The organism is Bacteroides sp. AR20 (genome assembly GCF_964250605.1).
Taxonomy (GTDB): Bacteria; Bacteroidota; Bacteroidia; order Bacteroidales; family Bacteroidaceae; genus Bacteroides; species Bacteroides uniformis.
On the sequence record NZ_CAXUGK010000007.1, the window covers coordinates 6,711 to 62,967 of the forward strand.

The following is a 56,257-nucleotide window of genomic DNA, read 5'->3' on the forward strand; positions in this document are numbered from 1 at the left end:
GTTTTGCTTGGTGTCATCGACACGGAGCAAACCGGATGGCACATCCTCCCCAAAAGGTCGTCACTTCCGGCATCGCATGCAATACGATAAGTCGGAAGTGGTGACCAACATCTGTGAGCCAACCTCCAAAACCATTCGATGGCTCTACTTCCGCAAGCGTTAGCCTGCGTTCGGTAGAGCCATCGAGCAAGTCATCATTTGTAGATATGTTTTCCAACCTCATTGACACTGTGAGAAACAGCTGAGTGGAGCGAAGTGAAACCCTGCTGCTTCTCTCTGTGGCAATGGAATGGAACTTCTACTTGTAGCAAAATCCTATCAGCCGGGCTTTGCTTGGTATTGAAAATACAGAGCAACCGGATGGCATATTCTTCCCAAAAGGTCGTCACTTCCGGCATCGCATACAATACGATAAGTCGGAAGTGGCGGCCAACATCTGTGAGCTAACCATATAAACCATTCGATGGCTCTACTTCTGCAAGCGTCAGCCTGCGTTCAGTAGAGCCTTCATTATGATATTCATTGAAGCCTTTTTCAGCATTAATAGTCTAGTATTTAGAAATACTTTATAAATAGTGAGTATTTTTCATGGTGGTAAATAAGGAATTTCGTACTTTTGTAGGAATGACATAAATATGTTTATAATCATAAGAATATGAAGATCAATCGTATTAAATCTGTACTGGTAGAAAAGGATAAATCTCAGACTTGGCTTGCTGAAAAGTTGGGCAAAAGCTTTTGTACCGTAAATGGTTATTGCACGAACCGCAATCAACCCTCACTTGAGACCTTAAAGCAAATAGCCGACATCCTTTCGGTTAGTATCAAAGATTTAATTGTTGATAATCAAGAATAATATTATGGCAAAGAAAGCGAAATCAGTAAAAGAACAAACCCTCGAACAGAAGTTGTGGGGTGCAGCAGAAAAACTTCGTGGCAATCTTGATGCTGCAGAATATAAGAGTGTGGTATTGGGACTTGTGTTCCTAAAATATATAAATGACAGCTTTAAGGCTAAATATGAAGAACTCACGTCTGATCCTTACGGAGACCCAGAGGATGCAGACGAATACATCGGTGACAATATCTTTTTCGTCCCAAAAGAAAGCCGATGGAAGCTGATTGCTGATTCTGCCTTAACTGCAGAAATCGGCATAGTCATAGATAAAGCTATGGAAGCTATTGAAAAGGACAATGCCCATCTTAAAGGTATATTACCCAAAAATTATGCTCGTCCGGAACTTGACAAAAGGAGATTAGGAGAAGTTGTTGACATTTTCGACAATACCGTTTTTGATGTAAGTCAAGCAAGAGATGTTTTGGGTAGAGTTTACGAATATTTCCTTGGAGAATTTGCGCGTGAAGAAGGGAAAAAAGGTGGAGAGTTCTATACTCCGGAGTGCGTAGTCCGTACATTAGTAGAAGTTCTGCAGCCGTATGAGGGTAAGATTTTTGACCCGGCTTGTGGTAGCGGTGGTATGTTTGTGCAGAGCGCTAAATTCATAGAACGCCATAGTGGAAATATGAATAACATTTCTGTCTTCGGTCAAGAAATGAACAGCAACACATGGAGATTAGCCAAAATGAACTTAGCCATTCGTGGAATTGAGGCTAACTTTGGTGAGACCTGGGCAGATTCATTTCATAATGACCAGCACCCATTTCGTAAGTTTGACTTCGTAATGGCTAATCCTCCATTCAACATTTCTGATTGGGGCGGAGACAAATTAAAAGATGATCCACGTTGGGTATATGGTATTCCCCCTGAAGGAAATGCCAATTATGCCTGGATTCAGCATATGATTTACCACCTGAATGACAACGGACGTATCGGTCTTGTACTTGCCAATGGCTCACTTAGCAGTCAAAGCGGAGGAGAAGGAGATATACGCCGTAAACTTATTGAAGCAGATTTGGTAGAAGGTATTGTTGCGATGCCTAGCCAGTTATTTTATAACGTGCAAATCCCATGTTGTCTCTGGTTCTTTAATAAAAAGAAAACTCAAGCAGGTAAGACACTCTTCATTGACGCACGTAACTTGGGGTACATGTTTGATCGCACCCATCGGAGATTGTCATCCGGCACGCCCAATCCAGAAGAAAACGAAAAATGTCAAGAAGCAGAAAGAACTACAAATGACATAGCACGCATAGCCGAAGCGTTTGAGCAGTATCGAGAAGGTAATCTAGTTCCAGAAGCGGGATTCTCAGCTGTTGCAACTATTGAAGAAATGGCTGCACAAGACTTCGTTTTGACTCCTGGACGATATGTAGGCATAGCCGAAACAGAGGACGACGGAGAACCCTTCGAAGAGAAGATGGCTCGCCTGACTTCGGAATTGTCTGACCTATTTGAGCAATCCCATAAGCTTGAAGACGAAATACGCAAGCAACTTGGGCGTATAGGTTACAAAATTTGATTGCTTGCTTAATTCTTCGGTTTTAATTAAGAAATCATTAACATCGAAGAAACATGAAAGAAAGATTCATTCAAGAAATTACTAACTCAATGGCGGAATTCTTAGATATAGAACAGTTGGCAACTCTTAATGGTGTATTGCTCCAAGCTGTGAGCAAATACACCATCACGGGCGATGAAGAGACTCAACAAGACTCTTCGGCATCCAACTTGCGCCTGTTGGAGATGTTTCTGGCTGCTAAACAAGTTGAAGGTTGCTCTATTAAAACAGCCAAATATTATGAAGTAACTATCAAACAGCTTTTCAAGAAGATGCCAAAGAAAGTGGTAAATTTCACAACAGATGATATACGCGCCTATTTGGCCGTTTACCAGCGAAAACATAAATCAAGCAAAGTAACTATTGACAATATTCGTCGGATATTCTCTTCCTTTTTTGCGTGGCTTGAAGAGGAAGACTATATCATAAAGAGTCCGGTAAGACGAATCCATAAAGTTAAAACGGGCACACAAGTTAAAGAAGTTCTCACTGACGAAAATCTTGAAACCTTGCGTGATAACTGTAAAAATATTCGAGATCTTGCAATCATAGATTTGCTCTCCTCTACTGGTATGCGTGTGGGCGAATTAGTTAAACTCAATCGGGAGGATGTCAACTTCAATGAACGCGAGTGTATTGTTTTTGGAAAAGGCAATAAAGAGCGTATGGTCTATTTCAATGCTCGTACAAAAATCCATTTACAACAATACTTGTCTTCAAGGCGAGATCGCAACAAGGCACTTTTTGTTTCACTTGCTAAGCCACATGCAAGACTTGGAATATCAGGCATTGAAAGTAGATTACGTAAAATAGGAAGAAATTGTAAAATTTCTCGTGTACATCCTCATAAGTTCCGAAGGACATTGGCAACCATGGCCATCGACAAGGGTATGCCTGTTGAACAAGTTCAGCAATTGCTTGGTCACGTTAAGATTGACACCACCATGCACTATGCAATGGTCAACCAGAATAACGTAAAATTGTCTCACCGTAAATACATTGGCTGATGAGAGTTATAAATAGATATTATACCCATAAGCAAGTGCTCTTTAATAAGCGCATAAATGATAATTTAGAACAGCAGGCACAGGCGTTGTTCAAGTCTTGGTTCGTGGAAAAACCTAATCCTCAATGGACAAAGGGAAGTTTATCTGATATAGCTTCATTTGTAGGAGGATATTCATACAAGGGTGATGAACTGGTCGATAGTTCCAATACAGGTATGGCTACGATAAAGAATTACAATCGTTCTGGAGGATTTAAGACTGATGGTTTTAAGGCTATAAATCCGTCAGATAAAGTAAAAAACGCACAATATGCAGAATTGTTTGAAATTCTAGTAGCGCATACTGATTTGACGCAAAATGCTGAAGTTATAGGAAATGCTGAACTTGTGCTTTCTCTAGGAGAGTATAATAAAATAATCTTCTCAATGGATTTGGTAAAAGTGTTGCCAAGTTCGAGTTTTCCTTATCGCTTTTTAATAGCAGCTATGCTTAAAAATAAACTGTTTAAAGGGCACTGTCAGGGCTACGTAAATGGTACAACCGTTCTGCATCTTAACAAAAAAGCTCTTCCTGAGTATAAAGTAATGATACCTACAGATACAGAGGCTAAAAAGATGAACGAGATTTTGGGCGGTTATTATAAACGAATGAGTGAAAATTTAAAGGAAAACGATATGTTAGAACAATTGCGTGATACAATACTCCCAAAGCTAATGTCCGGTGAATTAAAAATTAACGATTTAAACTGCTAAATTCTCATTGATAATGAATGACTTTGAAGAATATATAAGACAAGGTGAGCCTCAGAAAAAAGAAAAAGGCTATGCTTGGCAGACCGCTATCGGATTGCAGGCAGTAGATGATCTGAAACCGTCTGAGTACTTGATTCAAACAGCGCGTCAGCACATTGAGGGTGATATAACTATCGAAGAAGCCAAACAGCTTATTGATAGCTACTATCAATCCAAAACAGTCAGAGCAAACATCGAAGACAGAACGGAAGAAGCAGATAAAGTTTCAGCCCGTATTGCTGAAATTTTATCTGAAAAGACCTTCACATTTTCGCCCGTTGAGTATATCACCATTCATCGTCGCCTTTTCCAAGGTATCTATAAATTTGCAGGAAAGGTCAGAGATTACAATATCACCAAAAAAGAATGGGTATTGAAAGGAGAAACCGTCCTTTATGCCAGTGCTGACAGCATACGTGAAACGTTAGATTTCGATTTCATGCAGGAGAAAAATTTTAGCTATAAGGATTTGAATATCAACGATGCTATCATTCACATCGCAAAGTTTATTTCCGGCATATGGCAGATTCATGCTTTCGGTGAGGGAAATACTCGTACTACGGCAGTGTTTGCTATCAAATACCTGCGTACGTTTGGATTCGACATCAGTAACGAGGCGTTTGCCAATCATTCATGGTATTTCCGCAACGCTTTGGTCCGCGCCAACTATAACAATTTGAGCAAAGGCATTTACGCTACCACTGAATATATTGAAGCGTTCTTTAGGAACCTTATTCTTTCCGAACATAACGAACTAAAGAACCGAGTAATGCTTGTGCAAGAATCTTCTGTGCAAGGCGTTCAAAGTGCAAATACAACAAAGGAAATCTCCCCAAAGTGCAATATTTGCACTTTGAATTGCACTTTAGAAGAAATGGCCGTGCTGAACTTCTTGAGAGAACAGCCTAAAGCCACGCAAAAAGAAATCGCTGCGCATATAGGCAAATCTGAGCGAACAGTTAAGACCATTACCGTAAATTTGACCGAAAAAGGCATAATAGAACGCAAAAATGGCAAAAGAAACGGTTTTTGGGAAGTGAAAACGAATAATTTAAACAGCTAAATTCTCATTTATGGAAGAGTGGAAAATATATAGATTAGGCGATTTAGTGGATTTCCAAAATGGTTATGCATTTAAATCCTCTAAATTCCTCTACGATGGTAAATACAAAATCATTAGGATAAAAGAATTAAAGAATGGCTTAGTTAAGTTTTTCGAAGACACTGTATCCATTTCCGACGAACCAAACGAGATTTTGTCTAAAATATTGGTCAACAAGGGGGATGTTATATTCGCATTAACAGGAGATCCAGTAAGTAAACAAAATGCAAATAGCTGGGTTGGTCGTGTATCTCTATATACACATGATATACCAGCTTATCTAAATCAACGAACATGTAAGATAATTCAATGTAATAATGTTGTCCCACAATATGTTTACTATTATTTCAGACAATACGAAAATCTTTATTCATTAGCATCTAAAGCAACAGGAAGCGCAAGTCAGGCTAATATTTCTACAAAAATTCTCGAAGATACGGAAATACTATTACCGTCACTGAGCGTTCAAAAGAAGATGGTAGCCATCCTAGCTTCTCTTGATAATAAAATCGCCCTCAACCGCCGTATAAATGATAATTTAAAATCTACGGCAGCGTAGGAAATCGTGAAACCGACAACATATAACTATATATAATACTTTGATTATGAACACATATCATTATACTGAAGATTCGTATGAACAAACCATTCTTGATTTGTTCAAGGAAATGGGCTACGACTACCGTTATGGACCAGAGCTAGAACAAGAAACAGCTCGTGACCTAGAGGATGTATCAATATCCTGCATTACTAGAAAGCAGCTGCTTGTTATTAACGGAGCCACGAAACAACTGGCGATAGAAGAAGCCATGCGTCAATTGCATACTATTCAAAATGAGCCGCTTCTGTCAGCTAATATAAAAATGACAGAATGGTTACAACAAGGTTTAGATGTAAGCTATCGCGCCAGTGATGGTCAAATACGCTGTGACCACTTGAAGCTGATAGATCAAGAAAATATAGACAATAATGTCTTTACCGTAGTGAATCAGTGGACAATTGTAAACGGAACTAACACCAAGCGCGCAGACATTGTTGTGTTCATCAATGGTCTGCCTATTGCAGTTGTAGAGCTCAAATCGCCAACCAGAGAAGTAACGAACAGTGAAGAAGCTTGGCTACAGCTACAAAACTACATGCGCCGTGTTCCTCAACTATTTACGGCTTGTCAACTATGCGTCATTAGTGACATGGCTGATACCAGAGTGGGAAGTATCACTGCTCCTCTTGACCGTTTCATGGAGTGGAAAACCACTGATGGCAGCTACGAAAGCACATCCGTTGCTGATTTTGAAACGCTCTTCAACGGCATGTTTAAGAAAGAACGGTTAGTGGATATTATCACCCACTTCACGATGGCAATGGGTACCGACAAGAAAGCACGAATCCTTGCCGGTTATCACCAATATTTTGCTGTAAAGAAAGCAATGGAATGCACCAAAGAAGCCATCAAACGTCAAGATGGTAAAATTGGTGTATTTTGGCATACGCAAGGATCAGGAAAAAGCCTAAGTATGGTTTTTTATGCCCATCAATTGCTACATAATCTTTTGAGTTCAACCATTCTGGTGCTAACGGACCGCTTGGACTTAAACGAACAACTTTATGGCACGTTTAGCGCTTGCTGTGATTATTTGCGTCAACAGCCTGTGATGGCAAAAGATGGAGAACACCTGTATGAATTACTGGAAACCCGCCAAAGCCGTGGAATCATCTTTGCCAACTTACAAAAGTTCAAGGACAGAAAGACTCCGCTTACTACACGCAAAGATATTATAGTTTTAAGTGATGAAGCACACCGTAGTCAGAGTAACACCCAAACCAAGGTAGATACCGAAACCGGAGAATTGAAACTGGGTTTTGCTGCCATCGTTCGTAAACTTCTGCCGGGAGCTTCTTTTATAGGCTTCACCGGTACACCTATTGAAGCAGATGATCACGACACTCGTGAAGTGTTTGGCAATTACATTGACATCTATGACATGACGCAAGCTGTAGAAGATGGTGCAACGGTTCCAGTGTACTACGAAAGCCGACTTATAAAACTTGATCTGGATGCAGAAACAATGAAACTGTTGGATCAAGAATATGACAAATTAGCCGAAGAAGGAGCCAGCGATGAAGATTTAAAACGTAGCAAACAAGAAAATGCTCGCTTGCATGCACTGCTTAGAGCCCCGGAAACCATAGATACATTGTGTCGCGACTTGGTACAACATTATGAAGAATGTAGAAAAAATCATCTCACAGGAAAAGCCATGATAGTAGCCATAGATCGTGCCACAGGTATTGATATCTATCGTAAATTATGCGAGCTACGTCCTGACTGGAAAGAAATCATAGGGGTTGTCATGACAAGCGGCAATCAAGATCCCGTAGAATGGGCTGATATTATTGGGAGTGCAGCACACAAGGAGCAACTTGCCCGCGACTTTAAGGACAACAGCTCCAAGATGAAGATTGCAATCGTAGTGGATATGTGGTTGACTGGATTTGATGTGCCTTCCTTGGCTACCATGTATGTGTACAAGCCCATGAAGGGGCACAATCTGATGCAAGCCATTGCCAGAGTAAACCGTGTTTTCCCAGAAAAATCTGGAGGACTTGTGGTGGATTATATCGGCATTGCTGGAGCATTAAAGAAAGCCATGCACGATTACACAGGGCGCGACAAAAAGAACTTCGGGAATCAAGACATCAAGCAAACTGCTTATGAACAATTTCTGGAAGCAATCAGCATGTGCCGTTTGTGTATAAGTGATTTAGTGGATTACTCCACATTTGCGACATGTACCAATCTACAAAGAAGCAGACTCATTCGAGAAGGACTGGATACATTGCTGATTCCCGATCGGATGGTGCCCGGCTGCCCAAGCGAACGAACCATGTATGATGAGAATGGTAACATCATACATGTGCACTGTGATCCTGTACTGACTCCCGTAAGTGAGGTATTCTCAGAATATAGCAAACGTATGATGCAAGCAGCAACAATTTGTCGCAGTATTCTGACACCGGAAGAAAAATTTGAAGAAGCATACTTTGAAGCTGTACGTACTTTATTTATCCGCTTGACCAGTAAGGCTCCTATCACACGGAAGATAATAGACGAACGCATCTCAGAATTGCTTAAAGTTGCGATTCAATCAGATGGTGTTGTAGAAATTATCAATACTAAAGGGGAAGAGTTTTCTCTCTTTGATGAGCAATTCTTGAATGATGTTGCCAATATGAAGGAGAAGAATCTAGCTATTGAAATGTTGAAAAAGTTACTTGCTCAACATATCAAAAAACATCAAAAAAAGAATCTAACACAAGCTGAATTGTTCAGTGAAATGTTAGATAAACGCTTGGCTGAATATCTCCGTGGTATGATTTCCAATGAAGAAGTGATAAAGGAACTTCTGGAAATGGCTAAGTTAATGAAGCAACACGCAGAAGAAGGTAATGCTCTTGGTTTATCTGATGAAGAGCAGGCATTCTACGATGCGTTGACACGACCTCGGGCCGTCAAGGATTTCTACGAAAACAATCAACTGGTCGCCATGGCAAGAGAGATCACAGATGCACTCAGGAAAAACCGTACTTTGGATTGGAGACAAAAGGAAACAGCTCGCGCTAAAATGCGAACGATGATAAAACGTCTTCTAAAGAAGTACCATTATCCACCAGAAGAAGCACAAAATGCTATTGAAGTTGTAATGCGTCAATGCGAACTTTGGGCAGATAATGAAGAGTAAATATACCGTTAAATGATTGACTATCATAAAATGAGACAATATAATCGTATCATGTTAGGTGAAGGTGGAAAGTACATTCAAGACTGCCTTGAACACAACTACATCGGGGTCAACTTTATAAAAGAGGAGGATTTAACATCCTATCCTCACAATGATGAAAATAGCTGGCGGCATCATATGATTGCCAAATATTTAGAATGCAATCCTGAGAAATCTATGGGTACAGCTAGAACATCCATTGGATTTCTTTGGACTGTATGCTATGGACTAAAGATAGGTGACATAGTTCTTGCTCCCAATGGAGAAGGTGGTTATTGTGTGGCAGAGATTACCGGGAACTACCACTATGTTCCCAATCAAGCTCTTCCACATCGTAGACAAGTGCAATGGCTAAATATTACCATTCCCAGACAAAGCATGTCTAAAAGTCTGCAAAACTCCACAGGCTCAATCGGTACTTGCTGTAACATCACTAAATATACTGAAGAGTTGGAACAGTTGATAAGTAACGAAAAGCCATTTATTGCACCGGTTGTTCAAGCAAAAGTAGAAATGTACAAAGAACGCAGTCTGCACCGACTCCTTACTAACTATCTTCTCAGCAAAAGTATCTATTCCAAGACCATTTTCCATGAGAATAGCTTCAAAAGTGCAGACCAAGCTCAAAAGTGGGTGCATCCTGATATGGTGGGCGTAGAATTTCACGAGTTTCAAGAGACTGCAACCCGTTCCTTGCTGAAAGCTACAGAGACCAAAGAGTACATCGCTTTGCATTCGTATGAACTAAAGCGTACGATTGAAAACGACCACCAACTGAAGGAGTATTTCTTTCAAGCCCTCTCCAACAGCAGTTGGGCCAATTATGGGTACTTGATTGCATTTGAAATCAATGAAGATCTGATGGAAGAGATAGCCCGTCTCAACCGAGCCTTTGGTATAGGAATCATCCTATTATCTCCTTATACAGATGCAACTAAAGAACTCTTCCCAGCTCGTAGAAATGAGTTGGACTATTATACCATAGATAAACTCTGCCGAATAAATGCAGACTATAAAAGTTTTATTAATAAAGCAACTAGTGTCCTCAATGCACAAAAAGAGTTCATTGAAGATGTAAAGGGAGGACTACAAAAGTTCTGTGACAAAGGATTCGACACTCAAGAGGAGGTTATCGAATATTGCAACAAGCACCATATTCCTTGCTAGTCTGCTAAGTTCAAATCTGTTTTAACGAAATATTATGCTCAGACTTCGCTGCGTAGTAGAACGAATAACCTACCAGAATCCCGAGAACGGGTATTCGGTAATGAGGGTCAAGGTCAAAGGCTATGACGACCTGGTGACACTGGTGGGCAACCTGCTGGAGGTGCCTGCCGGAAGTGTGCTGTTGTGTGAGGGCGACTGGAAGGTGGACAAACGCTACGGCAGCCAGTTCGTATGCCAATCGTGGGAGGAAGTAATGCCGGCCACAGTCTATGGCATCGAGAAATATCTGGGAAGCGGACTGGTAAAAGGCATCGGTCCGAAATTTGCCCAACTCATCGTCCGTCAGTTTGGTCTGGAAACCATCGATGTGATCGAGACAGACATCGAACGGCTTTACGAGGTGCCGGGCATCGGAAAAAAACGCGTGGAGAAGATTCGCGAGAGTTGGGAGAAGCAGAAGGACATCAAGAATGTGATGCTTTTCCTGCAGGGGTATGGTGTCAGTACGGCCTATGCGGCCAAGATTTACCGCCAGTACGGCAAGGAAAGCATCGACAAGGTAAAGGAGAACCCTTACCGACTAGCAGACGACATCTGGGGCATCGGCTTCAAGACGGCCGACAGCATTGCAGCGAAGATGGGCTACGAAAAGAACGACCTGCGCCGCTGTAAGAGTGGCATCATCTATACCTTGAATCAGCTGGCCAACGAAGGGCATGTCTATGCTGAAGAGGAACAGTTGGTCAAAGCAGCGTTGGAATTGCTGGAAGCGGACGAAGCGCCTATCCGTGAGGCTTTGAGTAATATGGTGCAGACGGATGACTTGAAGTTGGAAGACGAAGCCATCTATCTGCCGCCTTTCTATTTTGCCGAAGTAGGTACGACCAACAGGCTGCAGGCTTTGCTCCGTGAATCAGGACAGGATCTCTTTGCCAAGAAGATGGATGTGCAGGCTTTATCGAAGGAAACAGGCATTGAATATGACGAGGTGCAGTTGCAAGCCATCGAGGAAGCCATCCGTTCAAAGGTGATGGTATTGACGGGTGGACCGGGTACCGGTAAGACGACCACTACGCAGGGTATCATTGCGGCTTTGAAGCATATGGGACTCCGCATTCTGCTGGCGGCTCCTACGGGGCGGGCAGCCAAACGTATGAGCGAAGCCACCGGCATGGAGGCCAAGACCATTCACCGGCTGCTGGAGTTCAATCCGAAAGACGGCTACAAGCGGAACGATGAGAATCCCCTGGAAGGGGACGCACTGATTGTGGACGAGTGTTCGATGATTGACATCATCCTGATGAACAACCTGATGAAGGCCATCCCCTCTTCCATGCGCGTGGTCTTCGTGGGCGACATCGACCAGTTGCCGAGTGTAGGTGCCGGCAACGTGTTGCGCGACATCATTGAGAGTGAAAAGATTCCGGTCATCCGGCTGACCCGCATTTTCCGTCAGGCACAAACCAGCCGCATCGTAATGAGTGCCCATGCTATCAACCAGGGACGTTTCCCTGATACGAGCAACGGCAAGCAGACGGACTTCTTCTTCATCCAGCAGGAGGAGCCGGAAAAAGTGGCGGAGGACATCGTCAATCTAGTGAAGAGTAGACTGCCGAAAGCCTACAGCCAAAGGGTGAGCAACATTCAGGTACTGACTCCCATGCAACGGGGTGTGGTGGGTGCTGCCAATCTGAACATGGCTCTGCAAAATGCACTGAATCCTTCCCAGATTGCCTTGAACCGGGGCGGCTATTCCTTCCGTCAGGGCGACCGGGTGATGCAGCTGCGCAACAACTACGACAAGGATGTGTTCAACGGGGACCTCGGCTATGTGGAATCGGTGGATATGGAGGAACGTACGCTGCTGGTGAACTTTGAGGAGCGTCTGGTAGAATACGAAGCCTCAGAACTGGATGAGTTGACACTGGCCTACGCTACGACCATTCACAAGTCGCAAGGATCGGAATATCCCATCGTGGTGATGCCTGTTCTTATGACACACTATGTTATGCTTCAGCGTAACCTGATTTATACGGGCATCACCCGTGCCAAGAAGATTTGCGTGCTCATCGGTACCAAAAAGGCGCTCTCTTTTGCCATCCGCAACATGTCGGTGCTGAAACGGAACACGAAACTGAAGGAGCGTCTGAATCCAGAATTGGCAAAACCCACGGAGAAGAAGTTGGGCAAGATTTATCCGATGAATGAACCTGTTATGGAAGCAGCCGCCGAACCCAGCGAAAGCTACGGAAAGGAACAACCTACCATTAAAACGAAAATGAATGACAACCATGATGACCATTGATACTACCAATATGTGTTCCCACCTTCAAAAGAAGCTGTTTCTACAGGGAGGTGAATACTATCCGATATGGAAAGCCATACAGGAGGATAAAGAAATCACTGCAGTGGTACGCAGTCGACAACTCCATATCTACCGCAACGGCAAGAAAGTACTGATTCTGGCAGGTAAGGCGCAGCCTAAAATTGTCAGAGAGGACAAGCTCAACGAGCTGATTCGATAAATTCAATACAACCATTCACCATGAACAAGATAGATAAAAGCAATGTGATAAAAGCAATCATAAAAGAGATTGCCAAGCAATACAAGTTAAGCTACCAGCCAACTGATTGTACCTGTGATGACAATTGTTCGGAAGTAACAGTCAAAGCGGATAATGACTGGAATACCTTGCAGGAGCAATTGAAAAGACAAGGCATTGACCATATTGACTGGTATGAAAATATCTGGAAACAACTGGAAAATCCGGGAAAAACAGTTCTGAAAGACACTCCCTTTAAAAGAAGAAAACGGTTTTTCTTCAAGGAATGTGCCATCAGCAGATGGAACAGATATAATCCGGAAGAATGGTGGGAAGATGTAGATGAAGGAGAACAATTGGTACTGATTCGTGATTACAACAACAAGCATGATTTCAATGCAGTTGCCATAGCCTTTGCCGGAGACTATGAAGGTGACCCTGAGAATTTCGATTTCGAATACATCATCGGCTACGTTCCCCAAAGCGATAACGAACTGATTGCTCAATTGATGGACCAAGGCTTGCACAATACTTTCATTGCTGAACTGACTACAAAGAAAATGAATGGCACCATGAAAGAGCGTCTACGCATGACTATCTATGTCCAAAGTGACGAAGAACTGGAAGATATGGAAGCCCTATCCTGCAACACCTTTGCTGTGAAAGTAAACAAAGATGACTTTAAGGGCATTTCGAATGAACTTGAAAATCTCGGATCTGTAGAGTTTCAATGGGGTGGATTCCCCATATCGCTGAAAGACCTTCCTCAAAAGAATGACGAGGTAATCTTCCTTTGTCCCGCAGGAAGAAAGACCAGGTTGTATCGCATGAAAGTGATGGCACGGGGAGAATATGAAGCCGCTAAATTTCTGGATGTTGAACCGGTGGATTTAATGTTTGACGATGACACTACGATTTTTATCCTGACCAATATCCAGGGGCCATTGAGCTGCAAAAACAAAGACCTGGAGTTCCTGGACTTCCAGCAAATCCCTACCAGCGAACCAGAGGGAAGACTATCTCCGGATATAAAGGAACATTTCAAACAATTATTTGATTGCGAGTAATATGTGATAGTCAGTATTCAGTAGATTTGAAAACCAAGAAAGCGAACAAACAAAACGGAGCAGGCTGTAACAGTTTGCTCCGTTTTTGCATGTTATCACTTCGCCTTCGGCAACCGGATTTTCTTGTTCTTCTCCTCCCAGGCATCCACATAGTTGTTCAGCGCTTCGGAGATAACATCCTTCAAGAGGATGCCTTCCACGAGGGAAATGTACTTCACTTTGCGAACCAAATCCGGATCCACGATGAAGGTGGCGCGGATTTCCTGGGGCTTCTTGACACTTTTGGCTGTTTCTCCTTTCTTGGGGCGACCCACATTCTCCCTGCGTTTGGCATCCAGTTTGGACTTCAGTTGCTCGGGAGCAGCCGTTTCGGTTGTTTCCTGCTTAGAAGATGCTTTTGCAGGTGCTGCCTTCGGAATTTCCTGCTTATCATCTTGAGCTGCTGGCTGTTCCGCTTGTTCTGCGACTTGTTCAACAGCTTTTTCCTTAGGCTGTTCCTTTGCCAGTTCTGCTTGATTGGCTTCACCCATGAAGCCGTCCATCAATAAGGATAAATTCTTCTTACTCATATTGCTTACTTTATTACTTGTTTACTTGCTGATTTACTTACTATGTTACCAATAACCTTTGTGAATAGTCATATAGTAATATAGTTTACCAATTTTCCTCCCGACTGATTATTTCATCGGTCAGTGTGCGATAGTCCGCTGCACCATTGCTTTTCGGGTCGTATTCAAAGATGGTCTGACCGGACAGCGGCATCTCGGCTATGGCGATATTCTCACGGATTTTCGTCTGAAACACCTTCTCTCCGTACCGTTTTTCTACCATGGAAATCACTTCCTTGTTCAGCTTCCGGTTATTGAACCGGGTGAAGAACACTCCACCCAACTCCAGCGTCGGGTTCACTCGGCGCTTCACCTCCCGGACTATATCATCCAGCATGGTCAAGCCTTTCAAGGGCAAGGCTTCGGCAGTAAGCGGTATGTAGAGTTTGTCCGCTGCCACCAGCGCATTGGTGGTTACGATACCGAGTGAGGGCGAACAATCCATCAGGATGTAGTCATACTTCTCCTTCTGTTCATCGAGGTAGGATTTGAGGATGCCCTCCCTTGCCATCATGGTAGCCATGTCTATTTCGGCTCTTGCCAAATCCAATGAAGCCGGAACGAGGTCAAGATTTTCTCGGACGGAAACGATGGGCAGCGGTTGGTCTTTGACCAGGGTGTCATAGATGCTCGTTTCCGGGTCTTCGTTCTGCGTCAGCGTGAACGTGAGGTTCTGCTGTGCATCCAGGTCAATGAGCAACACACGTCTTCCTTGCAGGGCGAGCGCTGCACCTATACAGGCTGTCGAGGTGGTCTTCCCGACTCCACCTTTCTGATTGCCGATAGCGATTGTCAAGTTATTTCCTTTCATTATCTTCAAGATTAAAAGTTTACTATTCCATTTTTTCTTTACTTACAAAAATACTTTATTACTTGCTGATTAGGCAGAAAGCTTACTCATTTATTCTGCGGAAATATCACTTTTCTGATGATTTTATTTCCTTGTTAATCAACCATTAAATAAACATTAAACAAATATCAGACAAACATCAAGATGGTTTTTGTCCTGCTGAACAATCTTCCCTATATTCAAGTATTGGCAAGCAGAAAGAGCGTCTTAATTCAGTATGAAATAATTTGTCAATACATTTCGCATGGTATGCTTTTAAACTCCGACCCACGCCTCACGGCGGAAGTCGGAGCGGAACATATATAAGGAATTTACGCTGTCTGTTTGGCTGCGAGTATCTGATGGGCATGGGCATTGACCAGCCGGACAATCCGGTCGTGGTGCGGAGTATTCGTATTGCACAGCCCTCGGCTCTGTATCACTTTCCCCTCGGTCAGTGAAAACTCAATCGTTTCGATGGGATTCCCCTCCTTGTCATGAGCCGATAGTATCAAGCTGTCCGCCTTGGCATAGTATTCGCATTGGAAGACACAATGATGCAGGGCATTTCCCTCGGTTTGGAAGGCCTCCAGACTATCGAGTACCGAAATCACCAGGTCTTTGTCGGTGATGGTGATACCGAAGTAGCGTGACTTCTCCTTGTAGAACTCGGCTTCCTTCCGTTTGGCTCGCTGCATCTGCTCCTGGCTTCTGCGTTTCTGCTCCATTTGGTTGTGTCGGTTCATCCAATAGTCATGCTCGGCTCTGAGGTTCTGCGGACAGATATACTTGGGGTTGCAGATGTCCTTGCCACACTGCTCCAGCAAGCGGATGGTATCTGCCCACAATCCCATGTCCGAAGGGCGGTAGTGATGCCGGGTGGCTACTTTATACGACTGCCAGCATCGGTCAAGTTCCAAAGGTCGGTGTACAAAGTAAGACACGGCATGTAAATCTTTTGACTTGAGGATGGTTTCCATCCGGCTGTCTGTCAGCACGGCTTTCATCAGCTTCATCGGGTGGCAGTCGGGCAGCTTGCCTTTCATGCCGTTGCGTTTCAGTTCGGGCAGCAACCGATAGTGCGGATAGACATAGGTGTCTGCAATGAGCCAGTGAACTTCGTTCGGTCGCTTCAAGGAGATTTCGGATGCCCAATCAAAGCAGTCCACATAATAGCTCAATGTCCTTGCCCTTGCCGTGACAGCCAACTTGCCTTCGGCATTAAGCCACAAACGGCATGCTTCCCAGTAGTCTACCTCCATCGGCATTCCTTTCCGGAAGGTCGTTTCCAAACGGAATACCCGTTGCACCTGCAAATGGTCTATTACTTCGAGGGAAGAAAAGTAGTAGGCTTCCTTGATGGTGCGTTTGAGGGTGTCCTTTATCTGTAAGCGAGTACCGCAATAAGGGCAGCAGACAGACTTGCCTTTTCCCTCATAGTCGAACTGCCTGCTACAATCGCCACAGGTACATTTGTGTGCGGAAGTACGGAAGCAGACATGTCCTGCCACTTTCCGCACTGCCCATGTTATCACTTTGGGGCTTAGGACGGTCAGCTTCTCATTGGAAGCTGCCACCTGTTTTTCTATTTTCGTTCTTGCCTTCATAGTTCCATGCCTTGAAAGAGTGAGAGTTCTTGAATGGGTTTGGGTTGCGGTTTGGCTGCTTTTGGTCGGCTGTTGCGTTGCTGCAACTTTCGCATTTCCTCCTCCTGATACCGCTTGAGGGCAATGGCTCGCTGTTCTGCCTTCTCAGCCTCAGTCAGCTCAATGTGATGATTCACTACCACATTGCAGTCCATCGGCTTGCCAATTTCCAAATGAGGTTCATCTATCGCATGGACTGCCATGGCATAAACCTCCATGTCGCTGAAACCGCAGCAGCCGGATTGCTGTACGGCATGGAAGATATAGTTTACCACATCGTCAATGGTGCGTGTGGTGGTTTCATACTTGGCACGGAAGAGTTCATCTTCCTTGGCTCGGTTATCAAGATAGTTCTTGATGAGTTTCTTGAAATGGTCAGTTCCTTTCATATGTTCCTATGTTTAAGCGTAAATAATCATCAGCAGTCACCGGCTGTATTCAGCGTACCATAACGTGGCAGTCCACCACTTCGGCAGGAAGTCCGAAAGCCGGATAGTGTGAGAAGTAAGGGAAACATTCTCCCTCTTGTTCCGTTGCGGTAGTGATACCCATGACCTTGTTCTCTGTGTACCACTGGTCAATCAGAGCGATTTCTTCATCCGTCAGTCCGGTTGCATCCGAGTTGAACAGATAGCAGAGTGCCCATGTCGGGATGGCTTCAATGAGTGTGTCCATAGCGTTTTCTTTTTAAGTTCGTTACTCCTTGAATTAGATAGGAAGCAGTTCCAGCAGTTTCTTTAGTGGAATGGAATTGATGTCCGACTTTAGGAAGTGAACTATCCATTCCGGCTCTTCAAAAAGCGGGTGCATGGGTTCCACACTGAAATCGTCCCCGGTGGAATAGCAGTCGATATGTGCGAAGTTGTTGCCGTCCTTCCGGATGTGTGCATAGAAAGGAGGCATACCACAAAAGCACTTGCGGAGACTCTCTCTGTCCCACTGCAGGGTAAGTTCGTAAACACTGCCCTTATAGAGCATCTTTTCTTTTCGGTCTTTAAGTTTGTATGCCATAGCTGAACTAATTTTTTCCCTTTGGTTTGAAGCCTTTCGGCTTCTCACTCCCGGGTGATTTTTACGATGCCTCTTCTCACGAAGGGTGTAAGGGACGGAAGGCAAATGTGGCAAGGGGAAAGCAGACGGAATACCCAATTTGGCACAAATTGTGGAAGGCTGCCGGCTGCTTTCCTTGCAGCCAAGCAAAGCGCCATTTGCTGCCGTACCGACCCTTCGTTTCTTTGTATCGGAAAATTCATCGGGAGTGGAAATGCCTGACTAAGGAAAGAATCCGCCAGCTGTTAAAGATGAATGTTTAACTTTTAATCTATCCGAAAACTCACTATCTTTGCAGGCCCTGAAAATAAATGTTCAGAAAGGCACGATAAAGCACAGAATTAATCACCAAGAACAATGAAAGATCAAATACGCTTATTGAGAGACTGTTTCCATAACGAGATTCCGGCTGTTGTATTCCAAGGAAATGACAGCTGCGCCGGAGAGATACTGGAAGCCGCCAAAGAAATTTATCAGAAACACGGTTGTAGCGAGGAATTCCTTTACGACTGGCAAATGCTCATCAACGAAGTGAAGGCTTACCAGCAAGAGAGTCCGGAACAGGTACAACTTCCGAAGTTGACCCATACCGAAGCAGAACTTATTCGGGAAGAAATGAAACAGAAAGGCATAGTTTACTGATTTGAGCAGAACTCTATACATTCAACCAAAGAACAACCCATGAAAGATTTTGCAGCCATAGACTTTGAGACCGCCAACAACGAACGCTCATCCGTTTGTTCCGTAGGCATTGTCATCGTACGCAACGGAGAGATTGTAGATTCCTTCTACTCCCTCATCAGCCCCGAGCCCAATTACTACAACTACTGGTGCAGTCAGGTGCATGGCCTTACCCGTGAGGACACCGAAGATGCCCCGGTCTTTCCAGAGGTATGGAAACAAATAGAGCCGTTGATCGAAGGTCTTCCCCTGGTGGCTCATAACAGTCCGTTTGATGAAAGCTGTCTGAAAGCGGTGTTCCGTGTCTATCAGATGGACTATCCCGACTATCCGTTTTACGATACACTCAGCGTTTCTCGCCAAACCTTGCCTGAACTGGAGAATCACCAGCTGTACACCGTAGCAGCAGCTTGCGGTTATCAACTAGATCACCATCATCATGCACTGGCCGATGCAGAAGCTTGTGCGTGGATTGCTAGAGAAATCTTGTAATTTACAGAAATATATTCTTTTGATTTAATGAAACTGACTGAAAAGGAAAAATGTCTGCTCGGCCAACTCTACGATGCCAACTATGATGCTGAACTGATTGCAGAACGAACAAAGTGCAAGGACCTCTGCTTTCGCTATAACCAGCTGTTGCCATCCCGTATCGAAGAACGGAAGCAACTGCTTCGTGAACTGTTGGGAAAGACCGGAAAGGACTTTCTCATCGAACAACCTTTCTATTGTGACTACGGCTATAACATCAACTTGGGTGAAAACTTCTACAGCAATGTGAACTGCGTCATCCTGGACGGAGCGCCCGTTACCTTTGGCGACAACGTGTTTATTGCTCCCAACTGCGGATTCTATACAGCAGGTCATCCCTTGGATGTGCAGCAACGGAACCAGGGACTGGAATATGCCAAACCCATTCATGTCGGCAACAATGTATGGATAGGTGCCCACGTCAGCGTATTGCCCGGTGTCACCATCGGAGACAACTGCGTCATCGGTGCCGGAAGTGTAGTAACCAAAGACATTCCAGCTAACTCCCTGGCCGTTGGCAACCCGTGCAGAGTCATCCGCTCCATCTAGGCTACAAAAAAGTCCCGATGCTCACGCACCAGGACCTTGATAAAACAATCAAAATTTGAAAACATGAGAAATAAAACCGTACTGTTTTATTTCTTCGCTGCCGCCAACGATAGTTTTCTGAACTGCTTCAGCAATGGTTCCATTTCAAGTGATACACAGCGGGCACGTTGACCGGCTGCCTTATTTCCTTTTTCGGCTTGAAGGGCTGCATCCTTTTGGAATGCCTCCATCTTCATCTGGAGTTGTGCGAGTAATTCATTCATAATCTTTGCATTTAGAAGTTATACCTAATAGATACTTATCACCGGTCTGAACTTATGCGCCTGGTCCTTCGGAGTCTCCTGAATGGTTCCCGACTGCATCGAGAAGAGCCAGGCCTTGCTGTCCTTTTGCCCTTCCACTTCGGTGGAAGTCCACAGCCAGCAGTCACCGGGCTGCAGACTGATGGGTAATCCGCCGACCGCCTCTATCCGTTGGTTGACTAACCCAATTTGCTGATAGAGGTAAGTGAGCTGCTTCACCGAAGGGATGTAGGCGGACTGACCGTAGCGCCACATATCGAAGACATAAACGGCTAAGGGAGATTTCACTTCCTCGTTGCGGTACATGGCATGGGTGTTCTCGTTACCGTCTTCCTTTTCCAATGAAGCTGACGTTTCCTGTTCGACACCCAGACTGTCGGCAAAGGCTGCCGATGCGACGTCCCTGATGGAAACGGCATAGCCCAAAGCTTTGATCTCCGGATTCCGGTTCACATGATAGACAATGGCCACCGGTTCCTTTTGGGAGGAACTGAACTTTTCTTTGGACAGCACACTGCCATCCGAGCAGACTACATCACCAACCTGAAGGGAAGAAGCTATGGATTGGTTTCCTTCATGGTCACATTCTTCGCAGGAGGTAATGAATAAGGTACTTCCTGCCAATAACGATAAGAACAAGTTTCTCAGTTTCATAGCAGCGGTATTTCAAATGATTTGACTACAATTTCCGCCTCCTTATCGAGGATGAACCAGTATTCCGAGTGGTAAGGCTTTCCTTTTAAGGTCTTGGCTTCAAAATCTATCTTGACCTTCCATCCGTTGAAAGGCTTCTTTTCTTTGGCTTTATGCGGATTTGCTCCCTCAAGTTCTCCATAAGCTATCAAAGCCCGGAGCGTGGTCATGGCATCCAACTGACGGGTGACCTGATCACTCATTGCGGCATCGTCCTTGTCGAGGTTCTGGAAGTAGTCCGTTTCTTCCATCAACTTGTGGCCGTACTGCATCAGGTGCATGGATAATGCAGCCTTCTCGTGTGGATTGACATATTCCTTGCCGAATACCGAATCTGCCTTGCTGATGCCCTTGATTTGGATGGACTCCGGATTATCGACAGTTGCTTTCAAGGCTCTCTCTGCGATTTCCACCGCCCGTTTCTCGGGTCGGTCGGAACAGCTGGCGAAGTAAAACAGTCCGCCCCAGAAGCAGACAGCGGTTACCAGCATGATAATCATTTTCATTCCCGGTTTCATATCTTCACGATTTGGAGTTTGTCGGGAGAAAGGCCGAGACGCTTGCGGTAGATGGTGCCGTCATCACGATACATCTCCAGTTCGTTGGAGGTGATTTCTTTTTCACAGATTTCCTTGGCTTCTGTCAGACTCAGCTGGTGGCCACCGATGTTGCGCCAGATGGCGAAGTTGCACGGTGCCTGCTGGTTGCTGTAATTGGAGCAGTTGAAGGCGCGTGTACCCACCCGAATATCACCGCTACAATGCGGACATTTGCCGATGACGGACTGCATGTTGATGGCACCATTGTCTGCCAGTTCCAGCACGGAAGGGAAGGCTTTTCCCTCCTTGGAAGCAAAGCCGTCCAACAGGATGAAGCGGTGCTCCAACAGTTCGGTGATTTCTTCGTCACTCATCTTGCGGTTGCCGATAATGCCGTTGATATTCAGCACACAGGTAGGTTGTTCGGCGATGTTGTTCTCACAGCGGTAGCCCTTGCAGGTCTTTACCACGTTGCCGCCACACAAGGGACAGCGACCGATTATTTTCTTTTCCATACGCTTTTGTTTTTGGATGATTTATTTACTATATAATTCTGTTACTTGTTGCTTTGATTACTTTCTTATTTCCTTACTTGATTACTTTGTGATTAGCTGATTAGTAAGTTAGTTTACCTATTTACCATTTCAGGCTGTAGCCCTGGTTCCAGTCCGAGATGATACCGCCGATGATGTTCTTGCCGGACATCACGTTGGCCCATCCTTCGGGATCGAGCGAGAACCAGAGGTCGTTCCATGAGAGTGTGCGTACCTGCCAGGCCAGAATAAACAGGTCGGTGTTGATGGCTTCCAAACAGCTGACAACCTCGTTGGCGATGTAGTAGCGTTCCGAAGCGTTCAGCAAGTTCACCTTGTGCTTCTCGTTCTTGCCGTCATCTCCTGTCACGTCATATTTGCCCGAAGTCACCAGCTGTTTCATGAAGGGAAAGAGTGCCGTCATTTGGGTGGCGGCATCCGTCAGCTCATCCGATACCATGGCCGCAATGACGGTTCCCTTCAGATTGCCGCCTACCGATTTGAGGAGCAGACTGCAGTTCTGCGGGATTTCCTTGGCCACCAGTTCCCCAGCCCGCTTAATCTGGTAGAGGTTCTGCATGGCGCCCTGCGCATTCGAGAGGTAGTCCAGCATCTTGTCTTCCACCTGGTGAATCCGCTCCAAGGAAGCGGTTACGGCCACTTCCGCCGCAATGATTTTCTCCTGCGTTTTCTTGCGGTCCTTGTGAATCTTCTTCAAGGCTGCGGTCTGCCCCAGTACGGCAGAAGTCAGCGCCGGGTCGGTCTGTTGGGCAAAGAGCGGAGTCTTGCCTATCAATAAGCCAACAGCAGCGATTAACAAGGAGCGTTTCCATCGTCTTACATTCATACGTTTATAATTTAGGGCCTGCATTTCTGCGTTCGGCCAGGTTATTGATTTGGTCCTGTTTGGTCGGATGCAGCCGCACCTCCATCGGTTTGTTGAGCAGACAGTCGTTCCAGTCCTTGAATGCCTTGGGAGGAAGCCATTGTCCCATATCGTATCTGACCGACAGGTGTTCCTTGACCTGCACCTGAAAGGGTCGCTCCGGATCAAGCCGGAAGGAACGTCCGTTCGCTTCCACTTCCAGACTGTCACGGGTTCGGTTGATTTTCAAGGGGATGTTCTCTACCAGCGCCATCATGCGCAAGCCGTAGATACGACCGGGCAGGTCATTGTCGAAACAGTCAAACGGACGGGCTCCGGGAAAGCGGTTCAGCACCTGCCGGATTTGTCCATCAGAGAACGTGCCGCCCAGTGATACCAGGGCAATTTCATTGGTCAGTTGCTTCCGGTTCCATTGGTAGAATGCCATGACATCGAAAGCCGACTCACAGAAGAAGACACTCTTCACCACATTCGGATAGCCACCTGACAAGTCAGCCACCCATGCAGAAGAACTGGAATCACTTCCGGCAGCCTTGGATTTGTAACCGCCGTACCCTCGCATTTCGTAGCCCCGGACCTTGTCATTCTCTCCGTTGGTATAAGGGAAGCCGATGTTGTAGCCGTCAAAGTTCTCGTTCTTCCTGTCGCGGATGAGCCGGATGAACGGAGCAAAGGTGCGTACCGTTTCATCGGACAATCCCCTTTGTTGGAAGATGGCCGGAATCTTATCGGGATTTATCGGCTTCACCTCATACCTGGAGCTGTCGAAGGTGGCATGATACCTGACTGACTGCACATACTCCCTGTCCTCGCGGTATTCGGGTTCGGGCATGTTGGCAAAGCGTGACAGCACCTTGGCTATCTTCTGCCATTCATCCTTGCCCGACACGTTGAAGGCATTCAGGTTCTCCCGGATGAGTGTAACTACATCCCCCTTGGAACCGTCGCGGCGGAAGAACCGCTGGGAAGCCTTGTCCTGGGGGTGGCAGATTACGAGCGCATCCCGCTTTTCCTTGCCGTCACCCAACACCAGCTCCATGTAGCGGCCCACACCGGCCTTGCGGTCGAGGCGGTAGCCGAGCGCATAGGCTACATCGTCGATGCCTACCTTGGCTTTGAGGTCCTTGAAGTTTACCTTGTAATCAGTCATGGTTCATGGATTTAAAGATTCTACATGGTATCAGATGCTTAACTTGGCACCCACGGCCTGCGTGCGTTTGAGATTGGCTATCTCCGGCTCGAAAGTCTTGTGCGCCGTCATGTTCAGGAAGGCAGCCTTGTCCTTGTAGTCCGTCAGTTGGAAATAGGTCTTGGCCGTATCTTTCGATACCTTCTTCAACCCCAGTTCCACACCATCGTAGGAAGCACGGATGGCATAATCCCCGTTGCGTGTCTTCACGATGGCCGCATTCTTGAACGGCACTTCCTCTCCTTCGCCCAACGGGGCAAACGGGTCGTTCTTCGTCAGGTAGGGCTGTTCGTTGAGTGCCAGCCGCTGTTTGTCCACCTGGTCCAGAATCAGATCTGAAGCCTTGTTCACGTCCGCCATGACGGAAACGATGAACTTCGGTTCCTGCTTCAGCACCCCAATCCAGGAATCCAGATAGGCTGCGGAGTTGTCCGTCACCTTCATGTCAAAGCCCATCGAATGGCAGATCATGGCAGCCGTCAGTTCGGCTACCAGTTCCTCCTTGGCGTATTTCGGGTCTCCGAAGCGTCCGCCCATCTCGCGGTTGAGCCGTTCAGGGGTCATGGTGGAGTGTGACATCTCATGCAGCATGGTGGAATAGAACTCCATGCCGCCCCGGTAGATTTCCTCGGGGGTATCGCCGATGTTGAACTGCTCCTTCATGGGCAGCACCACGATGTCCTGAGCCGGTGAATAGAAAGCTCCGTCCACCCGCTTGTCCGCCTGTATGGGACAGAGCCAGCCTTGCGTCTCAATCATCCGGTCGAGCGCGGCATGGACATACATGCCTTCCTTGTCCCGAAGTTCGGGCACCTTGAACTTCTCCATGAGTTTCTGCACCCGTTCGGGCTGCACCTCCGCCAGGTTGGTCTGGTCGATGTTGTACACGGGGAAAGCCTTGAAGAAGGGAATGACATCCATGCCTTTCTTCTCCTCCTTGCTCATGGCCTTATACTCATCCGAACTGACCTTATGGCCGTTCTTGTCCTTGACCAGCACATCCCAATAGACCACGGGGAAGGCTTTTTCACCTTTCAGTACATGGGCCTTGAGGTTGTGCGCCTGCTTGAAGGTGAGGTACACCGGCAGGCGGTAGCCCTGGGCTGCGGTCTGCAGCTGGAGGAAGAAGGAATTGGAACCCGAATAGTTGCGGCCACCCACGTTCTGCGGGAGACCTGCAAATCCGGATGCACCCCCAATCCAGCCTTTCTTCCAGTCGGAAGCCTTCATCTGCTCCATACGGGCAATCATCATTTCGGCAAAGCGGTCGATGGCTACCTGCCCGGCATTGCCGGATGTGTTAGTTCCATACGCCATAGCTTTCGTCATCCATTACCTGACGGTCCATCTGGTCGATGTCCGTCTGTTCAACATAAAACTCTGCGGATTCATCCGAAGGATCCGTGCCGTGGGTCTGGCACCACTCCAGATAATCCTCTGCACTGTCCCCATCCATCACAAAGCGGAGGAAGCCGATTTTACCGGCCTGAAGGAGTTCTACCAACTCCTCGTGTGTCTTTTTAGCTGTCATATCTTTTCGTCTTTTATTGTTTCTTGAATATTCGTTTGTTTTTCTTGATTTTGTTACATTTTCATGGAAGCCGACTTCTCCAACTTGTTGGTCACGGCTGAAAGCATCCCGGTAATTTCCGTATTGAGGTACTTGGCTGCAATCTGTTCCCGGGTAGCGGTCTTGGCTTTGAAGAGCGAGTAGCCGTCATCGAAGGAGATTTCATGCTTGCTGGTCTTGCCCTTGTCGCCCAGGTCCATCGACACCTTCCATTTGTTGTCGGAGTGGTCCTTGGCCACACGGACTCCTTTGGGGTCCACTCCTTCGGGAAGCTGGTACTTCTCGTAGGCAGACTGCAGGTGCAGGCGTTCCCCGAAGTTCTTCTCCACGAGTTGTGTGGGACTGACCACCCGGTCGAAGTAGGCATTCAAGTCCTCACGGGAAGCCACTGCTGACATCTTGGTGTCGCCCATCTGCACGTAGAACTTGTACTTGCCGTAATCTGGTCGTTGTTCGTCCTTTTCCTTATAGACATTGAACTTGTCGATGGTAATGGCACCATCAGGGCCGGACAACTGCTTCGGCATTTGGTACGCTTCTTCCGATACCTTCGGCATGAGTTTAGTCGGATAATACTTCTCCATCAGCTGCGGCACCGTCATGTCCTTCTTCTGGTATGCGGCCAAATCCGCTGCGTCCATCTTCTGCGGCTTCAGCTGTACGCCGTCAATCTTGGCGGTGAAGTACCAGTCCGCCGGATTGGTGGTGCTCTGGAACGCATGGCCGTGGCTGACTTTCTCGCCGTTGGCGGTAATCATCTGCGGTTCACGTGGCTTGCGTTCCTGCTTGGCTTCCGCTTTCTGCTCGGCCTGTTGTTCACTCTTGACTTCGGCTTTGGCTTCCGTCTTCTTTTCCTTGGCAGGTTTTTCCTCTGCAGCCGTCTTGACTGTCTTGGTAGGCTCTTCCTGCACAGCCTGTTCTTTCTTCTTTTTCGCCATAGTTTCCTGATTGAGGTTGTTTTCTTTTTTTGTTTTATCCTGGCTTTTCAATTCTTCCCCGACCTTCTCCTTGGGTTTCTTCATCAGTTTCGGCTGGTCTATCGCCTCGCATATGGCGACCCGTTGACCCGAGCGAATCAGCTTGGGCAGATGCTTGTCCAGTTCATGACGGGGAAAGGTCAGGAGTTTGATGGGGTCTTTCTCTAAAGGAAGAATCTTGTCTGATACCTTCAGCGCCAATATCACCGATGCCTTGAGCGCATCTTCCTTGTACATTTCGTAGAAGTCACCTTTACGGAAGAGCAGCACCGCATCGGGATGTTTCTTCTTCAATTCGTTGAACTGCCGGACAAAGCCGACATCCTTCTCTGCATTCTTCTTGACCATAGGGAAAAGGATTTAGAGTTTGAGACCTTTGGATTGTTCAGCTTTCGGAGCATGAAGTTTCAAAGCCCTTTCCTGCGACTGCTTGTCCACCACCTGCTGATATTCCCAGCGGTTCTTGTCCGTCATCACCAGTCCCAGGAACTCGGGATGCTGCTCGTCATAGCGGAGTTTCTGCTGACGTTCCCACTCTTTCATGTCGCCCTGGATGACCTTGAAACCTTGCGGTTCTTTCAAATCCACACCAACCGACACTTTCTCACCGCCTACATTCAGTTCAATGGGTTTTCCCTCGCGTACCTGCTGCTTCTGCTGCATGCCCAGTTCGATGTCGTTGACTTTCTCCATGTCCTTGAGCTTCTGTTCCAGCTGAACATCCGTAACCCGGCGATGGATAACGGATTTGGTTTCGGGATCGAGTTGCAGATACTGCTGGGTCTTTTCTCCGTTTACTTCCACGGCTTTCTGGATGACCTCACCCTTCTTGAGCCTTTCGGCTTCCTGTTCCGTGAGGCACAACACCTGGTTGCGTTCCTTTTCCAGTACGGCCCGTACCGGGTAAGCCATGAGCGCCGGGTTGCCGTATTTATCCGATACCAGCTGGAGTTTGAGGGGAAGTGTGATAAGGTCTCCGTTCCGGGCACTGATGGACACCTGCAAGAGCGGTGTGACCTCTCCGGAAGCCAGTTTCTCCTTCACTTCCTGAGGGAGGCTGTCGGCCTTTTCCCGGTCAATGCCCAAGACTGCCAGTTTCTCGTAGGGCAGCCTTTCAGAATGATTGATGTTGTGCATTTTCGTATTGTTTAAGTAAAACGATATATTTGCGGTCGGAACCGCCTTGAACACCCGCAAAAGTATTGTCAACCCTATCATTGAAAAGAAATGCACAACATCATTCTGACCGCCGTATTACTGATTCTTGGTTCCGCTTCAGCATCGGCACAGTTCTATACGATTACAAAAGAGAAGGAAATCCTACCTGAAAAGCAACAAAAAATGGCTCCTGATACCCTACAGAGGAGTTTGGGAGCTTATGAGTCTTGCAAAAAGGCAGAAAAGGACTCACTTGCCCTAGAGGTGCCTGTGAAACCGCTTTCGGAGCTATATGCCCGAAAAGTTTACGCAAGGGTGTCCCACGAAAAAGAACTTCCTGCACTTACTATTCCCAATCTCTATCAGGAAATCATCCGCAACGGCATTCGGCATCCGAAGATAGTACTGGCACAAGCCATACTGGAAACGGGGTGGTTCCGTTCACCGCTCTGCCGAAACCGACATAACCTGTTTGGCCTTACCAATCCCAAAACCGGAAAGTACTATGAGTTCAACCATTGGACGGAAAGTGTCCGGGCTTACTATACCAAGGTGCAGTATCGGTATGGTCAAAAGAGCCGGATAAACTCCAGCGATGTAGATTATCTGAAATGGCTACGTGACATCGGCTATGCAGAAGACCCCAGATACATACAAACAGTGGTACAGGTGATGAAGCAGCATCTGTAGCTTGGAAGGCCAAAGAAAAAAGCACCTTTCTTTGCTCATTTCCATACTTTTTACGAACTTCGTGTCATTACTGCAACAACTCAGAAAAAGAAGAAACAACTATATAATGAAAGAAGAATGCTTGATATGCCAGGCTCCGCTGGAGTATCTGGGAACGGAAACGCTGATGGAATGCGCTCTCTGCCACCGACAGGAAATGAGCCAAACGCGCTGCATCAACGGACACTATGTCTGCAACGAATGCCATACGAAGGGAATGGATGCCGTCATCGGTTACTGCCTGAATGAAACGTCCAAAAATCCTGTTGAAATACTGGATCACCTGATGAGTCTGCCTTTCTGCCACATGCACGGACCGGAACATCATACGCTGGTCGGTGCTGCGCTCCTGACCGCCTACCGCAATGCCGGAGGTGAAATCGAGCTGCTGACGGCCTTGAAGGAAATGATGGCACGCGGACGCAAGGTGCCGGGTGGTGCCTGTGGGTTTTGGGGAAGCTGCGGGGCTGCCATCAGTACCGGTATGTGCATGTCCATCCTCTCCGGTGCCACCCCGCTCACTCAGGAATCCTGGGGACAAAGCAACCTGATGACGGCCCGGTCGCTGCTGAAAATCGGGGAAGTGGGCGGTCCCCGCTGCTGCAAGCGCAACTCCTACCTGTCCCTTCAGGCGGCTGCCGAATATTTCCAAGTAACAAAGGGTGTCACACTGGAAATGAAACCAATTGTCTGCCACCGCTCCGATGCTAACAACCAGTGTATCGGAAAGCGTTGTCCTTTTCATCCCTCACATACCATCCCTCAATCATGAAAATACTGATACTTTGTACCGGAAACAGATGCCGAAGCCAAATGGCTCACGGCATCCTGCAACAACTGGAACCTTCGTTTAAAGTCCATTCAGCCGGCGTTCGTCCGGCCAGTGAAGTTCATCCCCTGGCTGTTCAGGTGATGAAGGAAATAGGCATCGACCTGAACCAACACTATCCGAAACAGGTAGACCGCTATCTGAACGAGCCGTGGGACTATGTTATCACGGTCTGTGGAGGTGCCCGTGAAACCTGTCCGCTCTTTAGCGGTGAAGTCAGACACAGACTGCATATCGGCTTTGACGACCCCGATGCGTTCACGGGGACACCGGAAGAAATCATCACCGAGTTCAGAAGGGTGCGTGATGAAATCCGCGCCAGCTTTGAACAACTGGCGCAGGCTATCAGAGAGGAAGAATCCTGACATTTCAAATACGATATGGCTAAGAAGAAACACAAAAAGAAGGTAGAGACGGCTTCCTTTGTGGAAATAGAGAAAGACTTCGGTCTGTGGGAGGATTACATGGCTTTCGGACCACAATATGATACCGTCAATGATTGTCCGCTTATTCCCGGTGAAACGGAATGTGTACAGGAACTTCCATTCAAGAAACTGAGTGCGGAAACCAGAAAGGCACTCCGCTCTGCCATGGTCAACCGGGTGGTGGAATACTGGCAAAGTGAAAGGCTCATTCCTGAAGGAGGCATCGTCAAAGAACTGCGAAAGGCGGCCATTCAAGAAACTTACCAGCTTACCGGACAGTATGCCAAGGACAGTGATGAAGTCAAGCATCTGCTGAACGAGAGTATTGTACAAAGTATCAACAAGGAACTGCGTAAAGAAAAGAAAACCCAATCCTGATGATGACGAATGAGAAGCAGGAAATAATCCGGAACTCGGTATCGTACAAGCTGGTGCATGCGATAGCCCTATGGATGGACCGGCGCTTGTTGGATCCATTGATTGGTCTGGTGTTGCCCGGCTTCGGTGATGCGCTGACTTCGGTTTTAGCAGTGCCTTATCTTTATCTGAGCATTGTCAAACTGAAAAGCATTCCCCTGACACTGGCCATTGTCTGCAACATCCTTCTGGATGTACTTATCGGTATCATTCCTTATATAGGAGTAGTCGGTGATGTCTTCAAACGGGCATTTACCAGAAATGCGGCCATGATAAAGGGATATGTGGAGGGCGACAGAGCCATCATGCAGGAGATAGACCGGAAAGCGGTCGGTATGGCTTTTCTCATCGTGATTCTCTGCGGACTTATCTATGCCATGGTATTGGCTGCTGTAAAAATTGTGGAATGGGCTGGTTCCTTTTTCTAACAAAACGGATATGAGAACAGAACGAGTAATTATAGTCAAGCCTTATGCCTCACCTATAGGGGTATTGCTGCTGGGTTCTTTTGAAGACAGGCTCTGCTTGTGTAACTGGCGCACAACAGCTGAACATGGCCGACGGATGGACGAACGGCTGCAGACCAGACTTTCTGCGACCTATTTGGAAGGAACAAGCGAGATAATTGAAACAGCCCAATCCCAACTGGAAGAATATTTTGCAGGAAAGAGAATTACATTCCAAATGCCTCTTTTGCTTTCCGGAACTGATTTCCAACGGAGTGTATGGAAAGAATTATTACAGATTCCCTACGGAAGCACCCAGACCTATAAGGAGTTGGCTTGCCGTATCGGAAAACCTGCTGCCGTCCGTGCAGTAGCCAATGCCAACAATGCCAATCCTCTCTCCGTCATCGTTCCTTGCCACCGGGTGATTGGTAGCAATCGTAAACTGACAGGATATGGAGGTGGTCTGGAAATCAAGCGGCAACTGCTTTGTCTGGAAACTTGAATGAATGGCTTATGGAAAGAGAACGATGTATCCTACTAAACAGAGCAGATGCACCGGATAGAACGCATAGAACCCATACTTCGCCACCTTGCCATAGATAAACCCTCGTGTTCCATCATAGCTGGAAATCACCAGACATGCCAGCAAAGCCCCGACTATCCCATAGTGCATCATCAGCGGAAAGGCACAGAACAACTGCGCCTTTCTACCGGAGGGAAAAGAAGGATTGCAGACATTTCCCAACAGGTAAAACACCACCATCATCAGAATCCCCCGCCACTCATAGTCCACTCCGGACCAAGTGGCGAAACAAGCAATAGAAAGGATGACAGCCCCACAAAGGATGCCATCCTTTTTAAATGCTTCCATCGCAGCCAAAGCCAATACACCCAATGCCAGGGTGAAGAGTACATTGTGCGTTCCGTCCGCTCCGTTCAGCAAGTACCAAGGCACTTCACTGACTACGGCAAACCCGAGCAGCAGCAGGAAGTACTTCATCCGGTTTCGGGTATACCGGAAGCCTTCAGCTATGAGGAAGGCGAACACTGGAAAAGCAATGCGACCGAAGCAGCGCATGACCTCATAAAGAAGTGTGCCGTGCTCCATCAAGTAGTAGGCACTATGATCTGCCACCATCGAAAGAACGGCAATGACCTTCAGTGCGCTACCACTCAATGGAGGCAAAAGGCTTGAATGTTTATATGCTGATTGTAAGGATGCCATTATACTAATCATTTATGCCATACCCAGCAGTTCCTTGACCATTTTCTCCACTTCATCGTTCACCCGTTTGAAGTTGCGGTTCAGCATGATTTCCTTCTCGCGGTCGTTCTTGAACTCATAGATTTTCGGCAGCGGTACATAGTGGTCCTCTTCGTCCTTAATCTTCTTCATGTCGAAGTGCGTCTTGCAGAAGTACTTCGTGGTCTTGAACTCCTCCGACTGCTCAATGTCGAAGTGGTTCAGCATCCGCTCGTCCGTAGCCGTGAAGTCACGGGCAGCCTGACCCGCCAGCCAACCGGTCGCCATATCCGCAATCTTGGCAGCAGGCACCAGGTAGTCCATCTTTTCGGAGATGGTGGTCGATACCTTGTTGTCGTTGATGGAGATGGACCGGGAAGTCTGCTTCGCCTTGCCAAACACATCATTCTGCGCCCATTCCAGGGTTTCCTTGTTACGGGCAGCACCCATGAAGATGTTACCGCAGGTCGTGATAATCTTCTGCATGCCTACCTTGCCGTAGTCAGCCTCCAGCTGTGGCAGCTCCTGAAAGCCCAGGGTCACCGCCACCTTGTTGGAGCGGGCCGTACCAATCAAGCGGTCAATCTTATGGAAATAGAGTGTAGGCAGCTCATCCACAATGATGCTCACCGGGATATTGCCTTTTGAGTTTACTCGGGTAATCAGTCGGTTCAGCACCAGTGCATTCAATGAACCGATGACCTGTTCCTTCTCCGGGTCGTTGGCAATCACGAGATAACTTGGATTTGCCTTGTCAGAAATCTTCAAGTCGAAGTCGTCCCCCGTAAACACCCAGTAGGCTTCCGGAGATACCAGCCGGGCTGCATTGACACGAAGGGTACCCACCATACCTTCCAACTGGTCGTTCGCCTTGTTCTCGTAGGCACTCTTGAAGGGAGCCATGAGGGAAGCAATCTTGTCGTCCTGCATGAGAATGTTGAACACCTGGTCGTAGGACCTGCCTAAGAAAGAAAGCACATGCGGCATGTCCGAGAACTCCCCGGTGATGGTGTCCGGCTCTACTTCCTTGCCTTTATCATCTTCGTACCAGCAGCGTTCTATGTGAACTTGTTTGCCCGTCCGGTCCAAATACGAGAAGCCGTTTAAATCCACAAACATTCGGTCTTCATCCGTTGACACATCGTTTCCGTCTTTGTCCACAAAGTCCAGGATGATGTTTCCCTTTGTATCGAGTGCATGGTAATCGTCCCAGTTCCGTATCACCAGTTCCAGTTTATTTCCCTCGGGTATGACCACTTCGGAGTCTGGTGCCAGAGAAACATAGCGTTTCAGCTTCTTGCCATTCTTGAAGCCTACCGGATGGAAGTTCACAAAGAAATAGATGATGGCTGCCAGGAAGTTCTCTGCCGAGTTGGTGAAGAAGGCTTCCGAACCGCCCTTCTTTTCACCGCCTCCCTTGTTTAAGGAAGCCAGCAAGGTAGCAGCGGTTTCCGAAGCTGCCGCCAAGTCCGGAATGTACTTGCGCTGAATCGGATTGATGCGGTCGGAATACTCCACGTCCGTAAAGTTGATAATGCGAAAGCCACAGTTTTGTGGCAGTTTACCAGCCTTGCGGTTCTTGCAATACTGATAGAAAAGTGTCTTGGCCAATGTAGGAAACTTAAAATCGTAGCACATGATAGCAAATCCCTTGGCAGCGTGCTGCCGGATAAAGGGATCGATGATGCCGAAAGACTTACCCGAACCCGGCGTACCCAATACAATCGTTCCACGGAAGGGATTGATAATGTTGATCCAGCCCTTGTGCATCTTCTGCTTCCAGTAGTAAATCATCGGGATGTTCACCGAATAGTCATTGGCTACCAGAGCCTCCGACTGCTGGAACGATTCGTTCTCAAAGTTGAAGCGGTCTTCACCTACCTTGTAGTTGTAGTACTTGGCAATGCCGTCCAGTCCCTGATGCACCAGCATGGTACCTACGACCGAACAGAGCGCATAGAGGATGCGGTTGGCCGGGAAGCCGAACCAGCTCATGCCGACATTCATGCCGTGAAAGATAAAGCACATGCCGACCAATGTCAATCCCGCCAGCACCGGATAGATGACCATTGTCTTGACGTTGAACTTCAGCGCCTTCTTTGCCTTGGTTCCGATACAGACTACACAGATGCAAATCAGTTCTGCCACCTTGCAGCCCGACACGGAGTTGAACACCTTGAAGCGGGCCAGAAGGTCCAGGATAAACTGCGTGACACGGTTATCCGCCGTGATGGGAAGATTCATCACAATCTCGATGATGAGAAAGATGTAGATGCAACTGCGGAAGTAGTTGTACATCTGTTGCTGTTCCCGGGTTTCTTCGAATGCCATTGTTATTGCATTTAAAATACACGTTAAACGATAATCAGAACGGAATCTTTACACCCACTAAGAGTCCGTTGCGGAAAGTATCTCCATGCAAGAAGTTGACGTTGTTCTTCTGGATCAGCGAAAACTCCCAGCCGTTCTGAAATACATAGCTGTATTCAAAGCCGGCTTCCACACCGAGGAAGAACTTCTTCTGGGTGGCACCGAACTGAGGACCGAGACGGAAGCGGAGCATGCCGTTCTTGTAACGAACCAGTCGCTGCTTATAGACCAATCCGCCATCCCAGTAGTAACCCTTCCAAAATCGGCAACAGGTGGGTTTCTGCCAATGGTTCCCCACTTCACCGTAGATTTCCACGGCATTGCCATAGCTCAACGGATACTCGTAACCAATCATCGCATTCAAGGTATTCGGGAACAGGAAACCTGCATTCAGCGTGAGTTTCTTGTCCTGTGCGGATGCTGAAAGAACGGCAAACGCACAACAGATGATCATTAAAATTTTCTTCATATCGGGTAGGTTTTAGCGGTAAATGTAATAGTACGGATAGCATGAAGAATTCTTCAGAATGTCCGAATCAAAGCCATCGGCATTGAGGATGTCTTCGTATTCAATGGTGAGCGTAATGACACGGCCACTGATTTGGTTCTCTGAGATTTCCAGTCGGAGTACCTTCTCATCCGGGAAGGTCAGTTTCTCAATCACCAGCACATTGCGGTAATTCTTCTTGAACTTCTTGACCGGATTCAATGAGTAAACCGGTGTCAGTTCAATGGTCTGCGAGTTGGTGGCTTTCGTCTCTTTCTTGTCCGTCAGCTTCACGCGAAGTTCCTCAATGTCGTAGGCAATCTTCGTCTTGTTCTGTAAAGAATAATCAATAAAGAAATAGTCCCCGATAGTATAGATGTTGTTGACGATGGCCTTCATACCGTGGGCATTCGACACCACCTGATTGTACTTGCGCTTGCTGCCATACACCGCCCACGCATAGCGCACCATTTCGGCCTTGGGCATCGATACCTCGGGGTTGATATAGGACTGGGTATCGCTGTAAGCTACCTCAAAGATGGAGGCTGCCATATTGGGATAACGGGTATAAACCACGTCATACTGAGCGATATGGCGCTCTCCAATCAGGGTGATAGTACCCAGCAATTCATTCTCGTCAAAGGAGGTTTTAATGGAGTCTGGCTCCAGATAAGGCTTGATGCGCACCATGTTGTCGGCGCACTGGTTGCCCATAATCTTGGTCGTGGAGATGTCCACCAATTTGATGTTCTCGGGCATAACGATGTGGGTTGTGACCTCACTGTTCACGTAGATCTTCTCCTTGGCTGCAGCCTGTACGACCATACCGAGAAGACCGAAGAAAAGTAAAAATAATTTCGCTTTCATATTAGGTAATTCTTATGATTTACTGATTTGATTATTTGTTGATTCCGTTACTTGTAAACTTGCTTACTCTATTGCTTGTAACCTTACTTACTCTGTGATTAGTAAGATAGTTTACCTATTTTCATTCTTGACCTTTTACCTTGCTTCCTCCGAGTTAATCAGATAGACAATCGTGTTGTACTTGATTTTCGCCTTGTTCTTGCGGATGTTGGACGAGATGGCCGAAGAAGCTGAGTTATAGACATTTTGCAAGGCTTGAAGTGCCAGGGCTTCACCGGAAATACCGGAACCGTAGCCATCCTCCGATTCAAAACTGATGTTCTGTTGCACGGCACTGGAGCTGGCATCCTTCACGAACTCACGGAAAGAACTTTCCGGTACATAGAACCCTTCCATGCCGTCATTATCGAACACAGAAAGTTTCACGTTAATGAACTTATCACCGACCAGAATACTGGTAATGGTAGCCTTCACTCGCTGCTGTCCAAAGCCTGTCACTGTCCCATACAGGTAGGTGCCTTTCTTCAACTTGGTATTGCTGACAGTAATGTCATCCAAAAGTTTGAAGCGTAAACGAGTACCTTCCTTGGCTTTGGTAGTTTGGTCAATCATCGCCCGAATGAGCTTGGCTTCCGCTACATCATCAGGTGAGGTCACTGTGTGGAACTTCTCCGCATTGGTATCACCGGACTTGATGACAAGCTTTGGGCGGTTGCGTTCCTTTTCAGCCTGACGGACCCTTGCAATGGAGTCCTTCCGCTGCTTCTCTGCCTGTTCATCCCGGTCAAAGCGCCCGATACCCAACCCGCTTTCAATGGCCTTCTGACGTTCGTAACTCCTGCGTTGGATTTCTTCCAGGTCTTTAGCGAAGTCATCTTGTGAGGTATAGCCATCAGTAGCTGTTGATGAAGCGGTTCTGCTTCCATTACCAGACCTATTTCCGGAAGGAGCATTGTCCCCGTATGCAAAGGAATTGATATGTCTTCTGGATTCGGCCAACGACCTTTCCAGTTCCTCCATTTCCTGCTGCTGACGGATGCGTTCCGCTTCCGCTGCATCCAGCTTGTTGAGTTCGTCTTCGCTGTAGCCGTGCTCCAATTCTTCGGCTTTTTTCTGTTCTTCTCCGATGGCACCGACGGCGGTAAAGGCATCCTCGTCCCCGAAACGGCGCGACATCTCATACATCTTGTCTCCGGCTTCCTCCGCATTGGCTTGCGGCAGTTCCGTATTGATGCGGTCGGTGGCAACCGTCTGCTGGGCATCTTCGCCGCCCCCGAACGTCTGCATCACAAAGTACACCAGGGCACACAGGGGAATGAACACCACCAACGGGAAGATGTACTTGGGCTGTTTGAAATTGATTTTTCTGATCATGGATGGTCATTGTTTTGAAGTGATTTGACGATGGATTCCAGCCGGTTGTAACTTTGTACGATGTGGATGGAGTCCTGATGGCTTTTACGTGGTATCGCAATGAGCGAGTCCAGTTCCTCCCGGATCAGCTGCCCTTCATGGGTCAACTCTGTCAGCGTGGAACGATGGATGCTCTTGTTTGCCTGAATGGTGCGGAACCCAGCAAACACGGGTTCCAACTGGGCAATACTGCTGACATCCGGCTCACGATTATTTTGCTGTCCGACACCATCTATTAAAACGGTACTTACCAGCAGGAAAAACAGCGAACCGGTGACATAAGCAAAGGTGCGTCTGGGATGCTTCCTTGCCCAGATGTTGGCCAAACGGATGCGTCCTGCCAGACGATACCTGGTGCCGACGGCTCCCAACTTGGGTTGCAGCCAGGAGCGTATCAGGTGATGCGTCTTGAGCCTGCTTTCCTGAAGTGTCTTTCTGAATGATTTCATGGGGTACTTATTCTCTATAGGTTAGTAATCTAAATCTTTGTTCTCCAGCGTCCTCCAATTCGTAATCATCAGACCGTGCGGATTGTTCCGGGTACGGGGAACTGATTCGATGTAGCCTGTAGTGACCATGGAGCGTTTCAGGTCCCGAGTACGGCGCTTGATGAGCTGCGTTCCGTAGTAGGTAAATTTCCGTTCATGTTCGTCGAACTGAATGGAGTCACACATGATGGTACACACCGCTGAAGAAGAGATGATATCAGAGTAAAATCCGTTCTCATCCAATGCCTGCTTCTGCTTGAGGGCAGTACCATCTGCCATATACATTGCCTTGCCGACCGTCCACTTGATGTAGTCGTTGTCGGGAGGCAGGTTAAAGAAATACTGATGGAAGAGCTGGATATGCGCCTTGGCTTCCATCGTGAAGTTCGCTTCCAGCTGGGCACGCTGTGCCAGGAAGGGAATGTCACCGTCCAGTATGTAAATCTGCTCCCGTTCTTTTGTCACGAGCGAGATGCAGCACCAGACGGTGAACCCGCAGATGAGGGTGCAGCCACCTATCGTGGCCAGCACCGTCATCAGGGCGAGTTTCGTTTTCTGTGCTAAGGATTCTATAAGCATAGGGAATGGTTTGAGTGATTACTTCTTGTTGTTGCTGTTCTTGGATTTGCTCGGTCTGACCAAAGAAGCGGCACCGCCGGCTGCAGAGCCGACCACACTTCCTGCCATACCTCCTGCCATCGCTGTCATGCCCATCACGGTACTGCCGGCTGCTGAACCTGCACCGGAGCTGACACCGCCCGGAATCAGCCACGAAGCCACTTCGGGCACAAAGCGGATGATATAGGCACCCACCAGCATTCCCATGGCATACATGCAGTTGGAGCCGATGCCCTGCAGTCCCAGTGCGCCAATCTGTTCCCAGGAGTTTACCGAACCATGAAGCAGGTGGTTGTAAGCTATGAGGTCCTGCTGCAGGTTATAGAGCAGAATGAAGTCGATGTAGTAGATACACATATAAGTGACGAAGCCCCACAGCGAGAGGGAAAGGAACTTCGACATCCACTGGCTCCAGGCCGAATTCCAGGGCGGCGCCAGGGACAGGGCGAACATGATGGGACAGAAAATCATCAGGATGGCCATGAAGATGCGCTGCGCCACCAGAATGCCGTAGTAGGACATCTGGAATATCAGTTCCCCCACAAAACGGATGACATCGTTGATCCATTCGCTCATCTTGGTTTCAGCCGCCACGGCTGCCCGCTGGGCATAGTTGTTGATGGTGTTGCCCAGATTCTCCACGTTGTAGATGAGTTTGTCCCACCAGGCAGCATCCTGTCCGATGGCGGCTACCTGCTGGGCGGTGGAAATGGAGTCCTGTACGGCTCTCAGCCGGTCGAGGTATTCACTCTGTTTCTGCGCCACCTTCAACTCGAAAGCGGCCACTTCCTTGTTCTTGGCTTTTGCCATGGCCTTGGTAGCGGTTTCCAGTCCTTTGCCGGGAACCTGCAGGGCCTGACAGATCCACGAGGAAGAAGAGATACAGATGGAAATGCCGATGATGCGCAGGAGTTTCATCACGTCCATGCCGCGCCGCCCGAGCATCATCATCCAGCATTCGTAGGAGCCTACACAGAGCGCCAGCAACAGGCCGAGGATGCGTGCCAGTCCGATGGCATCACCCAGCACCGCCACATTGGGAAAGGTTTCCATGGCGACCAGCAGCTTGTCCAGACTCTCGTCAATGGCAGGCAATCCGATGGTTAATGGTACTAACAGTAGATTCATATTTTCATTCTATTTTCGTTACATATTCCTTTTAATAATGCGTGGAAGCCACCGCGCAGAGGTTGGCGGTCCGTTTGACCAGTTCTTCCATCTTCTGCCGGGCTTCCTCGTAAGCCTTCTGCCGCTTGGCATTCTCCAGTCCGTAGCCGACTCCCATCTTGTGGATGTAGGCGATGTCGGCACAGAGGATTTCATTCTGGCGGCTCAGTTCGTCCACCTGGTACTGGAGCTTGCCCTTGCTTTTCTGCATGCAGTAGAGCAGTCCGTCGGTGATGCAGTCCTGCATCCGGTTGAACTCGTCCTTGTAGGAAGGGAACATCAGGTCAACGTTGCGGTCTGCCTCGCGGAGCAGTTCCTCCTGATAGAGTTCCTCCATCTTCTGCCGCTCTTCCTCCACCTTCTTGATTTTCTGCCGCTGGGTCTCTTCCGCAGTTACCCGGGTGGGCATGATGCGTTTCACGTTGGATTTGTGCTCCTTGAAACGTACCCGGAAGCCGGATTGAAATCCTGCCCACTTCCAGTACATTTCCGCGCCCGAGTATTTCTTGTGCAACAGGAAGTAGTACCAGTCCGGTGCGAAATCCCATGGACCGTTCTCCATGGACTGCCACTGCCGGGCCTTTTCCTTGTCCTTGGTTGGACGCTGGGCATGTCCGCTATAGGGACACCCCATCAGCATCAGTGCGATGATGCCTGTGATGATTGCTTTAGCTGACATATCCTTTGTTCCATTGATTGATGACACGATTTGCTATCTCGTCCTTCACGTTGGAGTTGAGTATTTCCCAGATGTAGTCGGGCTTCCAGCCGCAGTCGGTAATGAGAAAGCAGTAGAGGTTCGCATTGTCCACGATGTAACGGGCCTTGTCGATGGTGGCTTTGAGCGTCATCACCAGGTTCAGCTTCTCGTCCATGGAAGCCTTCATCAGGTTGATGCCCGAAGCGGCCACGGAAGCGTAGAGCTTGTAGCAGTGCTTCACTTCCCGGGCTATCGCCACGTTGGCATCGGCATAATACCATCCCACAAAGGGCTTCTTCTTGACATGCTTGAAAGTGTTGGAGGTAAAGTCCTTGTACTCCTTGACCAGCATGTAGAGCGAGTTGGCGGTGGAGGAAATGGCTCCGGCCAGTACCAGGTACGAATGGGCATTGCTCATCTTGGTGTTTAGCGCGGTCCGCACTTCGTTGAACTTGTTGGCGCCTTTGGTGACCATTGACTGCTCCCCGAAACTGGTGGCCACTCTGCCCAGTGCCTGGTCCTCGTCCTTCTTGATGCACTTGTGCAGGGCTATCAGCGCTTCAATGGTCGGCAGGTCCTTGGGTATGACTACAGCGGTGGCCGTACCCGGCACCAGAAGGAATAGCATCAAACAGATTGCGCCCAATTTCTTTTTCCAGTGTTCCATAGCTTTTTCATCTTTTAGTTAGCAGCCACCAGTCCGTTCCAGTCCGATACGAGTCCGTCCACCTGGTTGCGCATGGTCATCACGTTGGCCCATCCCTCGGGGTCGATGGCAAAGCAGAGGTCATTCAGCGTGGCATACTGTGCCATGAGCATCATGCCGTCCACCTTGTAGCGGATCTCATTCAGATTGGTGTAGATGGAGTTGGCCAGTGACATTCGCTCGTAGCGGTCGAGCATGTTATAGCCGTCGCTCTTCTTCTCGGCAGTGCCTTCTCCCTTGAGCGGATTGGGAATCCTCGCATTGTTCACGATGTTTACGAAGTTGCCCACCAGCTGCTGTGTTTCCATCACCAGCCCTCCGAGTTCCGTCAGGCAGTAGAGCTGGTTGGTGAACTTCGCCTTGCTGACCGTCTTTATCAGTTCCGGCACATTCCGGATGATATCGAGGGCACAGCTGCCGATTTCCTTGTAGTACAGGCTCTCCGTACCGAAACCGGAGATGTTCTGCATCGACAGTTTGTAGAGTTCCTTCATCGTGGCCATGCTGACCGAATAGAGTTCCACCTTCTGCTGTTTGGCGGCGATGGTGTCCAGCCGGGCATTGTGCTGTTCCTCGATGAGTTTCTGGGCGGCAAGGTTGGACGACACGATTTTGATGCAGTTCTTGTCCACAACGATGCGCCATCCGGCATACATTTGCGTTGAAGCGGCAAGCATCAGTACCGCCATCAACAGGAATCTTAACTTGACCATAATGACATGACTTTTTGATGTTGATTGACTTTTCTGGCAAATTCCAGATACTTATGCCCGCCGTCCCGTTTGCGGTCTGCCTCTATGTGCGTGATGGCTTCCTGCATGGTTCCGTAGTGGGCCAGATAGAGTTTGAGGGCTTCCTTCTCCGTACGTTCGGTAGTGTAAGCCCAGTAGCATTCCGGTGCTTCCTCCACACCGTACACATCCGAGTATTGTCCCCGGCATATCCAGACTTCCTTGAAATAGCTGCGTCCTTCCCGGTTGTTCAGGGCATTGATGGTAAATATCTGCTGCCTCTGGATGGGGGTCAGTCCCAGGATGGCGGCAATGTCCTCGTAGCGGTCCTTGAACTTGGTCTGGTCGAGCAGTATCTTCACGTCGGAGTTGTTGATGATGGCTTCCTTCACGATGGGCGAATCTATCACATCGTTCAACTCCTGAGTAACGACACCTGCTATGCCGTGGAACTTTCTTACCGTTTTGTACAAATATTTTATATATTCTGCCATGGTGGGCGAAGCAATTGCCTTCCACGCTTCCTCAATAATCAGCGCCTTTCGTCCTTTCTTGATACGCATCTTCTGCAGGAACACGTCCATAATGATGAGTACCACAATCGGGAACAGCACGGGGTCATCCTTAATCTTGTCGATTTCGAAGACGATGAACTGCTCATCGAAGAGGTTCACGTCCAGGTCGGAGTTCAGGGTCATCTCCAGTTCGCCTCCTCGGTAGAACTGCTTCAGGATGGCAGCGAAGTCTCGGATGTTGAACTGAATCTTCTCCTGTGCCACGATTTGCGGAATGCGTTCCAATGCAAACTCATAGTAAGAGTTGAAGGACAATTCCCGGACTTTCAGTCTGCGTTTCTGTTCCTCGATGTGGTCTATCTGCTTGTCTATCTTGATAAGCATGGAGTTGTTGTAGAGTTCCTTCTTGTAGTTCTCGATAATCTGCAGGGCACGTTCCTTTTCCCCTTTGCTGGCAGCTTCATCCTGGGCAAGGGCATAGAGCGAACGGCACTGGCGGAGCAGCTTGAGTCGCCGGGCTTCTGCCGGAAGCATGAGTGCCCTGCTTTCTGCCTGCTTGTCCCTTTCGGCTTCTCTGATTTGGGCATCAATGTCTTCCATGCTGTGGGAGAACTTGTCGTAGTCTTCTTCCATCTTGGAGGCAACCAACAGCTTTTGTCTCAACCCTTCACGTTCCTTTTCGGTGAACTTGGTGAAGGGCTGGAAGTAGGCTTCGTAGTATTCCACGATGGTCTGGTTGATGAGCATGTCCTCAATCTTGCTTGGAAAGTCGTTACCCTTGAATATCAGGAATATCAAAGACTTCAAGAAGTTCTTCTTCTCCCCGAAGTTCAAGTCATACTCTTCTTTTGTTACCTTGAAAGGATTCATGGAGATGGGCTTCTCCTTCGAGTAAGAAATATAGGTTCCCTTGTAGTAACCACAGATACCTTCATAGGAATCACCCGTATCGACCATAACCACATCCGTCTTTTGCTCTAATAGTTGACGAACCACGCTGTTCATGTGGAATGACTTCCCGCTTCCTGAAGGTCCGATGCAGAAGAAGTTGGCATTATCCGTCATCTTCACCTTACCCTCTTTCCCTGTGATGTCAATACACACTGGCAGCCCCTGGCGGTCGGTGTAGTATGTGGTCAGCGGAGTATCTTCCGAGCCCTTTAGATGTTCCTTGAAAAAGAAGCACAGAGCGGCATCGGAGAGCGTCAAAAAGAGGTCATAGTCCGGATTGAAGGCATAGCCGTTGCCGGGGAAGCTGTCGGTAAACAATTCCAACTGGTTGTAGGCGGTACGGGACGGCATGATGCCGCATTCATACAGCTTGGTTTCCAGATAGGAAGTGACCGGGGTGACCTTGTCTGCCGGGCAGCTTACCAGAATGTTGAAGTTGCAATAAACCAACTGCGTGCTGTCCACAGCCAGGCGGTCCAGCACTTCCTCAATGTCTTCCTTCGCAATCTTGTTGCTCGGGTCAGGCATGGAGCCGTGACGTTTGGCCTTTGCCTGGAGTTTTCTCAGCAATTTTCGTTGGTTCGGTATCTGTACCACCTGGTTGAACACCACACAATCAGCATGGGGCACACTCGTCAGAAAAGAGAACAAGTCCGTAGCGATGCCGTAGCCGTTGATGTTCATCTGAGTATAGGGCTTCACCAGCGAAGGCAGGTTAATCTCGTCTATATCCACCAGCGGATAAGAACGGACTACCCGGTCGCCGATTTTCAGATACTCGTCTGATGCCTTGAAGTTGGTCATCGAGAACGGACCATGCCGGAACTGGAAGGCCATGAAGCGGTGGCAATACTCGTTCACCTCTTCCTTGGTCAACTTCCGATGCTTGATATTCTTCTCCTTGAGAATGTCGCTCACTTTGGAAACCTTGGAATGGAAGTCCAGCCATCTCTTCGGGTCGTACTGAACGAACTGGCTGTGCTGTGCCTCCTGCGTGAGGATAAGGTAGGTACGTATCTCCGTAAATTCTCTTCCCTCAAAGTAACGGAAGTAGCTTTTGGTTAGGAACTCTGCATCCTCCGGCACCTCATGGTGGTAGGACTGCTTGCAGAGCACGTCCTGTTTTTGCAGGGCATAACCCTCGCCGAGCGTCTGTACCACATTGGAGAGCACATCCTGAAAGAGCATGTACTGCTCCGCATCGGTACAAAGCTGCTGCACGGGATTGATTATCTCGAAAATAACCGACGGTTCCCCCTTGGCTGAAAAAAGGACGACATTGCCGTCCGTTTCCTCCAGCTGCGCATAAAGGCCGTCAAATATTCTTTTCTTGGTACGTGCCATAATCATTCATTTTATTTTACGAGTTACGTCTCAGATTCTTGTAAACATGGATACCCTTTGCCCGCCGTTTGTTGTGGAGACCGCCACGCTGCTTGACGTAAATGGTGACCAATCCGACCACTGCCATCACCAGCATGGCGATGAACCCGGCAAGCTTTCCCAAAGCGATGGAGAAACCGATAAAACCCACGAATGACACACCGATGGCCGCTGCTGCCAAAGTCAGGAAACGACCGCGTATGCCCATGAACTCCAGCGGTTTCTGCAAGCCTTTGAAAACGGGATAACCCTCCTGATTCATCGTCATAATTCCGGATAGAATGTTGACAGATTGGATTACTTAAAGAAGAGCGGAAGAGCCTCAGAAAGAGCGATAAATGCAATACATCCGCCAATGGTCAGCATGATAGTTTTCTTGACATCCTGGTCGCCGTTCTGCATCTTAAAATAAACGTTAAAAGCTCCTACTAAAACTATAACGGCTGCAATCGCTTTCATCAAGTTTGACACCGGAGTCTGGTAGGAACTCACTTCCTGGGTGGCTTTGGTAAAGCCTGCGGCTCCCTTGCTGCCTGCCATCGCTTCACCGACCGATACCGTAAGGGCAAAGATGAACATGAGGCATTTCTGTACCACACTGCAGGCCATAAGGCGGTTGACTGCTTTTTCAGAAGAACGCTGGATAGAGCGGAAGATGCTTTCGTTTCCGCATACGAGTTGATTGAGTTGTTTCATTGTATATTTCTTTGATAATGGATTTCATCGCCAAAGGAACAGAGGTCGCCAAAGAAACAGAGGTCATTCAAGTATCAGAGGTCGCTAAAGGAACGGTGGACTTTCGTCCAAGTAGTATCGGGTGTATTACCCGGCATATCGCATGCTTTCGCAGTGATAGATAATGGTACCCAGGTCACATTCACCGGTTTCGGCCAACTGGTCGATGGCTTTGAAGATGTCATCCACCAAAATGCCGTCTGTCAGGATGGCTTCTCGATAGGTCGGTGAGCGGTAGGGTTGGTCGTCATCGGTACTTTCTTCGGATGCTTGTTCGCCAGAAGGTTTTTCAGATTCTTCTTCAGCAGTTCCCTCGGTCGTTTCATCATCAGAAGATTGGGAAGAAGCTGCTTCCTGTTCGTTATCCGATTCAGTTGCCTGTGAAGGAGTTGTAGTACCAGATTCAATTTCATTGTACACATCTTCAGAATTGTCTGATTCCTCTTGTTCATCTTCGGTTTCTTCTTTCCATTCCTGTGAAGTATCGGCATCCGATTGAGTTGGAGAAGCATCGTCATGCTGACTGTTTTCAGAAGCATTCTCGCTTGGAGAATCTTCTTTCTTTTCCTCTTCTTTCTTCGGTTCCTCCCGACTCACCTTGTGAGGTCGGAAAGACTGGGCTTCGTCCGATATGTCTATATCCTCCTCTACATGGTTATCTTGTTCTGCCGCTTCCGCTGCCTTGGCTCGCTGGATGTCCATCACAATCAAGAAGGCATAGTAGCATAACAGCGCCACAAAGAGGATCGAGATTATTTGTCCATAGGTCATGATTGATTCTTTATAGCAGGTTAGACAATACCACCGTGGCTTCGACCGGAAAAGGCAGGAAACGGAATCCCAGTTTGGCGCCTCTCATTTCCGATTCCTTGATTCGACGGATATGATCGGGATAGTAGAGTATGCCGTATTCCTCTCCGGCCACATAGCCCTGTGACCTGAGCCAGGAACGGAGGCGGACTCGGGCCCGGTTGGACACAACCTTAATGCGGGTGATGGGACTCAGCCCAAAGATGACCCTGCGTCTTTCCCGACGCATGATGTCGGTGTGAATCCTTGAAAAGAGGTTGAAGTCTTCCGATGGGGTACGCTTCAAGCCCATATTGGCGGCAATTCTCCGCACATATTCTCTGGACACACCGAGATCCTTTCCGATTTCGGCAAAGGAGCGGTGCCCGAAGTGGTTGCGTATGTAGTCTGCACGTTCGAGCCAACGGGTTTTTTCCATCTTCTTGAGCCCCAGCTGACGTGCCTTCATCTTCACGGAGCGTTCGCTCATATCCAGCACCTGTGCCGTGTGGGGTGTGGTTTCGATGGGATACAGCTGGACGAGCAGGGCTATTTTCTGTTCGGTCCAGTTAGTTCTTCTCTTTCTCATAGGCTTGCTGATTGAAGTTGGTAAACAATGATTTCTTTTCCCTGCGAAACTGGGCCAGCTGCGGCAGGTAGGCATCGAAGAAGGAGCGGACGATGGCATTGACCATGTCGGAGCGGCTACGGTTGTAGATGACACAGTCGTCGAGTGAGTCTGCCAGGTCGCGGTCCAGCCTGCAGACCAGCCTTTCGCTCTTGTCGTTCTGTTCATCGGAGGCTTCCAGATGTTTCAGGAAGTCGTTCCAGTATCTTTCCTGTTCAACCTGAGGAGAAAGGACTGCTTCGGTGTTCTCTTCCGTTGTTTCCTCCTTGTGAGATTGGGGTGTGGGTTCCAACATATCGGGCGATTCGTCTGCCAGAATGATGTCGGGGTCATTGATGCCTTGCATAAGGTCATCCAATGCCGGAATGTCATTTTTCATACGCAATGCTATTTTGATGGTTACTGATTGAGTTGATTATCGTCTGGCTCTGCTGCTTCACTTTCATCTTCTGCTGCGTCCTCGGACAGGGCGATGGATGTGGCGGCGGCCTGATACTTTTTCTTTCCGCTCTTGGGATAGAGGTTTTCCGTGAGCTGGATGCCGGAGAGTTCCACTTCCCGCAGAGGGTCCAGGGTGTCGAAGATGCAGGAATACAGCTTGTCAAAAACTTGGGCTGCTATCGGCAAGGCCATATCCAGACCTGCAATGGTACTGAACCTTTCCATGTCTGCCCGTTTGGGAATCTTGGCGGTGACATACCCGTAGTTGGAAAAGGTTTCCCGGGTGTTGTCCCAAAGGAGGAGTTCCGAGCGCCTGCCCACACGGAGATCATGCTGATTGGGTACAATGAAGAGCCGGGCTTTCATCTTTGCACCGACCATTTTACGGAGCCGATCCAAAAACATCAGGAAGCTGGCGGTGGAGGGAACCGTTACCAGGTCATAGTGAAAAGGCACAACGATGATGTCGGAGTTGACAAACATCGGCACCAGTCCGTTGGCCATCAGGCTGCCCGGTGAGTCCATCAGCGCCACGTCTATCTCCGGGTCGTTATGGAGTTTCTCGACCAGCGAGGTCATGGCATTGTTGTCGTTGACTTCGTAGGACCATACTTCATAGGGGATGAGTTCTTCTCCGTAGCGCTTGATGTCTGACTTGCGGCACTTCATGATGGAGTGCTGGAAGTCGCAGTCGATAACGACCACACGGACGCCTTTCGTCACCAGGTAATTGGCGAAGGTTACGCAAAGGGAGGTTTTTCCGACACCTCCCTTCTGGTTGGCAAAGGTTACTATGACAGGTGTCTGTATCATGTTGTTTTTCGTCTGAATTAAATCGGAAGCAAAAATAAATTCCAGGATATTGATAACCTAAATGCACAACATCAGTGTGCAGGGAATCGGGCAAACTTTTGTATTTTGAGCTGTTTTACCGGAGTTTTTCTGTCTATATGCCCGAAAAGATTACAGAAGGTAGTCCCATGAAACTGAAAATGCGAAGATTTCCTTCAATCAAACAATATTCAATCATCTGTCCATCATTCATTTACCATTTCATGGAGTGGCCGTTGTCCACTTCGTCGTAGTTGGTCTTCTTGCCGACTTCCCATTCACGGTTGGCGCTGTGGCTGCCGACACCTTCTTTCCGGAGTTTGCCCAGTCCTTGATGCGACTTCCGCTGCAAACTCTTGACTGGATTGAGCGTCTTCTTCTTGGACTTCTTGAACGGCACTCCCTGGCGCTTTGGCTTCTTGGATTTCTTCTTCACCCGTTCCACATCGAAGCCTTCTTCATTCAGGTTGATCAGGATATGTTCCTTGAAGTTGATGGCATAGTAGGTATCATCGACCTGACGGATGATGAAGCCTTCCTGGTACATGGCGCTGCGGGGGGACTTCACTTCGGAATCACTGAAGATTTCATGCAGGCGGCTGACGGAATCGGCATACTTGGGAGGACGCTCCGTGGAGATGCTTACCATATCCGGGCGGTCCACCTTGAAAGCCTTGCACAGCAGTTCCACTTCGGCTTCATTCTGCGGACGGAACTTCTCGATGAAGCTGATGCGGTTGTTGCGGTTGATGGCTGCTGCCATTTCTTCCGGAAGAGGTCGGGACTGGCCGTCGTAGAAGATGACACCTTTCTTTATATAGGCATGCTGTTTCTTGAGTTTCTGGAAGATTTCTCCCTGGGTTATCTTGGGGTTCAGCTGGAGTAACTGGCCAATGTAGGCTTCAATCCGATCAAAGCGTTGTTCGGGAGTAGCAAAGTCGAGGAGTTCTTCTACGGCTAGAACCCGGGCACCATGAATGACGGTCTTGTTGGCATGGTCAATCAGCATGTAGCCGTAGGGTTTGTCTTTCTTGCCGAAGAAGACCACATCCACGCCGAAATTCTTCTTCATTTCCTTCTGCAGTTCTTCCTTATTGGCGCATACATCCCGGTATTTCTTCAGGCAGGCTCTCAGCTGGCGATTGCGTGCCTTGTCCTGATAACCTTTCTTATATAGAACTTCAATCTCTGTCAGGGGGAGTTTCTTTTGGATTCGGCCGCCTTGCTTGACGAAGACGTTCCCGTCTTTCTGGAAAACTTCATAGCCCATGGTTCCCATCACGGCCTTGAACTGGGCAAAGGAGGAGAAACTGTACTGCTTGGCGGCCTCGATGTCTTTCTCTGTCTTTTGTGTTCTGTCGGTTCCAAGTATCTTGTCAATAACCACCTGCGAGCGCCTGCGTTCATGGTCGTGCTGTATCTTGCGACCGTCGGGCGCCACTCTCGAAGTCACAATGTGCAAGTGAGTGTTGTCTGTATCGTGATGCGCATAGATGAGCCAGGGTTGTCCGGATTCGGCATACCCCATTTCCTGCAGATACTGGTGCGCGAAATCAAGTAACTGCTGTTCCGTCATCTCGTGGCCCTTGCAGGAGATGGCTACATGGAACTGAGGTTTCTGAATCCGGCTGTTCTGGGAACTATAGAGCTGGAGGAACTGCACCAGCTGTTTGGCGGTCGGATGTTCCGAAGCGTCCAGTCCACCGAAGTTCCGCATCTCCAGCAGGGTGGCCACTCCTTTAAAGACCTTGTGTTCGTTGTAGCCGACGGCATGGAAGTCGGCGCTTCCGGGAAGGATGGTTGCTATCATGGTATGTTCATTTGTTGGGTGATTCGTGAAACAAGGAATTGGGGGCTAAAAAACACGAAACCTCGGATGCCCAATCGGGAGGCTCCAAGGTTCCAGGTATGCCATATCGCTGAATGGTGAATGTGCTTACCGCATCAGCCGTGAGTTTCGGTGCAGCAATTCAAGATCCTCCTTCAGCTTGTTCAAGGTGTCCTGCATATCCTGAATCGAAGGAAGCAGGACCTCATACACATAACTGGGTGCCAGCAGTCCGGCGACCGCCAGTTCGTTGGCCCGCTTGACCGACTGATTCAAGTTACTGCCTGCCCAGGACAATTCGTTCTGGAACTTCCGGTAAAATGCTCGCAAGTCCTGCATCATCTCAATCTGCTGTCTGACATCCACATGGGTAAATTCCTGCACGGCCTGCCGGATATAGTTGCTCACAGACTGGTAAGGAACGGCTTTTTCCTTCAGATTCAACAGTTCATCGGAGGTAAGCCGTAACTGAAATACTTTGGTACGCTGGTTCTTCATATGCCTTGACTTTAGTTGTTCGGATTCCCGGACACCTCTTTCGCGAAGCGAAACAGCGATGCACATCGCTCCGCTGCACGGCAGTCGGCAAGTGACCCTTGTGAGGACAAAACTTGTTTTGTAATGACAAGGGTACAACTTGCTTGGCTCCATATGCAACGCAGTTCGAAGGCTCCCCGGGTATTTCTCGACCCAAATTACCGCAAAATTTTGCGAAGAACAAAAATGCACAACATCATTCTTTGGAGAAATCTTCTGTACAACTTACTTGATTACCAGGCTTTCCGCGTACTATGAAATGCGGGTCGTCTGCACCATGGAACCCCGGTTACGGGGGTTGTCGGTTCAACATACATTGGGGATTGGTCAGCAGAGGATGACATTCGTGAGATACATTCTCCAAGGTTAATTTGCGACAGCGGTCATCAGCTCTACGGAATATAAGTTACATTGATGCTGCTTACAAAGAAATGGATGTACCTGCAGCTTTGTTTCCGTGGTACAGTCCATCTGCGTAGCTTGATGGCTCCGACATCAGAACAGATATTCTCAAGTTGGAACGAACGAAGCAATCTATATATAGGTATAGGCAAACAAGCGTGTTCGGGTTTGCCCATTCTGAAAGTCCCTTGAACTCTTGGTTCATGAAACTCTCAAAGCATATAGATGTTCATCGGCAAACCGTCGCGTCATGTACCTTGCGCTGATGTATCATACTTCAAGGGAAAAGGATTTTGGGCGCTTGCGAACGATGGTCAAAGAACGAGAGGGAAAAGAAGTTGGTCCAACATGTGGTCAAACATTTTTTGTTATCTTTTTGTTGGACCAAGTGCATTTGAAGCATTGACGGAAGAACGACTGCATGAATGTTCATGCTACCGATGTTTCGCTGTTGTCTGCACCTTGGTTTGGAGGTTGAAACAGCCTGAGAACCAGGTGAAAAAGTGACCCAAAATACATAAAAAAGAGACTGGAAAATTTCCTTATCTCGTTGATTATTAGTATATTTGAGTATAGATAACACCCTATATACGGGTAGTCAATCACTTAAAATGTATGTTATGGTTTTACTGTTATTCTTCATATATCTGGTACCGGTGGTGTTCGTGTTCTGCATCGTGCTGAAGCTGGGTCTGTGGCTTGCCATTAATCTGATTCAGTTGGCGGTGTGGCTGTTGAAACATGCCTTTGTCCTGCTATGGAAGCTGTTGGTGTTTGTCGCCGTGTTGGTCTTTGCCAGTCTGCGTTCCTCTCCACCGCCGAAATAAAGCCAGGTAGCCGGAGGTCAAACGAGCTGCACTTAACCGCAAAGGGTAGTGTGGCTTATGGGGAAGGAACAAGTGTTTTCCCTCTGGTTAAATGCTACATAACCTTACCAAAAGCCCAAGGGGTAAGTCCCATCAAACATAGTTCTACGCAAAAGCCATCCATTTCATTTGAGGCAATGAAATGGATGGCTTTCCACATAACAACACATCTTACTTAAAATCCTTTTCCTTTACTGCGTTCATACACAGCTTCTTTTTGAGAATCACAATTCGTCAGACGGAATTGAACATTACAGCCGTCGGGTATGTCCTTGCGCAACATCGGCACAAGCTTGTCAATGACTTCATCGACGTTGCTGAACCCGATGTCGGTCAACTCAGCAATCACTTCACCTTTGAAATAGGCACGGGCATAGATCATCATCTTGGGTGAAATGCGGAACATCTTGTCCTGTGGCGCACCAAGATCCTTTGCCTTTCCCTGCTTACTCTTCTTGGTGCTGAAGAAGATGAAGTCTATTACCTTGGCATTCAGCCTCCAGGCAGGTGAGAAGTCTATCTTCACATAACCACGAGTCACATTCATACCATGGCTATGGTTCATACCGAAGGCCACTTCATACAGATTGGCATCACAGTCATTCTGTGCGATGGTCGCCCAAGTGTGACGGAAGGTATAGAAATGGTAGAAGTCTTCCTTCTTCATTCCCATGTCCGTACAAATTCTTCTGATACCGATGTTTACACCTGCATTGAAGCTGTCGGAATCCGTGAAACGGCTGTGAAATACGAAAAGGTATTCATCGTTTTCATCGGTAGAAAGGTATTTGTCAAAGGTAGCCTGAATGAAGGGTTCCACCCGCATTTCGATGTAGGCTTCATCTTTGCGGCTGTGACGGGTCTTGGCTCGTTTGTAGCAGATGATGCCATCCCGATAGTCGGTCTTCTTCATCAAGTAGAGGTCCACTGTATTGATGCCACCCAGACACAAGGAAAGAAGTGCCACATCTCTTCCCAGTTCGGGAGTAGAAGCCAGCATCTTGGTCTTGGGCAAGGGGCGGTTGAAGAACTCACGGCAGGCTTCTGCACTGATGGCAATCTTCGTCGTGGTATCAGACTTCGGTATCTGTACCTTCAGCCACGGGTTGAACTTGATGCGGCAGATACCCCGTTCGTCATCATTGAACTCGACCAGAGCCTTCTTGAAAATCTGCCGGACACAGGTGGGGTACATTTCCTTTGCCCGGTTGGTTTTGGACAGATACTCCAACCAATGGGTTAGAACAGCAGAGGTTAGGTAGCTAAACATAACTTTGTTAGACCCCACAAAGCGTTCCAGATGGTTTACTGCCAGCTTGTAGTTCTTGGCATTACGCTCATGCCCGTCATTGGCCATCTTCCGGATAAACTCCCGGGCATATTCGCTGAAGCAGACATCTTGATTGGTCTCTTGCAAATACTCCAGCACTTCCTTCACGTCCCAGGCGGTTGTGTCCACACGGTTCAACCGATCCATATACTCACGGACCAATCGTGAACAATGTTCTTTTACCACCGGGTCTGTCGGTTCACCACTGTCGGAAATATGCGCTGCGTCCACTACCTTATTGGTATTTATGTAAACGGACTTACGCGCATGCGTCACTCGAATATAGACTGTATAAAGTCCATCACTCTTCGGTCTCTTTACGGTTACTTTTAATGTCGTCATAATCGATTTGAATTTACATATTAAAAAACATCAGAATTATCCGGGGTAAACAGTGGAAAACATGGTGCTTTTCGGGGTAAACATAGAGCAAACATTTCTGTTCATTTGGCTCGAATAGTGCGGTCAAATGCACGAACCGTCCAAGCGCAAAACAGGCTGTAACCACCGAAAAACCGGTAATTACAGCCTGATAATGCTATAATATGATAATTCTATCTAGGAATTATTCCTCAACAGCAGCCTGCGCCGCAGCCAGACGTGCAATAGGCACACGGAACGGAGAACAGCTGACATAATTCAAGCCAACTTTGTGGCAGAACTTCACAGAAGAAGGTTCACCTCCATGCTCGCCGCAAATACCGCACTTCAAGTCCGGACGGATAGCACGTCCCTTTTCAGTAGCCATGCGCACCAACTGTCCTACACCATTCTGGTCGAGTACCTGGAACGGGTCTACTTTCAGAATCTTCTTCTCCAGATAAATCGGGAGGAAGGAAGCGATATCGTCGCGTGAATAACCAAATGTCATCTGAGTCAAGTCGTTCGTACCGAATGAGAAGAACTCGGCAGAGGAAGCAATGCGGTCGGCAGTCAAGGCGGCACGCGGAATCTCAATCATTGTACCTACCTTGAAGTCGATGCTGTCACCCACTTCTTCAAACAACTGGGCAGCCTCAGCACGAATCACTTCTTCCTGCTGCTTGAACTCATACAAGATACCGGTCAGAGGCACCATGATTTCAGGATGGGTTTCAACACCTTCCTTCTTCAATTCCAAAGCAGCACCCAGGATGGCACGCGTCTGCATCTGTGTAATTTCAGGATATGTATTTCCCAAACGGCAACCACGATGACCCAACATCGGATTATGCTCACAAAGTGCCTCAACACGTTGCTGGATATACTGGAGGCTCACGCCCATCGTATCTGCCATTTCCTGCTGTCCCTTCAGGTCATGGGGAACAAACTCATGCAAAGGAGGATCAAGCAGACGCACCGTCACCGGACAGCCTTCCATTGCCTTGAAAATTCCCTTGAAGTCAGCTTGCTGGTAGGGAAGAATCTTAGCCAAAGCCTTGCGGCGCCCTTCTGCATTTTCTGCCAGAATCATCTCGCGCATGGCTTTAATCTTCTCGCCTTCAAAGAACATGTGTTCCGTACGGCAAAGACCGATACCCACAGCGCCAAAATTACGTGCTACTGCGGCATCATGAGGAGTATCCGCATTGGTACGAACCTGCAGCTTCGTATATTTGTCTGCCAAATCCATCAGTTCCGCAAAGTCACCGGACAGCTCAGCCGCTTTTGTCTCCACCTTGTCTTTATATACTTCACCGGTGCTTCCGTTCAAGGAGATATAGTCACCTTCTTTCAACAGTACACCATCCACTTCCACTGTACGCGCCTTGTAGTCGATGTTCAAGGCACCTGCACCAGACACACAGCACTTACCCATACCACGAGCAACCACTGCCGCATGCGAAGTCATACCACCGCGGGCAGTCAGGATACCTTCGGCAACTGCCATACCTGCCAAATCTTCCGGAGAAGTCTCGATACGTACCATCACCACACGCTTGCCGGCAGCATGCCATTCGGCAGCATCATCGGCAAAGAATACGATTTGTCCCGTAGCGGCACCCGGAGAAGCGGGAAGACCACGAGTCAACACCTTAGCTTGTTTCAGAGCTGTCTTATCAAATACCGGGTGGAGCAGTTCGTCCAACTTATTGGGCTCACAACGCATCAATGCAGTCTTTTCGTCAATCATACCTTGATGGAGCAAGTCCATGGCAATCTTCACCATAGCGGCTCCGGTACGCTTACCGTTACGGGTCTGGAGGAACCAGAGTTTACCCTCTTGTACTGTAAACTCCATATCCTGCATATCACGGTAGTGATTTTCGAGTTTTGTCTGCAAAGCATCCAGTTCCTTATAGATTTCCGGCATAGCCTCCTCCATGGAAGGATATTTGCTGACACGTTCTTCTTCGCTTACACCGGCTAATTCAGCCCAACGTTGAGAACCGATTTTTGTAATCTGTTGCGGAGTACGGATACCGGCAACCACGTCTTCACCTTGTGCATTAATCAAATACTCGCCATTGAAAAGGTCCTCACCGGTAGCAGCATCGCGGCTGAAGCAAACACCCGTAGCAGAGCTCTCGCCCATATTACCGAATACCATAGCCTGAACGCTTACGGCAGTACCCCATTCGTCAGGAATTCCCTCCATCTTACGATACAAAATAGCACGTTCGTTCATCCAGGAGTTGAATACGGCACAAACGGCACCCCACAACTGCTCGTAGGCACAAGTCGGGAAGTCTTTTCCGGTTTGTTCTTTCACCGCAGCCTTGAACTTCTTCACGAGTTCCTTAAGGTCTTCCACCTCAAGCTCGTTATCCAGCTTCACGCCTTTAGCATGTTTCACATCTTCTATAATAGCCTCGAACGGGTCTACATCTTCCTTGTTCACCGGTTTCATGCCCAGCACCACGTCGCCATACATCTGCACGAAACGACGGTAAGAGTCCCATGCAAAGCGTGCATTGCCCGTCTTGCGCGTCAGGCCTTCCACCACTTCGTCATTCAAGCCAAGATTCAGGATAGTGTCCATCATGCCCGGCATGGAAGCGCGCGCACCCGAACGTACGGAAACCAGCAACGGATTCTCCACATCACCGAATTTGGAACGCATCAGTGTTTCCACATGGGCAATGGCTTGTTCAACTTCATTCTTCAACAGAGCAACGACTTTATCCTGCCCCATTTCATAATATTCCGTACAAACTTCTGTCGTTATTGTAAAGCCCGGAGGAACCGGAACCCCTATAAGGTTCATTTCTGCAAGGTTAGCACCTTTCCCACCCAAAAGGTTTCTCATATCGGCCTTTCCTTCTGCCTGGCCGTTACCAAAGGTATAAACTCTTTTTTTGTCCATAATATAAATTTAAAGTTTTTGATAGTGATTTCTCTTTTCTGCTCGCAAATCTAAGTATATTTCGCAGACTAGAAAACTTTTTCAGAAAAAACTTTATGCTAAAATGCAATTTCGACATTGCAATCTTTAATATTTCATTTCATAGAGAGAAATCCCGAAAAAATGTCTATTTTTGCCGAAGAATTTATTAGATTGGTGTAAAAGTGGCAAGAAAGAGAAAAGAACTTCCCCTACTGGAGAAGGTGACAATTACGGATGTGGCTGCCGAAGGAAAAGCCATCGCAAAAGTCAATGATTTGGTGATTTTCGTACCATATGTCGTCCCCGGCGATGTAGTTGACCTGCAAATTAAGAGAAAAAAGCATCATTATGCTGAAGCCGAGGCTGTGAAATTCCATGAATATTCGGCAGTACGGGCAGTTCCATTCTGCCAACATTAT

Annotated in this window: 61 protein-coding genes (1 of these 61 running past the window's edge); 23 read left to right on the forward strand and 38 right to left on the reverse strand. The window is 47.9% G+C overall.

All coding sequences use genetic code 11. The annotated features are described in order from the left end of the window. Positions 1–655 precede the first annotated feature (655 nt). From ACESTD_RS05485 to ACESTD_RS05535, 11 genes are read left to right on the forward strand one after another with little or no spacing between them, the layout of a single operon-like run. Complete coding sequence (locus tag ACESTD_RS05485) at positions 656–856, forward strand: helix-turn-helix transcriptional regulator (RefSeq protein WP_005938330.1); 201 nt, start codon at positions 656–658, stop codon at positions 854–856. A 4-nt stretch (positions 857–860) separates the two neighbouring features. Continuing rightward, entirely contained in the window at positions 861–2,420 is a 1,560-nt protein-coding gene (locus ACESTD_RS05490; RefSeq protein WP_005938332.1) for a class I SAM-dependent DNA methyltransferase, read from the forward strand. Positions 2,421–2,473: 53 nt separating this feature from the next. Next, positions 2,474–3,466, forward strand: coding sequence for a site-specific tyrosine recombinase/integron integrase (xerA, locus tag ACESTD_RS05495; RefSeq protein ID WP_005938334.1), 993 nt, complete (start codon positions 2,474–2,476; stop codon positions 3,464–3,466). Next, the gene (locus tag ACESTD_RS05500) at positions 3,466–4,218 is read left to right on the forward strand and encodes a restriction endonuclease subunit S (RefSeq protein ID WP_005938336.1); all 753 of its coding nucleotides are present in this window, start codon (positions 3,466–3,468) and stop codon (positions 4,216–4,218) included. Before xerA ends, ACESTD_RS05500 begins: the two co-directional genes overlap by 1 nt. Positions 4,219–4,231: 13 nt before the next feature. Next, on the forward strand, positions 4,232–5,320 hold the full coding sequence (locus ACESTD_RS05505; protein ID WP_005938338.1) for a Fic family protein: 1,089 nt from the start codon (positions 4,232–4,234) through the stop codon (positions 5,318–5,320). A 10-nt stretch (positions 5,321–5,330) separates the two neighbouring features. Next, positions 5,331–5,918 carry a restriction endonuclease subunit S gene (locus tag ACESTD_RS05510; protein ID WP_106480334.1) on the forward strand — a complete coding sequence of 196 codons (588 nt, stop codon included), beginning with the start codon at positions 5,331–5,333 and terminating at the stop codon, positions 5,916–5,918. A gap of 46 nt (positions 5,919–5,964) precedes the next feature. Then, positions 5,965–9,099, forward strand: a complete 3,135-nt coding sequence (locus ACESTD_RS05515) for a type I restriction endonuclease subunit R (RefSeq protein ID WP_005938345.1) — start codon at positions 5,965–5,967, stop codon at positions 9,097–9,099. 12 nt (positions 9,100–9,111) lie between these two features. Then, entirely contained in the window at positions 9,112–10,305 is a 1,194-nt protein-coding gene (locus tag ACESTD_RS05520; RefSeq protein WP_005938349.1) for a hypothetical protein, read from the forward strand. A gap of 34 nt (positions 10,306–10,339) precedes the next feature. Further along, positions 10,340–12,610: an ATP-dependent RecD-like DNA helicase gene (locus tag ACESTD_RS05525; RefSeq protein WP_005938351.1), complete on the forward strand. Its 2,271-nt coding sequence runs from the start codon at positions 10,340–10,342 to the stop codon at positions 12,608–12,610. After that, on the forward strand, positions 12,600–12,830 hold the full coding sequence (locus tag ACESTD_RS05530; protein ID WP_026231524.1) for a hypothetical protein: 231 nt from the start codon (positions 12,600–12,602) through the stop codon (positions 12,828–12,830). The genes ACESTD_RS05525 and ACESTD_RS05530 overlap by 11 nt, the downstream gene beginning before the upstream one ends. A 20-nt stretch (positions 12,831–12,850) precedes the next feature. Beyond that, positions 12,851–13,915 (forward strand): HIRAN domain-containing protein, encoded by a 1,065-nt coding sequence (locus ACESTD_RS05535; RefSeq protein ID WP_005938356.1) that lies wholly within the window; start codon positions 12,851–12,853, stop codon positions 13,913–13,915. Between the two features lie 95 nt (positions 13,916–14,010). On the opposite strand, the gene ACESTD_RS05540 is transcribed toward ACESTD_RS05535, so the two are convergent. The 6 genes from ACESTD_RS05540 to ACESTD_RS05565 all read right to left on the reverse strand — a co-directional run bounded on the left by ACESTD_RS05540 (position 14,011) and on the right by ACESTD_RS05565 (position 18,009). Next, complete coding sequence (locus ACESTD_RS05540; protein ID WP_005938359.1) at positions 14,011–14,484, reverse strand: hypothetical protein; 474 nt, start codon at positions 14,482–14,484, stop codon at positions 14,011–14,013. Between the two features lie 85 nt (positions 14,485–14,569). After that, entirely contained in the window at positions 14,570–15,334 is a 765-nt protein-coding gene (locus ACESTD_RS05545; protein ID WP_005938361.1) for a ParA family protein, read from the reverse strand. Positions 15,335–15,684: 350 nt separating this feature from the next. Beyond that, the gene (locus ACESTD_RS05550) at positions 15,685–16,959 is read right to left on the reverse strand and encodes a PcfJ domain-containing protein (RefSeq protein ID WP_005938364.1); all 1,275 of its coding nucleotides are present in this window, start codon (positions 16,957–16,959) and stop codon (positions 15,685–15,687) included. Next, positions 16,956–17,387, reverse strand: coding sequence for a PcfK-like family protein (locus ACESTD_RS05555; protein WP_005938367.1), 432 nt, complete (start codon positions 17,385–17,387; stop codon positions 16,956–16,958). The genes ACESTD_RS05550 and ACESTD_RS05555 overlap by 4 nt, the downstream gene beginning before the upstream one ends. A gap of 49 nt (positions 17,388–17,436) precedes the next feature. Continuing rightward, a complete protein-coding gene (locus tag ACESTD_RS05560; RefSeq protein ID WP_005938369.1) occupies positions 17,437–17,673 on the reverse strand; it encodes a hypothetical protein in 237 nt (78 codons plus the stop codon). Between the two features lie 33 nt (positions 17,674–17,706). Continuing rightward, the gene (locus tag ACESTD_RS05565; protein ID WP_005938370.1) at positions 17,707–18,009 is read right to left on the reverse strand and encodes a hypothetical protein; all 303 of its coding nucleotides are present in this window, start codon (positions 18,007–18,009) and stop codon (positions 17,707–17,709) included. 396 nt (positions 18,010–18,405) lie between these two features. Here ACESTD_RS05565 and ACESTD_RS05570 point away from each other — a divergent pair, with 396 nt between their 5' ends. From ACESTD_RS05570 to ACESTD_RS05580, 3 genes are read left to right on the forward strand one after another with little or no spacing between them, the layout of a single operon-like run. Beyond that, a complete protein-coding gene (locus ACESTD_RS05570; RefSeq protein ID WP_005938372.1) occupies positions 18,406–18,690 on the forward strand; it encodes a hypothetical protein in 285 nt (94 codons plus the stop codon). Positions 18,691–18,729: 39 nt separating this feature from the next. Then, a complete protein-coding gene (locus ACESTD_RS05575) occupies positions 18,730–19,221 on the forward strand; it encodes a 3'-5' exonuclease (RefSeq protein WP_005938374.1) in 492 nt (163 codons plus the stop codon). 27 nt (positions 19,222–19,248) lie between these two features. Continuing rightward, on the forward strand, positions 19,249–19,809 hold the full coding sequence (locus tag ACESTD_RS05580; protein WP_005938377.1) for a sugar O-acetyltransferase: 561 nt from the start codon (positions 19,249–19,251) through the stop codon (positions 19,807–19,809). 86 nt (positions 19,810–19,895) lie between these two features. Here ACESTD_RS05580 and ACESTD_RS05585 read toward each other — a convergent pair whose 3' ends face one another. From ACESTD_RS05585 to ACESTD_RS05630, 10 genes are all read right to left on the reverse strand, one after another. Beyond that, complete coding sequence (locus tag ACESTD_RS05585; RefSeq protein ID WP_005938379.1) at positions 19,896–20,072, reverse strand: hypothetical protein; 177 nt, start codon at positions 20,070–20,072, stop codon at positions 19,896–19,898. A 24-nt stretch (positions 20,073–20,096) separates the two neighbouring features. Next, entirely contained in the window at positions 20,097–20,765 is a 669-nt protein-coding gene (locus tag ACESTD_RS05590) for a hypothetical protein (RefSeq protein WP_005938381.1), read from the reverse strand. Further along, the gene (locus tag ACESTD_RS05595) at positions 20,762–21,322 is read right to left on the reverse strand and encodes a hypothetical protein (RefSeq protein WP_005938383.1); all 561 of its coding nucleotides are present in this window, start codon (positions 21,320–21,322) and stop codon (positions 20,762–20,764) included. The genes ACESTD_RS05590 and ACESTD_RS05595 overlap by 4 nt, the downstream gene beginning before the upstream one ends. Beyond that, the gene (locus ACESTD_RS05600) at positions 21,319–21,858 is read right to left on the reverse strand and encodes a topoisomerase C-terminal repeat-containing protein (RefSeq protein ID WP_005938385.1); all 540 of its coding nucleotides are present in this window, start codon (positions 21,856–21,858) and stop codon (positions 21,319–21,321) included. The genes ACESTD_RS05595 and ACESTD_RS05600 overlap by 4 nt, the downstream gene beginning before the upstream one ends. A gap of 121 nt (positions 21,859–21,979) precedes the next feature. Further along, complete coding sequence (locus ACESTD_RS05605; RefSeq protein ID WP_005938388.1) at positions 21,980–22,723, reverse strand: hypothetical protein; 744 nt, start codon at positions 22,721–22,723, stop codon at positions 21,980–21,982. A gap of 4 nt (positions 22,724–22,727) precedes the next feature. Then, on the reverse strand, positions 22,728–23,912 hold the full coding sequence (locus tag ACESTD_RS05610) for a DUF3991 and TOPRIM domain-containing protein (RefSeq protein ID WP_005938391.1): 1,185 nt from the start codon (positions 23,910–23,912) through the stop codon (positions 22,728–22,730). 30 nt (positions 23,913–23,942) lie between these two features. Next, positions 23,943–25,268 carry an ArdC family protein gene (locus ACESTD_RS05615; protein WP_005938394.1) on the reverse strand — a complete coding sequence of 442 codons (1,326 nt, stop codon included), beginning with the start codon at positions 25,266–25,268 and terminating at the stop codon, positions 23,943–23,945. Further along, on the reverse strand, positions 25,252–25,482 hold the full coding sequence (locus ACESTD_RS05620) for a hypothetical protein (RefSeq protein ID WP_005938397.1): 231 nt from the start codon (positions 25,480–25,482) through the stop codon (positions 25,252–25,254). The genes ACESTD_RS05615 and ACESTD_RS05620 overlap by 17 nt, the downstream gene beginning before the upstream one ends. 53 nt (positions 25,483–25,535) lie before the next feature. Beyond that, positions 25,536–26,846, reverse strand: coding sequence for a hypothetical protein (locus tag ACESTD_RS05625; RefSeq protein ID WP_005938400.1), 1,311 nt, complete (start codon positions 26,844–26,846; stop codon positions 25,536–25,538). A gap of 12 nt (positions 26,847–26,858) precedes the next feature. Next, positions 26,859–27,635, reverse strand: coding sequence for a DUF4099 domain-containing protein (locus ACESTD_RS05630; protein WP_005938403.1), 777 nt, complete (start codon positions 27,633–27,635; stop codon positions 26,859–26,861). Positions 27,636–27,725: 90 nt separating this feature from the next. Here ACESTD_RS05630 and ACESTD_RS05635 point away from each other — a divergent pair, with 90 nt between their 5' ends. The 6 genes from ACESTD_RS05635 to ACESTD_RS05660 all read left to right on the forward strand — a co-directional run bounded on the left by ACESTD_RS05635 (position 27,726) and on the right by ACESTD_RS05660 (position 31,007). Next, complete coding sequence (locus tag ACESTD_RS05635; protein WP_005938407.1) at positions 27,726–28,346, forward strand: glucosaminidase domain-containing protein; 621 nt, start codon at positions 27,726–27,728, stop codon at positions 28,344–28,346. 106 nt (positions 28,347–28,452) lie between these two features. Further along, complete coding sequence (locus tag ACESTD_RS05640; protein ID WP_005938409.1) at positions 28,453–29,157, forward strand: DUF5714 domain-containing protein; 705 nt, start codon at positions 28,453–28,455, stop codon at positions 29,155–29,157. Further along, positions 29,154–29,579: an arsenate reductase ArsC gene (locus ACESTD_RS05645; protein ID WP_005938412.1), complete on the forward strand. Its 426-nt coding sequence runs from the start codon at positions 29,154–29,156 to the stop codon at positions 29,577–29,579. Before ACESTD_RS05640 ends, ACESTD_RS05645 begins: the two co-directional genes overlap by 4 nt. 15 nt (positions 29,580–29,594) lie before the next feature. Continuing rightward, positions 29,595–30,017, forward strand: a complete 423-nt coding sequence (locus ACESTD_RS05650; protein ID WP_005938415.1) for a hypothetical protein — start codon at positions 29,595–29,597, stop codon at positions 30,015–30,017. Then, positions 30,017–30,484, forward strand: coding sequence for a DUF4112 domain-containing protein (locus tag ACESTD_RS05655; RefSeq protein ID WP_005938417.1), 468 nt, complete (start codon positions 30,017–30,019; stop codon positions 30,482–30,484). Before ACESTD_RS05650 ends, ACESTD_RS05655 begins: the two co-directional genes overlap by 1 nt. Before the next feature lie 10 nt (positions 30,485–30,494). Further along, positions 30,495–31,007: a methylated-DNA--[protein]-cysteine S-methyltransferase gene (locus tag ACESTD_RS05660; protein WP_005938420.1), complete on the forward strand. Its 513-nt coding sequence runs from the start codon at positions 30,495–30,497 to the stop codon at positions 31,005–31,007. 9 nt (positions 31,008–31,016) lie between these two features. Here the strand turns inward: ACESTD_RS05660 and ACESTD_RS05665 are convergent, their stop codons facing one another. The 20 genes from ACESTD_RS05665 to ACESTD_RS05760 all read right to left on the reverse strand — a co-directional run bounded on the left by ACESTD_RS05665 (position 31,017) and on the right by ACESTD_RS05760 (position 49,894). Next, positions 31,017–31,730 (reverse strand): TraX family protein, encoded by a 714-nt coding sequence (locus ACESTD_RS05665; protein ID WP_005938423.1) that lies wholly within the window; start codon positions 31,728–31,730, stop codon positions 31,017–31,019. 12 nt (positions 31,731–31,742) lie between these two features. Beyond that, positions 31,743–34,079: a type IV secretory system conjugative DNA transfer family protein gene (locus ACESTD_RS05670; RefSeq protein ID WP_005938427.1), complete on the reverse strand. Its 2,337-nt coding sequence runs from the start codon at positions 34,077–34,079 to the stop codon at positions 31,743–31,745. Positions 34,080–34,113: 34 nt separating this feature from the next. Further along, on the reverse strand, positions 34,114–34,587 hold the full coding sequence (locus ACESTD_RS05675; protein ID WP_005938429.1) for a hypothetical protein: 474 nt from the start codon (positions 34,585–34,587) through the stop codon (positions 34,114–34,116). 12 nt (positions 34,588–34,599) lie between these two features. Beyond that, a complete protein-coding gene (gene traN, locus ACESTD_RS05680) occupies positions 34,600–35,472 on the reverse strand; it encodes a conjugative transposon protein TraN (protein ID WP_005938431.1) in 873 nt (290 codons plus the stop codon). Between the two features lie 135 nt (positions 35,473–35,607). Then, positions 35,608–36,843 (reverse strand): conjugative transposon protein TraM, encoded by a 1,236-nt coding sequence (gene traM, locus ACESTD_RS05685; RefSeq protein ID WP_025066792.1) that lies wholly within the window; start codon positions 36,841–36,843, stop codon positions 35,608–35,610. After that, positions 36,843–37,334, reverse strand: a complete 492-nt coding sequence (locus ACESTD_RS05690; protein WP_005938435.1) for a hypothetical protein — start codon at positions 37,332–37,334, stop codon at positions 36,843–36,845. Before ACESTD_RS05690 ends, traM begins: the two co-directional genes overlap by 1 nt. Before the next feature lie 21 nt (positions 37,335–37,355). Further along, complete coding sequence (gene traK / locus ACESTD_RS05695) at positions 37,356–37,952, reverse strand: conjugative transposon protein TraK (RefSeq protein ID WP_005938437.1); 597 nt, start codon at positions 37,950–37,952, stop codon at positions 37,356–37,358. Positions 37,953–37,970: 18 nt separating this feature from the next. Next, entirely contained in the window at positions 37,971–39,119 is a 1,149-nt protein-coding gene (locus ACESTD_RS05700; protein WP_005938439.1) for a hypothetical protein, read from the reverse strand. 31 nt (positions 39,120–39,150) lie between these two features. Beyond that, positions 39,151–39,798 (reverse strand): DUF5045 domain-containing protein, encoded by a 648-nt coding sequence (locus tag ACESTD_RS05705; RefSeq protein WP_372588037.1) that lies wholly within the window; start codon positions 39,796–39,798, stop codon positions 39,151–39,153. Between the two features lie 28 nt (positions 39,799–39,826). Beyond that, positions 39,827–40,525, reverse strand: a complete 699-nt coding sequence (locus ACESTD_RS05710; protein ID WP_005938442.1) for a hypothetical protein — start codon at positions 40,523–40,525, stop codon at positions 39,827–39,829. Positions 40,526–40,539: 14 nt separating this feature from the next. Then, entirely contained in the window at positions 40,540–41,277 is a 738-nt protein-coding gene (locus ACESTD_RS05715) for a hypothetical protein (protein WP_005938444.1), read from the reverse strand. After that, positions 41,265–44,105, reverse strand: coding sequence for a TraG family conjugative transposon ATPase (locus ACESTD_RS05720; protein ID WP_005938446.1), 2,841 nt, complete (start codon positions 44,103–44,105; stop codon positions 41,265–41,267). Before ACESTD_RS05720 ends, ACESTD_RS05715 begins: the two co-directional genes overlap by 13 nt. A gap of 16 nt (positions 44,106–44,121) precedes the next feature. Beyond that, a complete protein-coding gene (locus ACESTD_RS05725; protein ID WP_005938448.1) occupies positions 44,122–44,412 on the reverse strand; it encodes a hypothetical protein in 291 nt (96 codons plus the stop codon). Positions 44,413–44,441: 29 nt separating this feature from the next. Next, on the reverse strand, positions 44,442–44,753 hold the full coding sequence (locus ACESTD_RS05730) for a DUF4134 domain-containing protein (RefSeq protein ID WP_050560719.1): 312 nt from the start codon (positions 44,751–44,753) through the stop codon (positions 44,442–44,444). A gap of 213 nt (positions 44,754–44,966) precedes the next feature. Next, positions 44,967–45,650, reverse strand: coding sequence for a hypothetical protein (locus ACESTD_RS05735; protein WP_005938452.1), 684 nt, complete (start codon positions 45,648–45,650; stop codon positions 44,967–44,969). A 10-nt stretch (positions 45,651–45,660) separates the two neighbouring features. After that, positions 45,661–46,257, reverse strand: a complete 597-nt coding sequence (locus ACESTD_RS05740) for a hypothetical protein (RefSeq protein ID WP_005938454.1) — start codon at positions 46,255–46,257, stop codon at positions 45,661–45,663. After that, positions 46,238–46,675 carry a hypothetical protein gene (locus ACESTD_RS05745; RefSeq protein ID WP_005938457.1) on the reverse strand — a complete coding sequence of 146 codons (438 nt, stop codon included), beginning with the start codon at positions 46,673–46,675 and terminating at the stop codon, positions 46,238–46,240. The genes ACESTD_RS05740 and ACESTD_RS05745 overlap by 20 nt, the downstream gene beginning before the upstream one ends. Before the next feature lie 20 nt (positions 46,676–46,695). Next, complete coding sequence (locus tag ACESTD_RS05750) at positions 46,696–47,550, reverse strand: ParA family protein (protein ID WP_005938460.1); 855 nt, start codon at positions 47,548–47,550, stop codon at positions 46,696–46,698. A gap of 232 nt (positions 47,551–47,782) precedes the next feature. Next, a complete protein-coding gene (locus ACESTD_RS05755; RefSeq protein WP_005938462.1) occupies positions 47,783–49,378 on the reverse strand; it encodes a relaxase/mobilization nuclease domain-containing protein in 1,596 nt (531 codons plus the stop codon). A 126-nt stretch (positions 49,379–49,504) separates the two neighbouring features. Then, a complete protein-coding gene (locus ACESTD_RS05760; RefSeq protein ID WP_005938465.1) occupies positions 49,505–49,894 on the reverse strand; it encodes a hypothetical protein in 390 nt (129 codons plus the stop codon). 453 nt (positions 49,895–50,347) lie between these two features. On the opposite strand from ACESTD_RS05760, the gene ACESTD_RS05765 reads away from it, so the two are divergent. Further along, positions 50,348–50,527 carry a hypothetical protein gene (locus ACESTD_RS05765; protein WP_132140406.1) on the forward strand — a complete coding sequence of 60 codons (180 nt, stop codon included), beginning with the start codon at positions 50,348–50,350 and terminating at the stop codon, positions 50,525–50,527. A 428-nt stretch (positions 50,528–50,955) separates the two neighbouring features. Beyond that, positions 50,956–51,162, forward strand: coding sequence for a hypothetical protein (locus ACESTD_RS05770; protein WP_005938468.1), 207 nt, complete (start codon positions 50,956–50,958; stop codon positions 51,160–51,162). A 214-nt stretch (positions 51,163–51,376) separates the two neighbouring features. On the opposite strand, the gene ACESTD_RS05775 is transcribed toward ACESTD_RS05770, so the two are convergent. Next, complete coding sequence (locus ACESTD_RS05775) at positions 51,377–52,873, reverse strand: phage integrase SAM-like domain-containing protein (RefSeq protein WP_005938473.1); 1,497 nt, start codon at positions 52,871–52,873, stop codon at positions 51,377–51,379. A gap of 223 nt (positions 52,874–53,096) precedes the next feature. Continuing rightward, a complete protein-coding gene (ppdK, locus tag ACESTD_RS05780) occupies positions 53,097–55,817 on the reverse strand; it encodes a pyruvate, phosphate dikinase (protein WP_373158725.1) in 2,721 nt (906 codons plus the stop codon). Between the two features lie 203 nt (positions 55,818–56,020). Here ppdK and rlmD point away from each other — a divergent pair, with 203 nt between their 5' ends. Continuing rightward, positions 56,021–56,257 carry the 5' portion of a 23S rRNA (uracil(1939)-C(5))-methyltransferase RlmD gene (gene rlmD / locus ACESTD_RS05785; RefSeq protein WP_008663284.1) on the forward strand. It continues 1,185 nt past the right edge of the window, so the window shows 237 of its 1,422 coding nt (coding positions 1–237); its start codon is at positions 56,021–56,023; its stop codon lies beyond the right edge, outside the window.

Excerpts from the sequence above, each read along its gene's own strand:
- ACESTD_RS05725 (WP_005938448.1), bottom strand. The coding sequence starts at position 44,412 with ATGACGATGAATCAGGAGGGTTATCCCGTTTTCAAAGGCTTGCAGAAA.
- ACESTD_RS05640 (WP_005938409.1), top strand. The coding sequence starts at position 28,453 with ATGAAAGAAGAATGCTTGATATGCCAGGCTCCGCTGGAGTATCTGGGA.
- ACESTD_RS05760 (WP_005938465.1), bottom strand. The coding sequence starts at position 49,894 with ATGAAGAACCAGCGTACCAAAGTATTTCAGTTACGGCTTACCTCCGAT.
- ACESTD_RS05485 (WP_005938330.1), top strand. The coding sequence starts at position 656 with ATGAAGATCAATCGTATTAAATCTGTACTGGTAGAAAAGGATAAATCT.
- ACESTD_RS05535 (WP_005938356.1), top strand. The coding sequence starts at position 12,851 with ATGAACAAGATAGATAAAAGCAATGTGATAAAAGCAATCATAAAAGAG.
- ACESTD_RS05665 (WP_005938423.1), bottom strand. The coding sequence starts at position 31,730 with ATGGCATCCTTACAATCAGCATATAAACATTCAAGCCTTTTGCCTCCA.
- ACESTD_RS05730 (WP_050560719.1), bottom strand. The coding sequence starts at position 44,753 with ATGGCCTGCAGTGTGGTACAGAAATGCCTCATGTTCATCTTTGCCCTT.
- ACESTD_RS05620 (WP_005938397.1), bottom strand. The coding sequence starts at position 25,482 with ATGACAGCTAAAAAGACACACGAGGAGTTGGTAGAACTCCTTCAGGCC.
- ACESTD_RS05710 (WP_005938442.1), bottom strand. The coding sequence starts at position 40,525 with ATGGAACACTGGAAAAAGAAATTGGGCGCAATCTGTTTGATGCTATTC.
- ACESTD_RS05650 (WP_005938415.1), top strand. The coding sequence starts at position 29,595 with ATGGCTAAGAAGAAACACAAAAAGAAGGTAGAGACGGCTTCCTTTGTG.
- ACESTD_RS05550 (WP_005938364.1), bottom strand. The coding sequence starts at position 16,959 with ATGAAGGCAAGAACGAAAATAGAAAAACAGGTGGCAGCTTCCAATGAG.
- ACESTD_RS05625 (WP_005938400.1), bottom strand. The coding sequence starts at position 26,846 with ATGGTCAAGAAGAATGCAGAGAAGGATGTCGGCTTTGTCCGGCAGTTC.
- traK (WP_005938437.1), bottom strand. The coding sequence starts at position 37,952 with ATGCTTATAGAATCCTTAGCACAGAAAACGAAACTCGCCCTGATGACG.
- xerA (WP_005938334.1), top strand. The coding sequence starts at position 2,474 with ATGAAAGAAAGATTCATTCAAGAAATTACTAACTCAATGGCGGAATTC.
- ACESTD_RS05655 (WP_005938417.1), top strand. The coding sequence starts at position 30,017 with ATGATGACGAATGAGAAGCAGGAAATAATCCGGAACTCGGTATCGTAC.
- ACESTD_RS05575 (WP_005938374.1), top strand. The coding sequence starts at position 18,730 with ATGAAAGATTTTGCAGCCATAGACTTTGAGACCGCCAACAACGAACGC.
- ACESTD_RS05615 (WP_005938394.1), bottom strand. The coding sequence starts at position 25,268 with ATGGCGTATGGAACTAACACATCCGGCAATGCCGGGCAGGTAGCCATC.
- traN (WP_005938431.1), bottom strand. The coding sequence starts at position 35,472 with ATGAAAGCGAAATTATTTTTACTTTTCTTCGGTCTTCTCGGTATGGTC.
- ACESTD_RS05635 (WP_005938407.1), top strand. The coding sequence starts at position 27,726 with ATGCACAACATCATTCTGACCGCCGTATTACTGATTCTTGGTTCCGCT.
- ACESTD_RS05530 (WP_026231524.1), top strand. The coding sequence starts at position 12,600 with ATGACCATTGATACTACCAATATGTGTTCCCACCTTCAAAAGAAGCTG.
- ACESTD_RS05775 (WP_005938473.1), bottom strand. The coding sequence starts at position 52,873 with ATGACGACATTAAAAGTAACCGTAAAGAGACCGAAGAGTGATGGACTT.
- ACESTD_RS05740 (WP_005938454.1), bottom strand. The coding sequence starts at position 46,257 with ATGAGAAAGAGAAGAACTAACTGGACCGAACAGAAAATAGCCCTGCTC.
- ACESTD_RS05645 (WP_005938412.1), top strand. The coding sequence starts at position 29,154 with ATGAAAATACTGATACTTTGTACCGGAAACAGATGCCGAAGCCAAATG.
- ACESTD_RS05670 (WP_005938427.1), bottom strand. The coding sequence starts at position 34,079 with ATGGCATTCGAAGAAACCCGGGAACAGCAACAGATGTACAACTACTTC.
- ACESTD_RS05715 (WP_005938444.1), bottom strand. The coding sequence starts at position 41,277 with ATGGTCAAGTTAAGATTCCTGTTGATGGCGGTACTGATGCTTGCCGCT.
- ACESTD_RS05500 (WP_005938336.1), top strand. The coding sequence starts at position 3,466 with ATGAGAGTTATAAATAGATATTATACCCATAAGCAAGTGCTCTTTAAT.
- ACESTD_RS05610 (WP_005938391.1), bottom strand. The coding sequence starts at position 23,912 with ATGACTGATTACAAGGTAAACTTCAAGGACCTCAAAGCCAAGGTAGGC.
- ACESTD_RS05590 (WP_005938381.1), bottom strand. The coding sequence starts at position 20,765 with ATGAAACTGAGAAACTTGTTCTTATCGTTATTGGCAGGAAGTACCTTA.
- ACESTD_RS05540 (WP_005938359.1), bottom strand. The coding sequence starts at position 14,484 with ATGAGTAAGAAGAATTTATCCTTATTGATGGACGGCTTCATGGGTGAA.
- ACESTD_RS05675 (WP_005938429.1), bottom strand. The coding sequence starts at position 34,587 with ATGAAGAAAATTTTAATGATCATCTGTTGTGCGTTTGCCGTTCTTTCA.
- ACESTD_RS05600 (WP_005938385.1), bottom strand. The coding sequence starts at position 21,858 with ATGGAAAAGAAAATAATCGGTCGCTGTCCCTTGTGTGGCGGCAACGTG.
- ACESTD_RS05560 (WP_005938369.1), bottom strand. The coding sequence starts at position 17,673 with ATGGACACACTCATTGAAGCCATCCCGACATGGGCACTCTGCTATCTG.
- ppdK (WP_373158725.1), bottom strand. The coding sequence starts at position 55,817 with ATGGACAAAAAAAGAGTTTATACCTTTGGTAACGGCCAGGCAGAAGGA.
- ACESTD_RS05770 (WP_005938468.1), top strand. The coding sequence starts at position 50,956 with ATGGTTTTACTGTTATTCTTCATATATCTGGTACCGGTGGTGTTCGTG.
- ACESTD_RS05630 (WP_005938403.1), bottom strand. The coding sequence starts at position 27,635 with ATGCACAACATCAATCATTCTGAAAGGCTGCCCTACGAGAAACTGGCA.
- ACESTD_RS05515 (WP_005938345.1), top strand. The coding sequence starts at position 5,965 with ATGAACACATATCATTATACTGAAGATTCGTATGAACAAACCATTCTT.
- ACESTD_RS05510 (WP_106480334.1), top strand. The coding sequence starts at position 5,331 with ATGGAAGAGTGGAAAATATATAGATTAGGCGATTTAGTGGATTTCCAA.
- ACESTD_RS05520 (WP_005938349.1), top strand. The coding sequence starts at position 9,112 with ATGATTGACTATCATAAAATGAGACAATATAATCGTATCATGTTAGGT.
- ACESTD_RS05705 (WP_372588037.1), bottom strand. The coding sequence starts at position 39,798 with ATGCTGATGGGGTGTCCCTATAGCGGACATGCCCAGCGTCCAACCAAG.
- ACESTD_RS05570 (WP_005938372.1), top strand. The coding sequence starts at position 18,406 with ATGAAAGATCAAATACGCTTATTGAGAGACTGTTTCCATAACGAGATT.
- ACESTD_RS05660 (WP_005938420.1), top strand. The coding sequence starts at position 30,495 with ATGAGAACAGAACGAGTAATTATAGTCAAGCCTTATGCCTCACCTATA.
- ACESTD_RS05545 (WP_005938361.1), bottom strand. The coding sequence starts at position 15,334 with ATGAAAGGAAATAACTTGACAATCGCTATCGGCAATCAGAAAGGTGGA.
- ACESTD_RS05580 (WP_005938377.1), top strand. The coding sequence starts at position 19,249 with ATGAAACTGACTGAAAAGGAAAAATGTCTGCTCGGCCAACTCTACGAT.
- ACESTD_RS05700 (WP_005938439.1), bottom strand. The coding sequence starts at position 39,119 with ATGAATCTACTGTTAGTACCATTAACCATCGGATTGCCTGCCATTGAC.
- ACESTD_RS05605 (WP_005938388.1), bottom strand. The coding sequence starts at position 22,723 with ATGAATGTAAGACGATGGAAACGCTCCTTGTTAATCGCTGCTGTTGGC.
- ACESTD_RS05565 (WP_005938370.1), bottom strand. The coding sequence starts at position 18,009 with ATGGCATACAAACTTAAAGACCGAAAAGAAAAGATGCTCTATAAGGGC.
- ACESTD_RS05765 (WP_132140406.1), top strand. The coding sequence starts at position 50,348 with ATGCTGCTTACAAAGAAATGGATGTACCTGCAGCTTTGTTTCCGTGGT.
- ACESTD_RS05750 (WP_005938460.1), bottom strand. The coding sequence starts at position 47,550 with ATGATACAGACACCTGTCATAGTAACCTTTGCCAACCAGAAGGGAGGT.
- ACESTD_RS05690 (WP_005938435.1), bottom strand. The coding sequence starts at position 37,334 with ATGAAATCATTCAGAAAGACACTTCAGGAAAGCAGGCTCAAGACGCAT.
- ACESTD_RS05755 (WP_005938462.1), bottom strand. The coding sequence starts at position 49,378 with ATGATAGCAACCATCCTTCCCGGAAGCGCCGACTTCCATGCCGTCGGC.
- ACESTD_RS05745 (WP_005938457.1), bottom strand. The coding sequence starts at position 46,675 with ATGAAAAATGACATTCCGGCATTGGATGACCTTATGCAAGGCATCAAT.
- ACESTD_RS05720 (WP_005938446.1), bottom strand. The coding sequence starts at position 44,105 with ATGGCACGTACCAAGAAAAGAATATTTGACGGCCTTTATGCGCAGCTG.
- ACESTD_RS05505 (WP_005938338.1), top strand. The coding sequence starts at position 4,232 with ATGAATGACTTTGAAGAATATATAAGACAAGGTGAGCCTCAGAAAAAA.
- ACESTD_RS05490 (WP_005938332.1), top strand. The coding sequence starts at position 861 with ATGGCAAAGAAAGCGAAATCAGTAAAAGAACAAACCCTCGAACAGAAG.
- ACESTD_RS05595 (WP_005938383.1), bottom strand. The coding sequence starts at position 21,322 with ATGAAACCGGGAATGAAAATGATTATCATGCTGGTAACCGCTGTCTGC.
- ACESTD_RS05525 (WP_005938351.1), top strand. The coding sequence starts at position 10,340 with ATGCTCAGACTTCGCTGCGTAGTAGAACGAATAACCTACCAGAATCCC.
- ACESTD_RS05555 (WP_005938367.1), bottom strand. The coding sequence starts at position 17,387 with ATGAAAGGAACTGACCATTTCAAGAAACTCATCAAGAACTATCTTGAT.
- ACESTD_RS05585 (WP_005938379.1), bottom strand. The coding sequence starts at position 20,072 with ATGAATGAATTACTCGCACAACTCCAGATGAAGATGGAGGCATTCCAA.
- ACESTD_RS05735 (WP_005938452.1), bottom strand. The coding sequence starts at position 45,650 with ATGACCTATGGACAAATAATCTCGATCCTCTTTGTGGCGCTGTTATGC.